Genomic DNA, 57,181 nt, shown 5'->3' on the forward strand with positions numbered 1-57,181 from the left:
GCGTCCTGCCCGAGAGCTTCACCTGGTCTGCCTTCCTGTTCGGCGGGTTCTGGCTCTTGCTGAAGCGGCTCTGGCTCGCCTTCCTGCTCTACGGCCTGGCTTGGGGCGGCATCATCTATCTCCAGCGCCAGTTCGGCTTCTCCTTCGCCGCGGTCTCGCTGTCGCATCTGGCACTCGGCATCTTCCTCGGCCTCGAAGGCCAGAATCTGATCGCGCGCAAGCTGACGCGCAAAGGCTGGCGGCTGGTCGACATCGTCGAGGCGCCGGACCTTTCCAGCGCCGAGCGCCGCTATTTCGAGCGTGCCCTGCCGGAAGGCGCAGCCCCGCGCGCCATGGCCCCGACGAGCGCGCCGGCCCGCTTCGCCAGCGGACCGACGCCGGTGATCGGCCTCTTCCCGGAAGCGAGCGGACGATGAGCCAGACCGTCACGATCGTCGATTACGGCTCGGGCAATCTGCACTCGGCCGCAAAAGCCTTCGAGCGCGCCGCGGCGGAGGCCGGCCTCGCCGCCAGCATCCGCGTCACCAGCGATCCCGATGCGGTGCGCGCCGCCGACCGCATCGTGCTGCCGGGCGTCGGTGCCTTCGCCGATTGCCGGGCCGGGCTCGATGCCGTCGCCGGCATGGTCGAGGCGCTCGAGGAAACCGTGCGCGGCAAGGGCAGGCCCTTCCTCGGCATCTGCGTCGGCATGCAGCTGATGGCGAGCCGCGGGCTGGAATACGTCACCACGCAAGGGCTCGGCTGGATTCCCGGCGATGTCAGCCTGATCCGCCCGCAGGATGAGAGCCTGAAGATCCCGCATATGGGCTGGAACACCCTGCACAAGCAGGACGAGCACGCTTTGCTCGACGGGATCGAGACCGGCCCCTCCGGCTGGCACGCCTATTTCGTGCATTCCTACGCGCTCGTCGCCGAGCGGGCACAGGACGTGCTCGCTTTGACCGATTATGGCGGCCCCGTCACCGCCATGGTCGCGCAGGGCAACATGGCGGGCACGCAGTTCCATCCCGAGAAGAGCCAGAGGCTCGGCCTCAAGCTGATCGCCAATTTCCTGAGGTGGAAGCCTTGATCCTTTTCCCAGCCATCGACCTCAAGGAAGGCCGCTGCGTTCGCCTGAAACAGGGCGACATGGAGCAGGCGACGATCTTCAACGACGATCCCGCCGCCCAGGCCGCCACCTTCGAGGCCCAGGGCTTCCAATGGCTGCATGTCGTCGATCTCGACGGCGCCTTCGCCGGCAAGCCGATGAATGCCGGCGCGGTCGAGGCGATTTTGAAGAAGGTCGCCTTCCCGGTGCAGCTCGGCGGCGGCATCCGCGACATGAAGACGGTCGAGGGCTGGCTCGAGAAGGGCATCGCCCGCGTCATCATCGGCACGGCGGCGGTGCGCGACCCCGGCTTCGTGCGCGAGGCGGCCAAGGCCTTCCCGGGCAAGGTCGCGGTCGGCATCGACGCGCGCGACGGCTATGTGGCCGTGGAAGGTTGGGCCGAGACCTCGGCGCTCGCCGCCGACGATCTCGGCCGGCGCTTCGAGGATGCCGGCGTTTCCGCGATCATCTACACCGACATCGCCCGCGACGGCATGCTCAAGGGCATCAACTGGGACGGGACGATCGGCCTCGCCCAGGCGCTCTCGATCCCGGTGATCGCCTCGGGCGGCCTCGCCTCGATGGCCGATATCGAGCGACTCTGCGCGCCCGACGCGGCGATCCTCGAAGGCGCCATCACCGGCCGGGCGCTCTATGACGGGCGGATCGACCCCGCCGCCGCGCTGGCGCGGCTCGCCCTTACCTCGGCCTGACCGCGCCGTACGGGACAGTCTGCTCCGGCACGACCGATCGCTTCGAAAGCCCCGAGGTGAAGCGGCGGGCGCAAAGCCCGCCGCCGCTCAGACGAGGTTCACCTTGCCGGTGGCGAGATCGTAGACGCCGCCGACGACGACGAGCTTCTTCTCGGCGACGCGCTGCGAGAGGATCGGCCCCGCCTGCTTCAGCTTCTCGACGTTGAGCCTGACATTGGCGATGGTCGCGGCCGCCAGCATGTCCTCCGGCTTCTCCTTCTGCGCGACGAGCACTGCGGGGCGGATCGCCTCGATCAGCGCGGGGAGATGGCCGGGTAGCTGGGTCTGGTTCTTGACCACGTCGATCGTCGCCGAGATCGCGCCGCAGCTGGTATGGCCGAGCACCAGGATGAGCTGCGAGCCCAGCACCTGCGCCCCGAATTCGAGGCTGGCCAGCGAATCCTCGTTGACGAAATTGCCGGCGACGCGGGTAACGAAGAGCTGGCCCGGCCCCTGGTCGAAGGCGAGCTCGGGGGCGATGCGGGAATCGGCGCAGCTGACGATCGAGGCGAAGGGCGATTGCGAGGCGGCGCGCGCCGCACGCCCGGCCGAGAAATCGCGCTCGTTGAGCTGGCCGGCGACATAGCGGGCATTGCCCTCGACCAGACGCTTCAGCGCCTCGTCGCCGGCGACACCCTGGGCCCGCGCCGGCGCAGGCAAAGCGAGCGCAGCGGGGAGGCCGGCGCCGAGCGCCAGGAGCCCGCCGGCCCTGAGAAAGCCGCGGCGCGAGCCGGAGATCGACAAGCCGTCAGCGCATTGGTCACACATGATCTTCCCCCCGATGCGACCCAGGCGGAGCGCCGGGCCAAATTCCCACGCTGCCCTTGCGGCAGGCAGCGCAGAGTGCACGAGGGAGCGTTGGGCTCCGGTTAAGGCGCTCCGGCAAATCCGAGCGGAATTGCCGATACTCGCCTCAGCGGAAATGCTTGTCGAAGATGCGCTGGTACTCGCCGGTCGATTTGGCGATGTGCAGCCACTGGTCGACGAAGGCCTTGAAGACGACGTCGCCGCGCGGCAGCAGATAACCGATCTCCGAGAAAGTCAGCGGTTTGTCGGTGTTGACCGCGCAGAGGCCGGGCTTGAGCCTCTCCTGGATCGTCGCCTCGCGGGCCTCGGTGATCATCACGTCGGCGCGGCCGGCGAGGATCTCGTCGAAGATCGAGACATTGTCGGTGTGCAGCTGCAGCTTGGCCTGCTTGAAATTGGTGCGGGCGAAGCGCTCATTGGTGCCGCCGGGATTGAAGATCACGGTGGTGCCGGGCTTGTCGATGTCAGCCACCGTCTGGAGCCTCCCCTTGTCGGCGCAGCGCACCAGCGGGACCTTGCCGGTGGCGAGCGTCGGCGCCGAATAGAAGGCGCGCTTCTGGCGCTCCAGCGTGACGCCGATGCCGCCCATGGCGATGTCGCATTTGCCGGCGAGGAAATCCGGCATCAGATCGGCCCATTTGGTGCGCACGAAGCGCGGCTCGACGCCGAGCGCCTTGGCCAGCGACTGCGCCATCTCGATGTCGACGCCCTCATAGCCCTCGCCCACCGCGACGGTGAACGGCTTGTAGTCGCCGGCCGTGCAGATGCGCAGCACGCCGGCGCCAAGAACGGCATCGAGCTGGCTGGCGGGAGCCTGCGCCCGCGCCGGGCCGGCGAAGGCTGCGCCGATGGCGGTGCAGAGCGCCGCGCTCCGGAGCGCGCGGACAATGATTGCAGAGATCCTCACGAAGACCATTCCTCCTGTTCCGGGCTCGACCGGCCCGCGTGTCCCAACAGAGCAGGCGAGCGAAATAGGTTCAATCCGCGCCCGCACGGCGCTAGAGGGCATTCCAACCCGCCGGCCCATGCTCTAGGGTCCCGCTCCGTCACCTTCCGTCTTTTCGCCAGCAGGCAGACATGACCCTGAAAACCCGGATTATCCCCTGCCTCGACGTCAAGGACGGCCGCGTCGTCAAGGGCGTGCAGTTCCTCGACCTCGTCGATGCCGGCGATCCGGTCGAGGCCGCCAAGGCCTATGATGCGGCGGGCGCAGACGAACTCTGCTTCCTCGACATAACGGCGAGCAGCGAGGATCGCGGCATCCTGTTCGACGTCGTGACGCGCACGGCCGAGGCCTGCTTCATGCCGCTGACCGTCGGCGGCGGCGTGCGCTCGCTCGAGGATATCAGGCAATTGCTGCTGGCCGGGGCCGACAAGGTCTCGATCATGACGGAAGCGGTGAAGCGGCGCGAATTCGTGCGCGAGGCCGCGAAGAAATACGGCGCGCAATGCATCGTCGTCGCGATCGACGCCAAGCAGGTCTCCCCCGATCGCTGGGAGATCTTCACCCATGGCGGGCGCAACCCGACCGGGCTCGACGCGGTCGCCTATGCCCGCGAGGTCGCCTCGCTGGGCGCCGGCGAGATCCTTTTGACCTCGATGGACCGCGACGGCGCCAAGACCGGCTTCGACATCGAGTTGACGCGGCGGGTCGCCGATGCGGTCGCCGTGCCGGTGATCGCGTCGGGCGGCGTCGGCACGCTCGACCATCTCGTCGAGGGCGTGCGCGACGGCCATGCCTCGGCCGTGCTCGCCGCCTCGATCTTCCATTTCGGCACCTTCACCATCCCGCAGGCCAAGGCCCATATGGCGGCGGCCGGCCTCGCCATGCGGCTGGATTGAGACGATGACGAACTTCACCCTCGCCGATCTCGAACGCATCGTCGCCGAACGCGGCGCTGCCTCTCCGGAGGAATCCTGGACCGCCAAGCTTCTGGCCGCCGGCCCGGAGCGGGCCGCGAAAAAGCTCGGCGAGGAAGCGGTCGAGGCCGTGATCGCCGCCGTGAAGGGCGATCGCGAGGAGCTGATCGCCGAAAGCGCCGACCTCATCTATCATCTTTTGGTTGTGCTCAGGGCTCGGAATGTTGCATTGCGGGACGTGTTGAGCCAGCTTGAGGCTCGAACGGGGCGTTCCGGCCTGGCAGAAAAGGCCGCGCGCCCGCGTTGAACACGAGGCGAGTCACGCGTTGAACCTCGAAGCCTGGAATGCGGGTCGCTTCACCATGGACCAGCGTCTCGCCCTCTCGTCCAAGGACCCCGAGCTGGTCTCGCCCTACCGTGCCTTCACGCGCGACGAATGGGCCCATCTGCGCGCCGACACGCCGCTGACCCTCTCGGTCGACGACCTGACCAAGCTGCAATCGATCAACGACCCGATCTCGCTCGACGAGATCGTGGCGATCTATCTGCCGCTGTCGCGCCTGCTCTCGCTCTACGTCGCGGCGACGCAAGGGCTGTTCAAGGCGACCCAGCGCTTCCTGATGGCCGAGGCCGAGGTCAAGGTCCCCTATATCATCGGCGTCGCCGGCTCGGTCGCGGTCGGAAAATCGACCACGGCGCGCGTGCTCCAGGCCCTGCTCTCGCGCTGGCCGAACACGCCGAAGGTCGAGCTCGTCACCACCGACGGCTTCCTGCTGCCCAATGCCGAGCTGGAACGGCGCGGGCTGATGCAGCGCAAGGGCTTCCCGGAGAGCTATGACGGGGCGGCGCTGCTGCGCTTCGTCTCGGATGTGAAAGCCGGCAAGCGCGCCGTCGCCGCGCCGGTCTATTCGCATCTCGTCTACGACGTCGTGCCCGGCGAGCAGGTCACGGTCGAGCGGCCGGACATCCTGATCCTCGAAGGGCTCAACGTGCTGCAGGCGAGCCGTCTACCGAAGGACGGCTCGGTGATCCCCTTCGTCTCGGACTTCTTCGACTTCTCGGTCTATCTCGACGCCGACGAGAACGATCTGCACCGCTGGTACGTCAACCGCTTCATGACCCTGCGCCAGACCGCCTTCCGCGACCCGCGCTCCTTCTTCCGCAAATATGCCGAGATCGGCGAGGAGGAGGCGCTCGCGATCGCCGAGAATCTCTGGACCGGCATCAACCTGCCGAATCTGCGCGAGAACATCCTGCCGACGCGGCAGCGCGCCAGCCTGATCCTGACCAAGGGCGCCAGCCACCGCATCCAGCAGGTTGCGCTGCGACGGCTTTGAGTCCGGAACCACCCGAGTTTCCGATCCCTCATCCTGAGGAGCAAGGCGCGAGCCTTGCGTCTCGAAGGATGCTCCAGTGCGCTCTTAAACATCCTTCGAGATGCTGCTGCGCAGCGCCTCAGGATGAGGGCTCAGCTTCCGGCCTGCCTTCGGACCGTTGAATGGAAACCCTCTCCTCCCTAGGCCTCATGGCAGGCGCAGCCTTCGTCGCCGCGACGCTGCTGCCGGCCCAGTCCGAGGCCGTGTTCGTCGGCCTGCTCGTCGCGAAGACCGTCGATCCGCTGCTGCTCTTTGCCGTCGCCAGCATCGCCAACACCGCCGGCTCGGTGATCAACTGGTGGCTCGGCCGGCTGATCGCCAAAGGCGGAATCGAGCGCCTGCCGGCGCGGCTGCGGCCGGACCCGGTGCGCTTCGCCAAGGCCCAGAGCTGGTTCGCCCGCTTCGGCTGGCCGTCCCTGCTCTTCGCCTGGCTGCCGATCGGCGGCGATCCGCTGACCTTCGTCGCGGGATCGCTGAACTATCCGCTCGGCCGCTTCGTCCTGCTGGTGTTCATCGGCAAGGCGGCGCGCTATGCCCTGCTCTGGGCCGGCTGGGTCGCCGCCTCCTAGATCAAGGGCATCGCCTGACGCGAAGCTGCCGCCTATCCCTTTGCGAAAGCGTCGTAATAGCCGGAAAAACAGCGTCCGCTTGCCGGCCCGGCGCTCGCAGCGATTGCACAGCCGGAGGTCTCGGGCTACCAGCAAACCCCATCCTAGTGGAGAGATAGGTCATGAGCATCAAGCGCATCGCCCCCGGCCCCCGTATGTCCAAGGCCGTCGTGCACGGCGACACCGTCTATCTGGCCGGCCAGGTCGCCGACAAGGCGGCGGGCAAGAGCGTCGCCGAGCAGACCAAGGAAATCCTCGGGATCATCGACGGTCTCCTGGCCGAGGCCGGTTCGGACAAGAGCAAGCTGCTGATGGTCAACATCTGGCTTTCCGACATGTCGACCTTCGCCGAGATGAACGCCGTCTGGGACGCCTGGGTCTCGCAGGGCAACGCGCCCGGACGCGCCACGGTCGAGGCCAAGCTCGCCGGCCCGCAGTTCACGGTCGAGATCGCGGTCATCGCCGCGCGCTGAGATCAGCACATATAAGGCCCGCGACGCATGAACCAGGAAATCAGCAACATCCTGGCGCGGGTCTCGCAGCGCGAGGGCGTGCCCCCCGCGCTGCTACTGGCCGTGCTTGCGGCGATGGGACAAGCCTCCGGCAAGCCGGATTTCAGCCGCATCGAGCATGACCTGCGGCGCAAGGCCGGCGAATTCCGGAGCCTGCGCGAGCGCCTGCTGAAATCCTCCGTCGCCGACACCGAACTCGACCGGCTGCGCGCCGAGGCTGCACGCTCGCTGACGGAAGGCCGTTTCGCCGAGGCAGACCGGGCGCTCGCCCAGGCCGAGCTGCGCAATCTCGACGGCACCGTCGCGCTCGACAAAATGTCGAAGGAGAAGCTGCTCGCCGCCGCCTCCGGCCGGGCCGATCGCGGCGCGGTCGCGATGCTGCGCCTGAATGCGCAGGCCTATCACGATGCCGCCCAACGCTTCGCGGAGGCCGCGCTGATCGCCGCTTCCGCCGATCAGGAACGGTCCCGTGTTTATGCCTGGCTCCAGGGCGACGCGCTCGCCCGGCTCGGCGCCGATTTCCGCGACAAGGATGGCTTCAACGCCTCGATCGCGCATTTCCGGGCGATGCTGGCCAAGCTCGACAATTTCGACCAGACCGTGGCCTGGGCGGCGACGCAGCAGCGCCTGGCGCGCGCGATCAACGGACTGGCGCGCCTGCAGGGCGACCGAAGGCTGACCCGCCAGGCGATCGATATCTATCGCACCGTCCTCGACGATCTCACCCAGAAGCAGGCACCCGCGCTCTGGGCCGCGATCCAGAGCCGTTTCGGCGAAGCGCTGACCTCGCTCGGCGACGCAGAGGATGATGCCTCCATGCTCGAGGAAGGCATCGCGGCCTTGCGCGCCTCGCTGGCCGCGCTCGACCGCGGCACGATGCCGGCGGAGTGGACGCGGCTGAATTTCGAGCTCGGCAAGGCCTATGTCGCGCTCGGCCTGCGCGCCAGCGGCGCGGCAGCGCTGGAAGCGGCGATCAACGCCTTCAAGCGCGTCCTGGACGACTGGCAGCAGAGCACCCGCCCGCTCGAATGGGCCGAGGTGCAAGACCGGATCGGCGCCGCGCTTTGCGGGCTTTCCGCCTATTACCGCGAGCCCGTGGTGCTGGAGGAGGCGATCGCCGCCTTCGACGCGGCCCTGCTGGAGCGGCGGCGCGAGATCGTTCCCGCGCTCTGGGCCGAGAGCGCCGGCAACCGCGCCGATGCGCGGCTGCGGCTCGCGGAGCAGCTCGGCGAGCGCCCGATGGCCGAAACCGCCGCCGCCGAACTGATGGGCGCGATCGAAACCCTGCGTGGCCTCGGCCTCGCGACCGAAGCCAAGCGCTTCGAGCCGGCACTGATCCGCGCCGGCACATTGGTCAGCAAGCTGCGCCAGCCTTGACCGGTCAGCCCTTGCGGGCAGCTTCCAGCCGCTCCAGCGCCGAATCGAGCGTGGGGTCGTGCTTGGCGAAGCAGAAACGCACGACATTGCGCACCGCTCCTTCCGCATAGAAGGCGCTGACCGGGATCGCCGCGACGCCGTTCTGCATCACGAGGCGCTGGCACCAGGCAACGTCGTCGCTCTCGCCGAGCGGGGCGATGTCGACATTGAGGAAATAGGTGCCCTTGCTCGGCAGCACGCTGTAGCCGAGTTCGGTCAATCCCTTGGCGAAACGGTTGCGCGAGCGCTGGAAATCGGCGCGCATGCCCTCGAAATAGCCGTCCTCCTTGCCGAGTCCGTAGGCGACGGCGGCCTGCAGGTTCGGCGGGGTGGTGAAGGTGATGTACTGGTGCGCCTTGGCGAGCACGCGCATCAGTTCCGGCGCCGCCATGACCATGCCGACCTTCCAGCCGGTCAGCGAGAAGATCTTGCCGGCCGAGGAGATCTTGACGGTGCGCTCGCGCATGCCGGGACGGCTCATCAGCGGCCTATGGCGGTGGCCATCGAAGACGACATGCTCCCAGACCTCGTCGCAGATCGCGACCGCGTCATGGCGCCGGCAGAAATCGGCGAGCAGGTCGAGATCGGCGTCGCTGAAGATCGTCGCGGTCGGGTTCAGCGGATTGTTGAACAGCACGACCCTGGTCTTCGGCGAGAAGGCCTGCGCCAGCGCCTCCTCGGAGAGGCCGAAATGCGGCGGCTTCAGCGTCACGAATTTCGGGATGCCGCCGGCACGGCGCACCAGCGGCACATAGGCGTCGTACATCGGCTCGAACAGCACGACCTCGTCGCCCGGCGAGACCAGCGCCATCAGCGCGCCGGCGATCGCCTCGGTCGCGCCCGAGGTCACCATCACCTCGGTGTCGGGATCGAGATCGAGCCCCTGCCAATGCTTGAAATGCGTCGCCGTCGCCTGGCGCAGTTCGGGCAGACCCATCATCGGCGGATACTGGTTCCAGCCGTCCATCACCGCATCGGCCGCCTTGCGCCGGACATCCTGCGGGCCGGGATCGTCGGGAAAGCCCTGCCCGAGATTGACGGCCCGGTGCTCGCGCGCGAGCCGCGACATCACCTCGAAGACGCTGGTCTGGAGAGCGGAAAAGATCGGATTCATCGCGGCGTCATGCAGTCGGCTGGCGAGCCGGATGCCTCGGAACGAAAGCGCCAGGCGCTGCGATCCCGCGGCGAAATCCGTCTCTCATCGGAGAAAGGGAAGCTCGATGCGGCCAGAACCACGTCTCGCCTCAGTCCGCTCCCAGCGGCAGGCCGGCAATAGCATGCGGCGCCGCGGTTCGCACGCCTCCAGACATCGCTTCGACGACTATGAAATGAAGAATGTTGACATTCATCAGCGGTCAGTGTCTTTTCGGGCTCAGCCGATTCACGACAGCGGCCTGCGGTTTCTTCGCCCCTTTGAGGCCGCAGGATGCTGACGTGGGTCGGTGAGCCTTTTTCAGGGGCCCGCCACCTGCTTGCCGGCCCGGTGGCCGCGGCCTATCAGGCGCCATGGCCCCGAAACGCTCCACTCCCGCGCTGATGGTGCTCGGCACCGGTTCGAATGTCGGCAAATCGCTGCTGGTCGCCGGCTTGTGCCGGCTCTTCGCCGATCGCGGGCTGAAGGTGCGCCCGTTCAAGCCGCAGAACATGTCGAACAATGCCGCGGCGACACCGCAGGGCGAGATCGGCCGGGCCCAGGCGCTGCAGGCGCGCGCCGCGCGCATCGCCGCCCATGTCGACATGAACCCGGTGCTGCTCAAGCCGGAGAGCAATACCGGCAGCCAGATCGTGCTGCAGGGCCGCGTCACCGGCCGGCTCAGCTCGGGCGATTTCGCGCGCCGCGGCGACTTCCTGCCCAAGGTGCTGGAGAGCTTCGGCCGACTCTGCGACGGCGCCGATCTCGTCATCGTCGAGGGCGCGGGCTCGCCGGCCGAGACCAATCTGCGTGCCCGCGACATCGCCAATCTCGGTTTCGCCCGGGCCGCCGGGGTACCGGCGATGCTGGTCGGCGACATCGACCGCGGCGGCGTGATCGCGAGCCTGGTCGGCACCCATGCGGTGCTGGACGAAGCCGACCGGGCCATGATCCGCGCCTTCGCGATCAACCGCTTCCGTGGCGATGTCGGCCTGTTCCGCGAGGGCATCGCGACGATCGAGGCTGCGACCGGCTGGCCCTCGCTCGGCGTCGTGCCATGGTTCCCGCAGGCGGCGCGCCTGCCGGCCGAGGACGGGCTTGACCTCGAGCGTGACGCCCGCCGCCCGGGCGCGATGCTCAAGGTCATCGTGCCGGTGCTGCCGGGCATCGCCAATTTCGACGATCTCGACCCGCTGAAACAGGAGCCCGAGGTCGATCTCGTGCTGATCGGCCCCGGCCAGCCGCTACCGGGCGATGCCGGCCTCGTCATCCTGCCGGGATCGAAGACGACGCTGCGCGACCTCGCCCGGCTGCGCAGCGAGGGCTGGGACATCGACATCCTCGCCCATCACCGGCGCGGCGGGCATGTGCTCGGCCTGTGCGGCGGCTACCAGATGCTCGGCCGCGTGGTGCGCGATCCGCTCGGCCTCGAAGGCCCGCAGGGCGAAGCGCCCGGGCTCGGCCTGCTCGACGTCGAAACCGAGCTCACGCCCGACAAGACGGTGCGCGAGGTTTCGGCTGTGCATGCGGACAGCGGCGCGACCGGGCAGGCCTATGAGATCCATCTCGGCGCCAGTTCCGGGCCGGACACGGCGCGCGCGCCCTTCCGCGTCGCGGGCGTGAATGAAGGCGCGCAGAGCCCGGATGGACGCGTCAGCGGCAGCTATCTGCACGGCGTGCTCGCCTCGGACCCGCTGCGCGCCGCCTGGCTCGGCGGCATCGCGGGACGCGGCCTCGCGGCCGGGCCGGGCTACGAAGCCGGCGTCGAGGCGGCGCTCGACGCCCTGGCGGCGCATCTCGCCGCACATCTCGACATCGAAGCGTTGCTCGCCCTGGCGCGTTCGCGCACCGGCTTGATCTCGTGACCTTCCGTCAAGAAATTGTCAGGAGCGGCTGAATAAAGTCAGCCAAGTCAAATTGTTGACGATTGACGAAAAACGTCATATTGATCGATGGCGTCCTTTCGACACGCAAGCAACCGGAGCGGGAAGCCGCTTGGCATGACCAGTTTAGAGCGCGACACCAGGCAGGACATCGTCGATGTCGCCGAGCGGTTCTTCCGCCAGATCGGCTACCAGAAGACCACCGTCGCCGACATCGCCAAGTCGCTGCGGATGAGCCCCGCCAACGTCTACCGCTTCTTCGATTCCAAGAAAGCGATCAACGAGGCCGTCGCAGAGCGCGCCATGGGCGAGCTCGAAGCGCTGGTGACGGCGATCGCGGCCGAGAAGCGACCTGCGGCCGAGAGGCTGCGCGAGATCCTCGCGACGACCTGCCGGCTCAACTCGGCCCGCTATCTCGACAATCAGCGGCTCCACGAAATGGTCGCCTGCGCGATGGAGGAGAGCTGGGACGTCATCCGCGCCCATGTCGAGCGCTATGACGCGATTCTGCGCGGCGTCGTCGCCGACGGCATGGAAAAGGGCGAGTTCACCGCCGGTGATGCGCGCACCGCCACCTATTGCGTACGCGCCGCGATGATCCGCTTCTGCAATCCGTTGTTGCTCACCCAATGCGGCGCCCTACCCGGGCCCGGCGTCGACGAGATGATCGACTTCGTCCTTGCCGGTCTCGGTCACCGCGCTGCCGGCGGCTGAACGGCCGGCTTATCGACCGGAAAACGTGCCGGTCGTCCGCCTTGCGTTGACAAGGCCTCACGGGAGCGGGATACCCCGCCGCGCATGCTGAACCTCACCAAACCGGGCGCCAAGAAGCTCGCCGTGATCGTCCATGACCTGGCGATGACGGCATTGGCGATTCTGTTCGTCTTCGCGGTCCGCTTCGACGGCGCGCAGTTCGACGAGCGCATGCGCGACCTGCCAAGCTTCCTGCCGTTCTTCGTGGCCTATTCCGGCGTCGTCTACTGGTTCTTCCAGCTCTACCGCTCGAAATGGCGCTTCGCCTCTCTGCCGGACCTGTCCAACATCGTGCGGGCGGTCAGCATCCTGGCGCTGACTCTGCTGGTCGTCGACTATGTCCTCGTCGCGCCCAATCTTTACGGCTATTTCTACTTCGGCAAGATCGCCATCGCCCTCTACTGGCTGGTCCAGGCCGCGCTGCTCGGCGGCCCGCGCCTGGCCTATCGCTACTTCAAATACTCACGCTCCAAGCACCACGCCGCCCGCGAGGCGACGTTGCCGGCGCTGCTGCTCGGCCGCAGCGCCGATGTCGAGGTGGTGATTCGCGCCATGGAAACCGGCACGATGGGCAGGATGCGCCCGGTCGGCATCCTGACGCCGCGCAAGGACGATCTCGGCCAGTCGATCCGCGGCGTGCCGGTGCTCGGCCTGGTCTCGCAGATCGAGACGATCGCCACCGATGCGGCCGAGCGCGGCGAACCCTTCCGGCGCATCGTCGCCGCCCCGAGCGCGCTCCTGCCCGAGGCCGAGCCCGATCAGTGGCTGGCCCGGACCCGCAAGCTCGCCATCCCGATCTCGCGGCTCGACACGCTCGGCGAGGGCATGCGCGGCAGCGAGCTCGCGCCGCTCGAGATCGAGGACCTGCTGGTGCGCCCCTCGGTCACGATCGACCGTGCGCGCCTGGAAGGCTTTCTGAAGGGCAAGCGGGTCATCGTCACCGGCGGCGGCGGCTCGATCGGCTCCGAAATCTGCCTGCGCTGCGCCGCCTTCGGTGCCGCCGAGCTCCTGGTGGTCGAGAGCTCGGAGCCGGCATTGTTCCATGTCACCGAGGCGCTGGCCGCGCAGGAGCTGCCGATGCGCGTCACCGGCGCGCTCGCCGATGTCCGCGACGAGGCCCGCATCGGCCCGTTGTTCAAGGCCTTCGCCCCCGACATCGTCATCCACGCCGCAGCGCTCAAGCACGTGCCCTATCTCGAGGCGGACTGGGGCGAGGGCATCAAGACCAATATCTTCGGCTCGGTCGCCGTGACCGAGGCGGCGATCGCCGCCGGCGCCGGCATCTTCGTGATGATCTCGACCGACAAGGCGATCGAGCCGGTCTCGATGCTCGGCGCGACCAAGCGCTTCGCCGAAATGTACGCCCAGGCCCGCGACGCCGAATTCGCCGCCGGCAACCGCGGCATGCGCCTGGTCGCCGTACGCTTCGGCAATGTGCTCGGCTCGGTCGGCTCGGTGGTGCCGAAATTCAAGGCGCAGATCGAGCGCGGCGGGCCGGTCACCGTGACCAGCCCGGACATGATCCGCTATTTCATGACGATCCGCGAAGCCTGCGACCTCGTGCTGAGCGCCGCCTCGCATGCCCCCGAGCATGACGCCGCCGGCGACCGCGCCGCGGTCTACGTGCTGAAGATGGGTCAGCCGCTGAAGATCATCGACCTCGCCGAGCGCATGATCCGCCTCGCCGGCTACGAGCCCGGCAGCGATATCGAGATCGCGATCACCGGCGTGCGGCCGGGCGAGCGCCTGAACGAGATCCTGTTCGCCAAGGACGAGCCGATGGCCGAGACCGGGCTCGACGGGGTGATGGCGGCCAAGCCGATCTTCGCCGGGCGCGAGCGCATGCTGGCCTGGCTCGAGGAGCTGGAGCGGGCCGTCGCCGCCCATGACCGGCGCGGGGCCGAGGCGGTGCTCGACCAAGCGATCCCGGACTTCAGACTTCGCCAGCCGGCAACACCGCTAGCCGCGCCAGCGCAGCCTCACTCCCAATCCGCGGCTGCCAGCCAGCGCTGAGCAGGGCATCGGGCGGCGCCACCAGCCCGTTGGCCAGCCGCTCATAGACCCCCGGACGCCCGATGAGGCGCGCCGCGAGCCCGAGCAGGGCCGGCGGCACCGCGATCAGCCCCGGACGGCGCCCGAGCCCGGCACGCATCGCCGCGAGCATGTCCGCCACGCCGAGCGCTCCGGGATCGGAGACGATGAAGCTGCGGCGCGCCGGGCAGGCCTCGCCGAGCGCGAAGATCACGGCCTCGCAGAGATTCTCGACCGCCAGCAGCGAGCGTGGCGCCTTGAGCCCGCCCAGCGGCAGCGGCAAAGGCAGCCGCGCCAGCCTGACCAGCCCGGCCATGTTGGCCTTGACCCCCGGCCCGTAGACCAGGACCGGGCGCAGTGCGACCCAGGCGAGATCGCGCTCTGCCAGCCCCCGCTCGGCTGCGAGCTTGGAGCGACCATAGGCATCTGTCGGCGCCGGCGGATCGCGCTCGCTCAGGGGCAGATCATTGGCCGGGCCGCTCTGCGCCCGGATCGAGGAGAGGAAGACGAAACGGGCGACACCGGCCGCCCGCGCGGCATCGGCGAGCGCCAGGGTCGCGTCCGTGTTGACGCGCCGATAGGCTTCCTCCGGCAGCGCGGTATCGGCATGAGCGAGGCCGGCGCCATGCACGACATGGCGCACACCGGCCAGTGCCGCGCTCCAGTCGACGAAGCCGGAGAGATCGCCGACGATAACCTGCTCGAACCCGGCGATCTCCGGCAGCGGGCGCCGGAGCGCCGCCCGCACCAGGTAGCCCGCAGCGGAAAGCTCGCGCAGGAGATGGCGGCCGACGAAGCCGCTCGCCCCGGTGACGAGAACGCGCTCGCCGCTCATCTTGCCGCTCTTGCGGGGCGCCGGCGGGCGAAGCGGCGCAGCAACAGCCCGACGAGGCAAAGCGCGGCAGCGAGCCCGGCCAGCTGCACCCAGAACGCGGGGAACGCGATGGTGAATCCGGCAAGGACGACGAGAGCGAGATTGAGCAGCGCCACCTGCGCCACGATCTCGCTGACCGAGAAGCCGTTATCAGTGGCCTGCTGGTAGAAGTGGCTGCGATGCGCCTGCCAAACCTTCTCGCCGCGCGCGAGGCGGCGGAACAGGGTGATGGTCGAATCCATCACATGGTAGAGCGGCAGGATCAGCGCCGCCGCCAGCGCGCCGGTGCCGGCGAGCCGGTAGAGCAGATAGGCGGTGAGCAGGCCGAGCGGCAACGAGCCGACATCGCCGAGGAAGATTTGCGCCACCGGGCGGTTGAACGGAGCGAAGCCGAGGAGCCCGCCGAGCAGCGCGGCGGCGAGCAGGCCGGCAGCAGGGTTGAGCCCGCCATACAGGCTCGCTAGCACCAGCGCGGCGCAGAGCGGCACGATGCCGGCCACCGTGATCCAGTCGATGCCGTCCATGAAGTTGACGAGATTGACGAACCAGACGCCGGCCAGGATGGCGAGGCCGCGCTCGGCCCAGAGCGGCAGCAGCTCCGGCAGCAGGCGGATGTCCGGCGCGCCCTGGAGGACGACCAGCGTGACGCAGACGAGCTGCAGGACGAGACGCAGGCCCGCCGGCAGCGGGCGGATATCGTCCCAGGCCCCGACGAAGGCGACGAGAACCGCGGCTCCGATCACCACGAGCAGGCCGGAGCCGGCTCCCGCCGGCAGCGGCCACAGCAAGGGCACCAGCCCGAGCGCCAGGAAGGCGCCGGCGAGGACAGCGATGCCGCCGCCCTGCGGCGTCGGGACGCGATGACTCGAGCGGGCATTCGGCCGCGCCAGGGCGTAGCGCAGCATCAGCGGGCGCAGCAGACGGCAGAACCACCAGGCGAGGCCTGCGGCAACGAGCGTGATCGACAGGGCTGGGACGAAGGTTTCCAAGGCCGGCGGACCATAGCCAGCCTTCCGCCGGCCGCAAGGGCTTGTTGCGAGGGCATCGTCGCAAAGCGGCATTCCAGCTTGCGCCAACAGGCACAAAAGCAGAACATGCAGGCATGAGCACGACCGAATCCACCCTCAACCCGGCTCCCAGCCGGCCGGAGGTCACCCGCGCCGTCTGCCGCGGCGCCGCCCGGCATCTGCGCGAGCGCGGCTACGCCATCGTCAAGGAGATGACCTTCGCCAATGGCCGGCGCGGCGACATCGTGGCGCTGTCGTCGAGCGGCGAATTGCTGGTCGTCGAGGTCAAGTCGAGCCTGGAGGACTACCGCGTCGACGGAAAATGGCCGGATTACCGCGACTATTGCGACGCCTTCCTGTTCGCCGTCGCACCGGAATTCCCGCACGAAATCATTCCGGACGATGTCGGGCTGATCATCGCCGATGCCTGGGGCGGCGAGATGCTGCGCGACGCACCGCGCCATCCGCTCGCCCCGGCCCGACGCAAGATGCTGACCATCGCCTTCGCCAAGCTCGCGGCAGGGCGGCTGGCGGCGCTGGAGGATCCTGATCCGCGCTGACGCCCCGGCGGGCCTGATCGGATTACCGCCTTAGAGTGCATGACCCCCGGCAGCACCTGCGCTAAGCGGTTGGGCTCGACCGGCCTTGAGGGGGTGTCGGGATGAAGCTCTTGAACTGGCTCGCGGCCGCCATGCTCGGCCTCCTTGCGGCCGTGGGCAGCGCCCTGGCGCAGGCGCCCGAGGAGATCGTCCGCGGGATCTATGAGGGCGGTGGAGCACGCAGCTCGATCGACCGCCTGCGCGCACCCGGAGCGCGCAATCGCTATTTCCAGCCGGCGCTGGTGCGTCTGCTCGACGCCAATGACCGCGAGGAATGCATCGACTTCGGTCTGCATATCAATGGCCAGGATTTCGACGAGGCGGAGATCGCGCGCAGCCTGCGGCTGGAAGCCCGGCAGGAGGGCGAGCGCGCCGTCGTCGAGGCCCGTTTCCGCAGCTTCGGCAAGCCGAACCATTTCCGCTTCGAATTCCTGCGCTCGGGCGAGAGCTGGAAGATCGCCGACATTGCCTCGCTGGCGCCGGACGAGCGCTGGCGGCTATCGACCACGCCGTGCCGCGGCGTGCGAGCCGTCGCGGCCGCCGAGAACGGCGCTACCGGGCCGGAGGAATTGCGTAGGCCTGGCCGCTATTGCTTCGCCAGCCGCTCGTCGCAGTTGAAGATCGATGTGGCCTCCTCGGGCCGCGCCCAGATCAGCCTCGATCATCTCGGCCAGAACGGACATACCTGCGGGGTCGAAGGCATCGGCCGGCCGATCGGCTCCGGCTGGCAGCTCGAACTCGAAGGGGTCAAGGGCCCGTGCCGGCTCACGCTCGTCGTCTCGCCGGCCGGCAGACTGACGACGCGCGATCCCGGCGGTTCCTGCCGGGCGACCTATTGCGGGATGCGCGCCGAACTCGCCGACGTCGCCATCGATCTCAGGCGCGGCAAGCGCCCCTGCCGCAACTGAAGGGCGGCTCAGCGCGGGGCGCGCTTGGCGAGGATACGCTGCAAGGTGCGCCGATGCATGCCGAGACGGCGCGCCGTCTCGGAGACATTGCGGCTGCAGAGTTCGTAGACGCGCTGGATGTGCTCCCAACGCACCCGATCGGCCGACATCGGGTTCTCCGGCGGCACCGGGCGCGAATCCGGCGAGGCGGCGAGCGCGGAATGGATCTCGTCGGCATCGGCGGGCTTGGCCAGGAAATCATAGGCACCGAGCTTCACCGCGCTGACCGCAGTCGCGATGTTGCCATAGCCGGTGAGCACGACGCCCCGCGCATCCGGCCGCTTCTCCTTCAGCCTGGCGATGACGTCGAGCCCGTTGCCGTCGCCGAGGCGCAGATCGACCACCGCAAAGGCCGGAGCGGCCTCTTCGACGGCGGCAATCCCGGCCTGAACCGAATCGGCGAGGCGAACCAGATAGCCACGGCCCTCCATGGCGCGGGCGAGGCGGTTGAGGAACGGCTTGTCGTCGTCGACGATCAGCAGGGACATGTCCCTGGCCGCGCCATCCTGGGCCTGGCCTGCGTTGAGAGCCATTTCCATCGCCTTCATCTCCTCCGGGCCCTGGCCCGGCTCCCTACTCTAAAGCCGGAACGCCGCCGATGCGAAGCGCGGTTTCGCATGTTCCACATCGACACCGCTCCGGCATCGATTGGCCGCCGCGGCGAGGCGCCGCAAGGCTTCATGCTGTCGCATGTAGGGCCGAAAGCTCGGAATTTGAAGGTCCGAGCAGCCGATCATCCCGCTCGAACACCTCGCGCAGCCAGGTCATGCGAATGGAAGCGCCCGTCGCCGGCAGGGGCAGATTCGAAAATTCCAGCACCGCGCCGCTGCGCTCGAGCAGCGTCTTGGCGATGAACAGGCCGAGGCCGAGGCCGCCGCCGGCACGCGATTCCTTGTCGCGCGAGCGCGACAGATAGGGCTCGCCGGCACGCATCAGCACCTCGGAAGCGAACCCCGGACCATCATCGGCGATGGTCAGGACCACGGCGCCCTGCGTCCACTGGGCGGTTATGGTCACCTTGGAACGGGCGAAGTCGACGGCATTGTCGACGATGTTGCCGAGCCCGTAGATCATGCCGGGATTGCGGCGGCAGACCGGCTCCGGCTTGTCGCCGACCAGCGTGATCTCGAAGGGCACGCCGAAGGGGCGCTGCGGACCCGCCGCCTCCTCGATCAGCAGACTGAGCGAGAGCTGGTCGAGCGGGCCGGCATCGTCGTCCTGAAGCGAGGCGAGCTTGCCGAGGATGCCGCGGCAGCGCTCGACCTGCTCGCGCAGCAGGTTGATGTCGTCGGCCATCTCGCCTTCCGGCGGCGCGAGCCGGGACAGTTCGCGCGCGACCAGCGTAATCGTCGCCAGCGGCGTGCCGAGCTCATGGGCGGCGGCGGCGGCAAGACCATCGAGCTGCGAGAGATGCTGCTCGCGCGCCAGCACCAGTTCTGTCGCCGCCAGCGCCGCCGACAGATCATGCGCCTCCTTGCTGACCCGCCAGGCATAGATGCCGGTGAAGCCGAGGCCGAGCAGCAGGGCGATCCAGCTTCCGGCCTGATAATAGGGCGGCAGAACCGGGCGGTCGCCGCCGGACCAGGGCAGCGGCCAATGCGCTATGGTGAGGAGACTGGCGAGAGCGGCGGCCAGCAGGCCCAGCGCCAATGTATGCCGTGGCGGCAGAGCCGTGGCCGAGATCATCACCGGCGCCAGGAACAGGATCGAGAACGGATTCTGCAGGCCGCCGGTGAGATAGAGCAGCGCCGCGAGTTGCAGAATGTCGAAGGCGAGCAGCGCCGTCGCCGCGCCTTCGCGCAGGCGGTGGCTGAGCGGAAAGCGAATGCGCAGCGCGATGTTCAGCCAGGCGGATACCGCGATCACCACGAAGCACCAGCCGAACGGCAAGCTGAAGCCGAGGCCAAAATGTACGCCGGCCACTGCGAGACTCTGGCCTGCGATGGCGAGCCAGCGCAGGCGCACCAATGTGTCGAGGCGCAGATGGCGAAGCGCGCGAACCGGCGCTTCCGGGAAGATGTCGGGCATGGTCAGGACGCGCAATCTCTGGAACGGGCGAGGCCTTCTGGCGGTGCAAACCTGTGTCTAAACGGCATCACAAGGAAATCTTAGCCCTTTGAACGATTGAATGAGAACAAATTCTATCTACGCTGCGTTCCCCTGTTGCAGTGCATTCAGAATTCGGCACTGCGAAACGGAAGCTGCCGGGACGAGAGGACTGCCATGTCGTTCGCCTATCATGCCTATGAAGCGGTTCATATGATGGTCAGCCCGGCGCGGGCGATGTCCGATGCAATGCATCTCGCCTTCAAGAATCCGGCGAATCCGCTGACCTACACCCCGTTCGGGCGCTCGGTCGCCGCTTCCTGCGAATTGTTCGAGCGGACGACGCGCCGCTACGGCAAGCCGGCCTTCGGCCTCGCCGAGACCACCGTCGGCGGCGTCAAGGTCGCGGTCGAGGAACGCGTCGTCTGGCAGCGCCCCTTCTGCAACCTGGTCTATTTCGACCGCCAGATCGGCCAGCGCCGCAAGCCGCAGCCCAAGGTGCTGATGGTCGCGCCGATGTCGGGCCATTACGCCACGCTGCTGCGCGGTACCGTCGAGGCCTTCCTGCCCGATCACGAGGTCTACATCACCGACTGGATCGACGCCCGGCTGGTGCCGATGGCGGCCGGCCGCTTCGACCTCGACGACTATATCGACTACGTCATCGCCATGCTGCAGAAGCTCGGCCCCGACACCCATGTCATGGCCGTCTGCCAGCCCTCCGTGCCGGTGCTCGCGGCGATCGCCCGGATGGAGGCCGAGGGCGACCCGAACGCGCCGCGCTCGATGACGCTGATGGGCGGGCCGATCGACACCAGGCGCTCGCCGACCGCGGTCAACGATCTCGCCATGGAACGCGGCACCGACTGGTTCCGCCGCAACTGCATCACAAGGGTGCCGTTCCCGCATCTCGGCGCCTTCCGCGAGGTCTATCCCGGCTTCCTGCAGCTTTCGGGCTTCATGGCGATGAATTTCGACCGCCACCTGACCGCGCATTACGACATGTACAAGCACCTCGTCGCCGGCGACGGCGATTCGGCCGAGAAGCACCGCGATTTCTACGACGAATATCTCGCCGTGATGGATCTGACCGCCGAATTCTATCTCGAGACGGTCGACAAGGTCTTCGTCCAGCACGCGCTGCCGAAGGGCGAGCTGATGCACCGCGACAAGCCGGTCGATCTGACGGCGGTGCGCCGCGTCGCGCTGATGACGGTCGAGGGCGAGAAGGACGACATTTCCGGCGTCGGACAGACCAAGGCGGCGCATGATCTGTGCGTCAACATCCCCGACGATCTGCGGGCCGAATATCTGCAGATGGGCGTCGGCCATTACGGCGTCTTCAACGGCTCGCGCTTCCGCTCCGAGATCGCACCGCGGATCTCCGACTTCATGCTGACGCTCGACATGAAGGCCGCCAGCGAGCGCCGCAACGAAAGCGCCGCGACCGCCCGCAAGGCGCTGAAGGTCGCAGGCTGAAGCAGGTGAGTTAACGCCGGGGCGGCTTCGGCAGGCGCTTCGCCTCGGCGGCGAGTTCCGCGATATGGGCGTCGGCCTCGCGCCGGCGCTCCAGCTTCCGGCGGCGATCGAATTCCTCGTACTGCGCCTCGGCGCGCGCCTTGGCCTGGTCCGCGCTGACCGAGCCGCCGCCGCGGAGCACGGCGCGCCCGAGATTCTGCAATTGCCGGTCGAGAAGCTGGCGAGCCTCCTCCATCAGGACCAACCTGCCAATATCGAGCTGGTCTTCAAAGATGTCGAGCAGGATCGAAGTCAGGCGGTTCAGCTCCTTGATCTCTGCTTCGGTCAGGTAGTTCTTGGAGACCGTGGCGTCCTGCTTGCGGATATTCTCGGCCGGCCAGCTTTGCAGCCCCATGTCCGGTGCTTCGCAATCGACTCGGTGGCTGACGATTTCCGCGGGCGTATGCGAGGTCACCGCGTAGACCAATTTGGCTTGCGTGCGCTGGAAAAATTCGCGCGCGACGGCGGCCGAGCCATCATAGTCCTGACACATCGAGCAGATTTGGCGCAGCTCCTGGTAGAGATTCGCCTCTTCGGAGCGAAGGTCGCGGATGACCTCGCGCAGTTCGGCGATGCGGCCGGCATTGCCGGGCTCCTTGAGCCGCCTCGTATCGACGACGAAGCCTTTCCTGGCGAACTGGACCAGAATACCGGTCGCCCAGCGGCGGAAAAGGGTCGCGTGCGCGGACGAGACGCGGTAGCCGATCGAGATCACCATATCGAGGCTGTAGAGGGTCGTCGGGCGTCCCATACTTGTTTGCATTTTTTGCAAAGAAGTCGCTTCGTCCAGCTCGCCCTCTTCGTGCACATTGGCGATGTGACGAGAGATGGTCGAGATATCGCGGCCAAACAGTTGAGCGATCTGCGCCTGCGTCATCCAGAGCGTTTCACCTTCATAGCGAATGTCGATGCGAAGGCCCTGTTCGGTCCCGTAGACGAGGAACAGATCGCCCGTCTCGGAATCCTCCTCCAGTCGAACCGGCTCCGCCTGATCCCCAGCCATACGCGCCCCTGCCTCCGCATGAGAACAAAGAGAATACAAATCTTCCGAAAGAAGCAAGCGGAGGGCGCAGGGCCGTGCACAAGCGAAGCGTGTACTCTGCCGAGCCAGGATGCGCTGTTCGGTCAGCGTCTGCCCGCCCCTTCCTCTCCCGTCGCGAATCCCGCACAATCGCGGCGATGCGATTTTCCCTGTTCAAGCGGCAGCCCGATCCGGACCGGATCGAGGTCGCGCATGCCGGCGCCATCTATCCGGTCGCCGTGAAGCGACGCGCCGCGGCGCGGCGCATGACGCTGCGGGTTTCGCAGGCGACCGGCGAGGTCACGCTGACCCTGCCGGAGCGCGCCGATTTCGCCCTGGGCCGCAGCTTTGCGCAGAACCATGGCGGCTGGATCGCGGCAAGGCTGGCCAAGCGCCCGGCCGGCGTGCCGTTCGAGCCCGGCGCGTTGGTGCCGCTGCGCGGCACGCCCCACCGCATCATGCACTGGACCAAGCTGCGGGGTGTCACCCGCGCCGCGCTTTCAAGCGATGGCGAGCCGATCATCACGGTCTGCGGCGAGGCAGCCCATGTCGCAAGAAGGGTCAAGGACTTCCTGCGCCGCGAGGCGCTCGCCGATCTCGAGCGGGCCGTGCGGGTCCATACGGCGACGCTCGGCATCCCCGCCCGCAAGATCACCATCCGCGACACCACCAGCCGCTGGGGCTCGTGCTCGTCGAAGGGCCATCTCAATTTCTCCTGGCGGCTGATCCTGGCGCCGCCTTTGGTGCTCGACTACCTCGCCGCCCATGAGGTCGCGCATCTCAAGGAGATGAACCATTCGCACCGCTTCTGGGCACTGACCCACAAGCTCTGCCCACGCACCGAGGAGGCCGAAGCCTGGCTAAAGCGCCATGGCGCCTCGCTGCACGGCTATGGCTGAGCGCCGGTCTCAAGGCTTGGGCACGCCCTCGCGGATCAGCCGCGAGAAATCCGGGTCGTCGAGCGAGATCGTCTTCGCCCGCTCGCTGATCCGGCCGAGCCGGACCAACTCCGCCAGCGGCAGATCCTGCCGGACCGCGCCGATATCCTTGAGATAACCCGGCAGATAGCCGGAGAGCAGGACGCGCGGGTCGAGCGGCAGCGTGAAGCTCCAGCCCGGCGAGACCGAGGCGACGAGCCGGTAGACCACCGTGGTGCAGTTCGTGGCGATGGTGTTGTACCAGCGCGGCTGCGCCGCGAGCCGGTTCACATCAGCGGCATAGGCGAGCAGCACCTCACGCGCCTGTTCCGGCGAAGCGCGCAGACGGAACATCCGGACATCCTCGCCGCGCGCATGGGTGCGCAGGCCGACGACATCGCGCTCATCGGCCGTGACATAGGCCATCTCGTAGACCCGGAAGAAGCCGGCGAGCGACGACCATTCCTCGCCCTTCTCGCGCCTGACCTCGATCGAGAAGGTAAGCGGCAGGGAATCGCTGAAATTGAAGCTGACCAAGAGATGGGCGATCGCCTCGCCCGACCAGTAGGAGAGGAAAAGATCGATGCCCTCGACCTTGCTCAGGTCGTAGCTGCGCGTCTCCCAGCGCTGGTCGTAATCGGCTTCGGTACGCCAGCGGAAATTGCGGAAATTACTGACGGTGAGCTTGTCGCCCTCGCGAGCGATCTCGGGCAGCCGGGCGAGCTCGGGAATCCAGTCGCGCTGATGCGAGGGCTGCATGCTGCCCCACCAGCCGAGCAGGCCGATGAAGAGCACGGCGAAGGACAAGGGCAGCCGCGGCGCACCGGTCCACAGGCCGATCGCGCCCGCAAGGCCGGCGAGCCCGAAGGCGACCGCACCGGCGGTGCCCATCGCCCCCGGCACGCGAAAGACCAGGAGCCCGGCGCCCCACAGTGTGGCGCCGAGAACAACGAGCGTCAGCAACGCTTGCAGGAGAAAAAGAAAGAGGCGGCTCATCGCCGCCTCTCATAGCATGTTCCGCAAAAGTGGTAGCCACTTTTGCGATCAGAACATGCTCAAGGTCTTGATCTGGCGCGAATTCTTGTCGTTCTGCCGATATCGGCCGAACGGAACGCGCGCCAGCATGACGTTGCGACGCACGCTCAGGCGGCGAGCGAGTTCGTCGGCGCCGCCGCCTTCACCGCGTCGTCGACATGGGCCTCGAACTTCTCGAAGTTCTTGGCGAACATGCCGATCAGGTTCTTGGCGGTCTCGGCGAAAGCGGCTTTGTCCTGCCAAGTCTTCACGGGATAGAGGATGTGCGGCTCGACGCCGGGCACCGAAGTGGGAACGGCGAAGCCGAAATAGGGATCCCGGCGGAAATCGGCGCGGTTCAGCGACCCGTCGAGCGCCGCCGTCAGCAGGCGCCGCGTGACGCGGATCGGCATGCGCCGGCCGACGCCATAGCCGCCGCCGGTCCAGCCGGTGTTCACCAGCCAGCAATCGACATGGTGCTTGGCGATGAAGTCGCGCAGCAGATTGGCGTATTCCGACGGGTGGCGCGGCAGGAAGGGCGAGCCGAAGCAGGTCGAGAACTCCGGCTGCACGCCGACCAGACCGCGCTCGGTGCCGGCGACCTTGGCGGTGTAGCCGGAGAGGAAGTGGTACATCGCCTCGGCCGGGGTCAGCTTGGCGATCGGCGGCATCACGCCGAAGGCGTCGGCCGTCAGCATCACGATGTTCTTCGGCGTGCCGGCGCGGCCGGTGCGCGAGGCGTTCGGGATGAAGTCGAGCGGATAGGCCGAGCGGGTGTTCTCGGTCTTGGTCTGGTCGTCGAAATCGACCTCGCGCGAGATCGGATCCATGACGATGTTCTCGAGCACCGTGCCGAAGCGCTGCGAGGCCGCATAGATCTGCGGCTCGGCCTCGGCCGAGAGCTTGATCGTCTTTGCGTAGCAGCCACCCTCGAAATTGAAGATGCCTTCCTTCGACCAGCCATGCTCGTCATCGCCGATCAGGGTGCGGTCGGGATCGGCCGAGAGCGTGGTCTTGCCGGTGCCGGAGAGTCCGAAGAACACGGCCGGATCGTCATTGCGCCCGACATTGGCCGAGCAGTGCATCGGCACCACGCCCTTGGTCGGCAGCGTGTAGTTCAGATAGGTGAAGACCGACTTCTTCATCTCGCCGGCATAGGCGGTGCCGCCGATCAGCACGATCTTGCGGGTGAAGTCGATCGCGATCACCGTCTCGCTGCGGCAGCCATGGCGCTTCGGGTCGGCGCGGAAGCTCGGCAGGTCGACGATGGTCAGCTCGGGCACATAGGAGGCGATCTCGGCCACCTCGGGGCGGATCAGGAGATTGCGGATGAAGAGCGAATGCCAGGCGAATTCGGTGAAGACGCGGGCCTTGACCCGGTGAGCCGGATCGGCGCCGCCATAGAGGTCCTGCGCGAACAGCTCGCGCCCCTCGGCATGTTTCAGGAAATCGGAGAGCAGGACATCGAACTGCTCGGACGAGATCGCGCCGTTATTGTCCCACCAGACGGTGTTCTCGGTCAGCGCGTCGCGGACGACGAACTTGTCCTTGGGCGAACGGCCGGTATGGCTGCCTGTGTCGGCGCAGAGCGCGCCGCCGCGGGCGATCTGCGATTCGCCGCGCTTCAGGGATTCCTCATAAAGCCGGGCCGCCTCGAGGTTCCAGTAGACCGCCTTGAGCCGCTGCAGGCCGAACTTGTCCGCGCCATGGGCGGCGTTGACGTGACCGATGGTCTCCACTGGCAATTCCTCCTGCCATGTAGCCGCCTGCTTTGGACGCCGGCGCTTGCGAATGAAACGGGGTCAGATGAAGCGACCCGCGCTGAAGGGCGATGACTGCGACGGCTCTTTAGGCGCATGACGAGGCCGGCTCAAGTCACCTGGAGCGGGGCAAGCCGGCGGATCACCTTCTAAATCGTTTGAAAAAGCAGGCGTGGTGAATCGTCGCGGTCAGCTGCCGGCTCGCGCCTTGGCGGCGAGCGCGACGAGGGTCTTGCGCAGGGCATCGGGGCTGGTCACCGGCTCGTCGAAATTCAGCCGCAGCACCTTGTCGCCGAGCGAGAGATCGCAGCCATCGGGGTCGAGGCCGCTGATCCGCCAGGCGCCGTCCTTGGCCCCGAGCAGTGCGGTGGCGTAGAGCCTGACCGCGTCGGCATGGTCGGCATTCATGTGCGCGACCGCGCCTTCCTCGGCCTCGATCAGGGCCTGTGCCTGGGTGCAGTCGCTCACGAGATCGGCCGCCTCCAGTTCATAGGCCTTGCCGAAGCCGCCATTCAGGCTGGCGCGCCCGAGCCTGAGGGCGAAGAAGGAGAAATCCGGAAAATCGGCATAGAGCGACGCCCTTGGCTGGCGGGCGAGGAAGCGCCGGCGGATGCGCCGGCCCTCCGCGCTGTCGCGCTCGACCTTCTGCGCTCGGACCTGGAGGGTGATGCGGGGATGGGCGAGCGGATCACCCTTGCCGCCGGGCGCGAGCAAGAGCGAGGCGCGCGGATCGGCCTCGAGATTCCCGGTATGGCCGGAGAGCGCCGAGATCAGGATCAGCGGCGTGCCGTCGACATCGGTGGCGAGGCTGGTCAGGCTGGCGAAGGGATGGCCCTCGCGCGTCAGCGTCGCCAGCGCGGCCGAGCGCGTGCTGCGCAGCAATGTCTTCGCCAGACCGCGCGCCGTCGCATCGGTCGGGCGGATCGGGTCGATCGCCATGGCACTTTTCCGTTCCTGCAGGGTTTTTCAGGGTGAGACGTAGCGAAACCGCCTCGGCATGGCTAGATTGCAGCCATGCTTTGGCCGTTCTCGCGCGAGAGTGGACCCTTTGATTGCAACGTCGAGAGATGAAAGCCTTATGCCAACCATTGCGCTGGTCGACGACGACCGCAACATCCTGACGTCGGTCTCCATTGCACTCGAGGCCGAAGGTTACCGGATCCTGACCTATACCGACGGCGCCTCGGCGCTGGACGGGTTGAAGCAGAATCCGCCCGACCTCGCCATTTTCGACATCAAGATGCCGCGCATGGACGGGATGGAGCTGCTGCGCCGCCTGCGCCAGAAATCCGATCTGCCGGTGATCTTCCTGACCTCGAAGGACGAGGAGATCGACGAGCTCTTCGGCCTGAAGATGGGCGCCGACGACTTCATCCGGAAGCCGTTCTCGCAGCGCCTCCTGGTCGAGCGCGTCAAGGCGATCCTGCGTCGTGCCGGCGCCAAGGACGCCGCAGCCCCGGCCCGCACCGAGGACGCCAAGGCGCTCGAGCGCGGCCTGCTGCGCATGGACCCGGAGCGCCACACCTGCACCTGGAAGGGCGAGGCGGTGACGCTGACGGTGACAGAGTTCCTGATCCTGCAGTCGCTGGCGCAGCGCCCGGGCGTGGTGAAGAGCCGCAACGCCCTGATGGATGCCGCCTATGACGACGAGGTCTATGTCGACGACCGCACGATCGACAGCCACATCAAGCGGCTGCGCAAGAAGTTCAACCAGGTCGATCCGGAGTTCGACATGATCGAGACGCTGTACGGCGTCGGCTATCGCTTCAAGGAGAGCTGAGCCCGGCATCGGTGCCGCCGATAACGGATTCACAGGCTCGCATTGCGAGGATATGAGCCGGTTATGGCGACGATCGAAAAGGAAGGGACCCACCCTGCCGCTCCGGGCTGGATTTCGACGCTGCGCCGCCGGCTGGCGCTGATCGGCCGGCGCGCGGTGCGTGCCGTCTCGGCCCGCGCCGCCTCGAGCCTGACCCGGCGCATCGTCGTCCTCAACCTCGCCGGGCTCGTGGCGCTGCTCGTCGGCTTCCTCTATCTCAACCAGTTCCGAGAGGGGCTGATCGAGGCACGGGTCCAGAGCCTTCTGACCCAGGGCGAGATCATCGCCGGCGCGATCGCCGCCTCCGCCACGGTCGAGACCGACACGATCGCGATCGACCCCGACAAGCTCTTGCAGATGCAGGCCGGCGAAAGCGGCATGATCGCCGAGGACCCGCTCGATTTCTCGATCAATCCGGAAAAGGTCGCGCCGCTGCTGCGCCGGCTGGTCACTCCGACCAAGACGCGGGCCCGGATCTACGACAAGGACGGGATGCTGACGCTCGATTCGCGCAACCTCTACTCGCGCGGCGACATCATGCGGCTCGACCTGCCCCGCGTCGGCGAATCCGACGAGCCGCCGCTGCTGGAACGGACCTGGAACCTGTTCCGCAACCGCCTCGGGCGCGCCGACCTGCCCGTCTACGACGATTTCGCCAATGCCAACGGCAAATCCTATACCGAAGTCGCCCGCGCCCTCGCCGGCTCGCCGGCCAGCGTGGTGCGCGTCAACACCCGCGGCGAGACCATCGTCTCGGTCGCCGTGCCGGTGCAGCGCTTCCGGGCCGTGCGCGGCGCCCTGCTGCTCTCGACGCAGGGCGGGGACATCGACAGCGTCATCACCGCCGAGCGCTACGCCATCTTCCAGGCCTTCACCGTCGCCGCCGGTGTGATGATCGTGCTTTCGGTGCTGCTCGCCGGCACCATCGCCGAGCCGATCCGCAAGCTCGCCGACGCCGCCCAGCGCGTCCGCCGCGGCGTCAAGTCGCGCGAGGAGGTCCCGGACTTCTCCAGCCGCCATGACGAGATCGGCCATCTCTCCGCCTCCTTCCGCGAGATGACGCGCGCGCTCTACGACCGCATCGAGGCGATCGAGAGCTTCGCCGCCGACGTCGCCCATGAGCTGAAGAATCCGCTGACCTCGCTGCGCAGCGCCGTCGAGACGCTGCCTTTGGCGAAGAGCGACGAATCCCGCAGCCGCCTGCTGGCGGTGATCCAGCACGATGTGAAGCGGCTCGACCGGCTGATCTCGGACATCTCCGACGCTTCGCGGCTCGATGCCGAGCTCGCCCGCGACGACGCCGTGCCGCTCGACGTCGCGCAATTGCTCGAGGCGGTGGTCTCGGTGCAGAACCAGACCCGCCGCGAGGGCCAGCCGGAGGTCGAGCTCTCGATCGAGCGGCGCGGGCAGCGCCCGGCCGCGCCGGCCGGCAGCAACGCCTTCCGCGTGCTCGGCCACGATTCCCGCCTAGGACAGGTCATCGTCAACCTGATCGAGAACGCCCGCTCCTTCTCGCCAGCCGACAAACCCGTGAGGATCAAGCTCTCGCGCGTCGCCGCAGATGTGCTGATCACCGTCGAGGATGACGGGCCGGGCATTCCGTCCCATGCGCTGGAGCGGATATTCGAACGCTTCTACACCGACCGGCCGGAACATGGCTTCGGCCAGAATTCCGGCCTCGGCCTGTCGATCTCGCGCCAGATCATCGAGGCGCATCGCGGCACGATCCGGGCGGAGAACCGCTACGAGTCCGAGCAGTCGGAAGGCGAGGACAAGCCGCTGGGCGCGCGCTTCGTGGTTCGCCTGCCGGCTGCGCCGCAACCGGCATGAGCAAGATGAAACGTCCCGAGACCCTGCATGCCGGCGCCGTCGCGATCGGCGAGACCGGCATCCTGATCCGCGGCCCTGCCGGCTCCGGCAAATCGAGCCTCGCGCTCGCCCTGATCGGCCTGGCGCGGGCGCAAGGGCAGTTCGCGCGGCTGGTCTCCGACGACCGCACCGGGATCGCGGCCCGCGCCGGGCGGCTGATCGCCCGGCCGGTCGCACCGCTCGAAGGACTGGTCGAGCGCCGCGGCCTCGGCCTGACACCCGAGCCGCATCTCGGCGCCGTGGTGATCCGCCTCGTCGTCGACTGCGGCACCGAGCCGCAGCGCATGCCGGAACCCGAAGAGCTGGTCGATACGCTGGCGGGCATCGCCCTGCCGCGGTTGCGGGTGGCCGGGCGGGCCGGCGACGAGCATCTGGTGCTCGCGGCACTCGCACTTTTCACCGGGGCGGCCTAAGCTCAGATTCGACGAGTTCGAGACAAGCGCTTGCCTATCCTTCGCACCTGCCGCATAAACCGCGACCTTGTCCGGGCGCCACAGGCGCTCTCCGGTGGTGTTGAATGATCGGACTCGTGCTTGTGACGCATGGGCACCTGGCGACGGAATTCCGCGCCGCCCTTGAACACGTCGTCGGCCCTCAGGAAAACCTCGCCACGATCGCCATCGCCCCCGATGACGACATGGAAGGTCGTCGCCGCGACATCATCGCGGCAGTCGAGCAGGTCGAGAGCGGCAAAGGCGTCATCGTGCTCACCGACATGTTCGGCGGCACGCCTTCCAATCTCGCCATCTCGGTGATGGAGCCCGGCCGCATCGACGTCGTCGCCGGGATCAATCTGCCGATGCTGATCAAGCTCGCCAGCGTGCGCGAGGAAAAGACCCTCGACGAAGCCGTCACCAGCGCGCAGGATGCCGGCCGCAAATACATCACGGTCGCCAGCCGCGTGCTTGCGGGCAAATGAGGGCCGAATTGGACGAGATGCGCGAAGAGGACTGCGACTGTTCGGAGGTCGAAATCCCGGCCGGGGCCGTCCATGGCGAGTTCGAGATCGTCAACAAGAAGGGGCTGCACGCCCGCGCCACGGCGAAATTCGTGCAATGCGCCTCGGGCTTCGACGCCGACATCACCGTGAGCCGCTGCGGCGAGACCGTCGGCGCGACCTCGATCATGGGCATTCTGACGCTCGGCGCCGGCATCGGCTCGACCATCACCGTCGTCGCGCAGGGCAACGAGGCCCAGCAGGCCCTGAAGGCGCTGGAAGCGCTGGTCGCCGACAGGTTCGGCGAAGGCGAATAGGCTTCGGCCGTCTTCCCGGGCGGAGCGCAACGCAGACCCGGGCACCCCTCGCAGAACGAGACAACAGCCCTGTGCGCTCGCCACATCTTGCCTCGGTCAGGCCGGGCATCACGCGCTTGCCCGCCCGCGGCAGCAAGACATAAAGACATCTTTATATCTTTGATTGCGCTCTGCCGGCAGCCCTGCTAGAGAGCCCTCCATCATCGCAGAACCATCGATTGGAGCGCTCCCGTGTCGAAGCAGGACTACGTCGTCAAGGACATCACGCTTGCGGATTTCGGCCGCAAGGAGATCAACATGGCCCAGGACGAGATGCCGGGCCTGATGGCGATCCGCGCCGAGCACAAGGGCAAGAACCCGCTGAAGGGCGCACGCATCGCCGGCTGCCTGCACATGACCATCCAGACCGCGGTGCTGATCGAGACCCTGAAGGATCTCGGCGCCGATGTGCGCTGGTCGTCCTGCAACATCTTCTCGACCCAGGACCACGCCGCCGCCGCGATCGCCGCCACCGGCACGCCGGTCTTCGCGATCAAGGGCGAGACGCTGGAGGAGTACTGGGAATACGTGCTGCGCACCGCCACCTGGGGCGATGGCGGCACGCCGAACATGATCCTCGACGATGGCGGCGACCTGACCATGCTGATCATCCTCGGCGCCGAGGCCGAGGCCGGCAATGCCGCCTTCCTCGACAAGCCGGGCAATGAGGAAGAGACGATCTTCTTCAAGCTGATCAAGCGCGAGCTCGCCGCCAATCCGGGCTGGTTCACCAAGACCCGCGCCGCGATCAAGGGCGTCTCGGAGGAGACCACCACCGGCGTGCACCGCCTCTACGACCTCGCCAAGGCCGGCCGCCTGCCCTTCCCGGCGATCAACGTCAACGACAGCGTCACCAAGTCGAAGTTCGACAACCTCTATGGCTGCCGCGAGTCGCTGGTCGACGCCATCCGCCGCGGCACCGACGTGATGATGTCGGGCAAGGTCGCGGTCGTCGCCGGCTATGGCGACGTGCTGCGCCAGGCCGGCTGCCGCGTGCTTGTCACCGAAATCGACCCGATCTGCGCCCTGCAGGCGGCGATGGAGGGCTATGAGGTCGTCACCATGGAAGACGCCACCTCGCGCGGCGACATCTTCGTGACCGCCACCGGCAATTGCGACGTCATCACCGTCGACCATATGCGCGCGATGAAGCACCGCGCCATCGTCTGCAATATCGGCCATTTCGACTCGGAGATTCAGGTCGCCGGCCTGAAGAACTTCAAGTGGGACAACGTCAAGCCGCAGGTCGACGAGGTCGAGTTCCCCGACGGCAAGCGCATCATCCTGCTCTCGGAAGGCCGCCTGGTGAATCTCGGCAACGCGACCGGCCACCCGTCCTTCGTGATGTCCTGCTCGTTCTCGAACCAGACGCTGGCCCAGATCGAGCTGTGGAACCACCACGCCAAGTACGAGAACAAGGTCTACACCCTGCCCAAGCATCTCGACGAGAAGGTCGCGGCGCTGCATCTCGCCAAGGTCGGCGCCAAGCTGACCGTGCTGACCGAAGCGCAGTCGAAATATCTCGGTCTCGCGCAGACCGGCCCGTTCAAGCCGGAACTCTATCGCTACTGAGCGGCAAGAACCGCTGAGACGACGAAAGCCCGGCCTCGCGCCGGGTTTTTTTTCATGGCGCCTGTGCTGCGGCCCCTCAGCCGGCGGCGGCCGCAGCTACGGGCTCGCTGCGGACAGGGCCAAGCCCGGCGACCGCTTCCTCGATATCGTGGGCAATGAAATCGACATCGACCGCGGCGGCACTCTCCTCGGCTCCACGCGGCTCGGCCGGATCGCGCCAGAACACCAGACCGATCCGCAGACCGGGCCGGGCCCGCTTCAGCCGCCGCACCAGGAAGCGGCCATGACGCAGGGAATCGCGGCTCAGCAGGCAGAGCAGGACCGCGTCCGGCCCCGCGGCGAGCAGCGCCCGCAGCCTTGCGGCCTCCAGATCGGCGAAGCCGGCGCTTGACGCGTCCGCGCCCTGATGGAGCAGGACCTGCGCGAGCATGGCGGCGCTCGCATCGTCGAGGGCGTTCCTGCCACCGAGACAGAGGATGGTCCGGCCGGCCAGCGCCGGCAGCCGCCCATCCCGCCCGGCTTCGCCGCCAGGCTGCGCGGCCTCGCCCTTCTCGGCCTCGTCCGAACCGGCCCGCGGCTCCGCGAACTCGCCGAGATTGGCGACCAGGGCGCGCGCCGTCGCCGCGACGCTCTCGCGCTGCTCGGCGCTCATCACCCCGCGGGCGCGATCACGCTCGGCGAGGATCAGCGCCGGGATCGCGACCCGGGCATAGACCTCGGGCAGGGATTGCTCCTCGAGCAGCTCGTCGAGCTGGTCGGTCGCCTCGTCCGGGTCGTTGGCGAGCAGGCGCTGATAGAGCCGGGCCTCGGGATCGAGCACCGGTTCGCTGCCGAACAGGACCTCGAAGAAGCGGAACTGCGGCACATGCTTGCCGAGGACGACGAGGCAGACGGTCAACGGCGTCGAGAGCACCAGGCCGACCGGCCCCCAGAGCCAGGTCCAGAAGATCGCGGCGACGATGATGGCGAGCGGGGATAGCCCGGTCCCCGAGCCATAGAGCCAAGGCTCGACGACATTGTTGCTGATCAGCTCCATGACGAGAAAGAGCGCCACGACCCAGAGCACGAGCGACCAGTCCGGCGAGACCGCGACCGCCAGGAAGAGCGGCAGCACCATGGAGATGGCGGGGCCGATATAGGGCACGAAGCGCAGGATGATGGCGAGCGCGCCCCAGAGCATCGCGTTGGGGATGCCGATCAGCCAGAGGCCGAGGGCGACCGGAATGCCATAGGTGACGTTCACGACGAGCTGCATCAGGAGATAGCGGCCGACGCGGCTGCCGGCGTCCTGCAGCGCTTCGGTGGTCCGGTGCAGGTCGCTGTAGCCGACCAGGCGGATGAAGCGGTCGCGCAGATCCTCCCGCTCGAGCAGCATGAAGATCACCACGACGATGACCAGTCCGGCGGTCGCGAGCGGCCCGACCAAGGACAGGATCATGCTGGTCAGCAGCTGGATGGGCCTCTCGGGCGAATAGATTTCGACGAGGATCGGATTCGCCGGGCGCTGGCTCTCGACGGTCTGGCTTGTATCCTCGGGCTGGCTGATCTCCTTGCCGACCCGCTCGACGGCATCGGTGATCCGCTTGACGATGCCGCTGCCGGCGCCCGTGTCCTTGGCCGACCTGATCTTCGTCAGAATATTCGACTGATAGGTCGGCAATTGCTGCGCGAGCTCGCCGACCTGCGTCACGACGACGAAGCTGAAGGCGGAGATCGCGATGAAGGCCGCCGTGACCGCGGCGATGACCGCCGGCATGCGGGGCATGCCGGATTTGCGGATCATCGAGACGACCGGCGCCAGTGCGAAGGTGAGGAGCACCGCGATGGCGAGAGGCATGAAGACCTCCCGGGCGAAATAGAGCACCGCGATCGCGCCGACCAGCACCATCAGCGGCGGCAGGGCCTCCGGCATGATCGTCGCGCCGGTGAAAGACCCCGCCTTGCCCGAATCCGGCAGCCGCGCCTGCCCGTTCTCTCGCCCGCTCGCCATCGCACCCCCCTCTATCCGAGCCGACAACGCGGCACCGGCGAAAATGATCCGGTCGTGCACCGCGAAAGCACCGTGCTCCGGTCCTGGCCGGCCCCGCTCCCGGCCGTCCCGTTTCGGGGCTGCGCCGCCCGATCCGACTTTACCGTCGATTAAGCACTTCCTGCCGGACTCTCCCGATGAGTAGAGTGGCAGTGATTCGAGCCCTAGACCGCCCAGGCGGGTCGCGGCCGGATTTCGTTCACTGGTGGCTTTGCGGCGTTGCGGCGTGGATTCTTTCCAAGGCCGCGGCGCGCGTTTGCAATGGCGGTCTCCCTATCCGATTTCGGCCAATCGAGGCCGGACTGACGAGATGACGGAAGCGATGATGAGACGTGCAAGGCAGTTGGGGCGCAGATTGGACGGGACGGCATCTCGCCTGGTCCTGGCCGGCCTGGCCGGCGGGATCAACCCGAGCCCTGCCCTGGCGCAGGCCGAAACGCTGTTCGCGCTGCAAGGCACCACGTTGAGCGCCGGCCTCCTCTCGCTGATGTTCACCGGCCTCGTGGTCTTCGCCACCACCACCTCGCTCTTCTATGTCCACGAGCGCTCGCGCTGGCAGCGGCGCGAGAGCGAACTCGCCGCCGGGCTGGAAGCGGCGCGCGGGCATCAGGAACGGCTCGCCGCCCTGCTCGCGGCCGATCCGCAGGTGGTGCTGAGCTGGGACGGCCCCGGCGCCAATCCGGTCTTCGAGGGCGATAGCGGATTTCTCGGCGTCAACGGCTCGGCGATGGCGCTGGCCTATGGCTCCTGGGCACCGCCCGCCGACGCCAAGCGGATGGAGCTCGCGACAGAAGCGTTGAAGGAACGCGGCGAGGCCTTCGCCTTCACCTTCCGGGCCAAGGGCGGGCAATATGTCGACGCGGAAGGACGACCGGTCGCCGGCCGCGCCGTGATCCGCCTGCGCGAGGCCAGCGGCGAACGCGCCCGGACACTGACCCTGCAGGACGAGCTCGTCCGGGTCAGCTCCGACCAGGCGACCTTGGCGACCTTGCTCGCAGGCCTGCCCCAGCCGGTCTGGACCCGCGGCAGCGATGGCCGGCTGAGCTGGGCCAACGCGGCCTATGCCCGCGCGGTCGAAGCGGCGGATGGCGACGCAGTGGTCAAGAACGGGCTCGAGCTGTTCGACCGCTCGGAGCGCGAGGCCGCCGCCCGGGCACGCAAGGAGGGCCGTCCCTATACGGTGCGGGCTCCGGTCGTGATCGCCGGCCAGCGCCGCATCGTCGACATTCTGGAAACGCCGACCCCCTCGGGCTTCGCCGGCATCGCCACCGATATGAGCGAGCTCGAGGCGGTACGCGCCGATCTGCAGCGCCAGATGGATGCGCATGTGGGCACGCTCGACCGGCTGAAGACCGCCGTCGCGGTCTTCGACGCCTCGCAGCGACTGGTCTACCACAATAGCGGCTACGAGACGCTGTGGTCGCTAGATCCGAGCTTCCTGGAGAGCCGGCCGAGCGATGGCGAGATCCTCGACCGGCTGCGCACCGAGCGCCGCCTGCCCGAGCTCGGCGACTACCGCAGCTGGAAGGCCGGCGTGCAGGCCGCCTACACAGCGACCCGCGCCAGCGAGGACTGGTGGTATCTGCCCGACGGGCGCACCATCCACGTCGTCGCGAGCCCGCATCCGCAGGGCGGCGTGACCTATCTCTTCGACGACGAGACCGAGCGCTTCACCCTGGAATCGCGCTTCAACGCCCTCTCGCGCACCCAGCGCGAGACGCTGGATTCGCTGCGCGAGGGCGTCGCGGTGTTCGGCTCCGACGGCCGCCTCAAACTCTCCAACCCCGCCTTCTCGCAGCTCTGGAAGCTCGCGCCGGAGCGCACCGTCGGCGCGCCCCATATCGACGAGGTCGTCAGGCTGTGCCGGCCGCTCTTCCCGGAGGATGCGGTCTGGACCGAGATTCGCAGTGCGGTCGCCGGCGTGCGCGATGCGCGCGAGGATTACCGCTGTCACATGGCGAGGCGTGACGGAACGGTGCTCGACTGCTCGGCGGCGCCGCTGCCGGACGGCGCGACGCTGATCACCTTCGCCGACGTCACCGCAGGCGTGAATGTCGAGCGGGCGCTGACCGAGCGCAACGAGGCGCTGGAGAAGGCCTCGCGGCTGCGCGAGGAGTTCGTCCATCACGTCTCCTACGAGCTGCGCTCGCCGCTCACCAACATCATCGGCTTCGCGCAATTGCTGGGCGAGGAAACGATCGGCGCGCTCAACGAGAAGCAGCGCGACTATGCCGGCCACATCGTGCGCTCCTCGGGCGCGCTGCTCGCCATCATCAACGACATTCTCGACCTCGCCTCGATCGACAATGGCGCGCTGGCGCTCAATCTCGATGAGGTCGACGTCGCGCAGACGATCGCCCAGGCGACGACCGGGCTGCAGGACCGGCTCACCGACAGCAAGCTCAAGCTGCAGGTCGAGATCGCGCCCCAGACCGGGCCGCTGCGGGCCGACGGCAAGCGCCTGCGCCAGATCCTGTTCAACCTGATCTCGAACGCCATCGGCTTCTCGCAGCCGGGCCAGACCATCCGGATCAGCGCCGGACGCGTCGGCGGCGAAATCCGCATCACCGTGGCCGATGACGGCCGTGGGATCCCGGACGAGGTCAAGGAGAAGGTGTTCGACCGGTTCGAGAGCCATTCCCTGGGCTCGCGCCATCGCGGCGTCGGTCTCGGCCTGTCGATCGTCCGCTCGATCGTCGAGCTGCATGGCGGCCGGATCGAGCTGGAATCGGCGCCGGGCGCCGGCACTCGCGTCACCGCCGTCTTCCCGCCCGAGGGCATGCGCATCTCGGACGCTGCGGAATGAGCGAGGAAGCCGCCAAGGCGGGCACGCATACCCTGGTCCTCAACGACGAAGCCGCGACGACCAGGCTGGCGCGCGACATCGCCGACATCCTCAGGACCGGCGACATCGTCGCGCTTTCCGGCCATCTCGGCGCCGGCAAATCACTGATCGCCCGGGCGATGCTGCGGCGGCTGGCCGAGGATCCGGAACTCGAGGCACCGAGCCCGACCTTCACCCTGGTCCAGAGCTACGACGCCCCGAAGAGCCTGCTGCTCCATGCCGATCTCTACCGCGTGCGCAGCCCCGACGAGCTCGACGATCTCGGGCTGATCGAGGATCTGGAGCGGGCGATCACCCTGGTCGAATGGCCCGACCGCGCCGGGGCGCGCCTGCCGGCCGGGCGACGCCTCGACATCGTCATCGAGGTCGATCCGGAGAACCCTGAGACCGGGCGGATCGCAACCCTGTCGGGCGGCGTGCTCTGGCGCGCCCGGCTCGCCATCGCCATCGGGGCGCGCCGGATGATCGACGCCGCCGGCTGGAGCGATGCCGATCGCCAGTTCATGCTGGGCGACGCCTCGAGCCGGGCCTATGAGCGGCTGACGCGGGAAAACGGCGAGACCGCGATCCTGATGATCTCGCCGCCGCGCCCGGACGGTCCGGCGATCCGGCAGGGCAAGCCCTATAGCGCCATCGCCCATCTCGCCGAGACGGTCGACGCCTTCGTGGCGATGGACAAGGGCCTGCGCTCGCTCGGCCTCTCGGCACCGCAGATCCTGGCCCAGGACCTCTCGACCGGCCTGCTGCTGATCGAGGATCTCGGGCCCGGCCTGGTGATCGACGAGAACGGGCCGATCCCGGAGCGCTACGAGGCCGCGGCACGGCTGCTCGCCGAACTGCACCGCCACGCCCTGCCAACCATCCTGCCGGTGGCCGAGGCGCGCGACCATGTCATCCCCGATTACGACCGCGAGGCGCTGGCGATCGAGACCGAGCTGGTGCTCGACTGGTATGCCCCGCACATCGCCGGAGTGACGCTGCCGGCAGTGACGCGGGCCGAGTTCGGGCGGATCTGGGACAGGCTGTTCGACGAGGTCTTCGCGACGCCGGCGACCTGGACGCTGCGCGACTACCACTCGCCGAACCTGATCTGGCTGCCCGACCGGGTCGGCCATGCCCGGCTCGGACTGATCGACTTCCAGGATGCTGTGCTCGGCCATCCCGCCTATGACCTGGTCTCGCTCGGCCAGGATGCGCGCATCGACGTGCCGGCAGCGCTGGAGCTGAAGCTGCTCGCCGCCTATGCCGGGGCGCGGCGCGGCAACGACCCGGCGTTCGATCTCGCCGGCTTCGCCCGCGCCTATGCGATCCTCGGCGCGCAGCGCAATACCAAGATCGCCGGCATCTTCGCCCGTCTCGACAAGCGCGACGGCAAGCCGGGCTATCTGAAGCACCTGCCCCGGATCGAGGCCTATCTGCGCCGCGATCTCGAGCATCCGGCGCTGGCCGAGCTGAAGGCCTGGTACCAGGCGCATCTGCCGAAGCTGTTCGCCACGCAGGAAGCGCCCGCCGAAGCATCGGCCGAGGCCGAGCCGGAGGCAGAAACCGGAGCGCCGGCCAAGTCGCCACCCGAAGAACCGTGACAGCCGCCGAATCCGGCGAACAGCCGAGCTGACCGATCTCGCTACGATGGATTCCGGCGCTCCGCTTCGCTGCGGCCGGAATGACGGCGCTGGTTGAGGCCGCAGGACTTGAGCGAATCCCGCCGGCATGGCTGATAGGCTGGACATGCCGAACGGCCAGGAGATTCGCTTGACGCAGACGACAACGCCGCCGATCCGCCGGGCGATCGTGCTGGCGGCCGGGCTCGGCAAGCGCATGCGCCCGATCACCGACACCCTGCCGAAGCCGCTGGTCGCTATCGGCGGCAAAACCATGCTCGACCATGCGCTCGACCGGTTGGCGGAAGCCGGCGTCGAGCGGGCGGTGGTCAATGTCCACCATCTGCCGGAGCGCATCGAAGACCATCTCGCGGCGCGCGAGCGGCCGCAGATCGTGATCTCCGACGAGCGCGGCCTTTTGCTGGAAACCGGCGGCGGCGCCAAGAAGGCGCTGCCCGAACTCGGAACCGAGCCGTTCTTCAGCGTCAACGCCGACTCGCTGTGGAGCGAGAACGGCATCTCCAACCTGTCCGCCATGGCTGCGGCCTGGGACCCGGCCCGGATGGACCTCTTGCTGCTGCTCTCGGAGCGCGCGGGGAGCGTCGGCTTCGACGGCGCCGGCGATTTCTTCCGCGATGCAGAGGGTCGGCTGGCACGGCGCGGCAAGGCCGCCAGCGCTCCCTTCGTCTATGCCGGCGTCGCGATCATCAAGCCGGAGCTCTTCGCCGACACGCCGGAAGGCTCGTTCTCGTTCAACCTGCTGTTCGACCGGGCGATCGCGGCCCGCCGGCTGTTCGGCCATGAGCTCGACGGGCGCTGGCTGCATGTCGGCACGCCGGAGGCGATCCCGCTCGCCGAGGCCGCCTACGCCGCCCATCGGGCCTGAGCGGCATGGCCGGGCTCAACCTGTTCAGCATCCCGGCCGGCGCGCCCTTCCTGGCCGTGCTGGCGGAGGCGCTGCTGGCCGGGCGCTTCGGCAAGGCCCATGACCCCGCCGACCCGACGGCGCTGTCGCGCACGACGCTCTATCTGCCGACCCAACGCGCCGCCCGCGCCCTCGCGGCGATCCTGTCGGAAAAACTCGGCGGCCGGCCGCTGCTCCTGCCGCGCATCGTGCCTCTTGGCGATGTCGACGAGGCCGAGACGGCGCTGATCGCCGGCTCCGGCGAGATGCTGGCGCGCGTCGCGCCGATCGAACCGCTGCAACGCCGGCTGATCCTGGCCCGGCTGATCGCGCAATGGGGCAAGGCGGCCAACCGCCAGCATCTGCGGCTCGATCCGGCCGAGCCGGCGCTGGTGCCCTCGACGCTCGCCGAGGCCTGGGGCCTCGCCGGCGACCTCGCCGGCCTGCTCGACCAGATGCAGACCGAGGGCGTCTCGCCCGAGCGGCTACGTGGCCTCGACGCCGCCCGCTTCGACGAGATCTGGCAGTTCAACGCCCGTTTCCTCGATATCGTCGCCGAGACCTGGCCGGCGATCCTGGCCGAGCGCGGCGAATGCGACCCGGCCGATTTTCGCAACCGCATGCTCGAGGCCGAGCGCCGGCGCCTCGAGGCCGGCGGCCTCTCCGGCCCGGTGATCGCCGCCGGCTCGACCGGCACGGTGCCGGCCACGGCGCGACTGCTCGCCACGATCGCCCGTCTGCCGAACGGCGCGGTGGTGCTGCCCGATCTCGACGAGGCGCTGCCGGAGCCAGCCTGGCGGGCGATATCCGGGGAGCCCGCGCCCTCGCATCCGCAGGCCGCCCTGCATCATCTCCTGGAGGTGATCGGCGCCGGCCGCGACGAGGTCGAGAGTCTCGCCCGGCCAGCCGAAGCGCTTGCCGCCCGGCGTGATCTGCTGCGGCAGGCGATGCTGCCGGCGACGGTCACCGATGGCTGGGCCGGCATCGCCGCCGCGCCCGGCGCGGACACGGCACTCGCCGGCCTGCGCGTGGTCGAAGCCGCCGACGAGCGCGAGGAGGCGCTCATCGCCGCGCTCGCCTTGCGCGAGGCCCTCGAACGGCCGGGCGAGCGCGCGGCGCTGATCACGCCGGATCGCGGCCTCGCCGAGCGCGTCGCGATCGAGCTTCGGCGCTGGGGCATCGTCGCCGACGATTCCGCCGGCTTGCCGCTCGGGCGCTGGCCGGCCGGGGCGCTGCTGCGCCTCGTCCTCGACGCCGTCGCGACGGAGTTCGCGCCGGCCGGCATCGTCGCCCTGCTGGCGCACCCGCTCTGCCGGCTCGGCCTCAGCGAAGCCGTGCTGCGCCAGGGTGCGGCGACGCTGGAGATCGGCTGCTGGCGCGGCGAGACGGTCGGCCGCGGCCTTGACGGGCTGCACCGGGCCTTTGCCGGGATCGAGGACCTGATCGATGCCAAGCATGCGCCGCGCCCGCGTCGCAAGCTGACGCCGGAGGATCGCGCCGCCGCCGAGCAGGTGCTCGCGCGCCTCGACGCAGCGCTGGCGCCTCTGGCAACGGCGCTCGCCCGGCGCGAGCCGGTGCTCGCCGAGGTCGCGGGAGCCGCCCGCGCCGCCGTCGCGGCACTCGGCAGCGACGAGAGCGGCAGTTCTCTGGTCTTCCGCGGCCCCGATGGCGAGGCGCTGGCCGCGCTGTTCGACGAGATCGAGGCCGCGCTGGCGGAGGCCCCGACGGAAGGGCGGGCGCGCGACTGGATCGCGATCCTCTCCGGGCTGATCGACGAGCGCGCGGTGGTCAGGCGCGAGCCCGGCCATCCCCGCCTGAAGATCTGGGGCCTGCTCGAGGCCCGCCTGCTCGAAGCCGAACATGTCGTGCTCGGCGGGCTGATCGAAGGCGTCTGGCCGCCGACGACACAGACCGATTCCTTCCTGAACCGGCCGATGCGTGCCGAGCTGGGGCTGACCTCGCCGGAACGGCGCATCGGCCAGACCGCGCATGACTTCGTCCAGGCGGCGCTGGCGGGCAAGGTGACGCTGACCCGTGCCCGCAAGGCCGGCGAGGCGGAGACCATCCCCTCGCGCTTCTGGCAGCGCCTGAAGGCGGTGACTCCGACCGATGCCTGGCAGGCGGCGGAGGCGCGCGGCCGCGAGCTGATCGGCTGGGCCGGGTTGCTCAGCGCCCCGGCGCGGGCGACGCCGGCGAGCCGCCCGAAACCGGTGCCAGCGTCGCATCTGCATCCGAAGCGGCTCAGCGTCACAGAGGTCGAGACGCTCTATCGCGACCCCTATGCGCTGTTCGCTCGCAAGATCCTGAAGCTCGACGCCCTGCCGGAAATGGCGGAGGACCCCGGCGCCTCCGATCGCGGCTCCCTCCTGCACGACATCGTCGCCGAGTTCGCGCAGACCTATCCCGAGCAGATGCCGGCCGGCGCCGCCGCCAGCCTGATCGAGATCGGCGAGCGGATGTTCCGTGCCTTCGACGAGACGCCGGAGGTGCGTGCCTTCTGGTGGCCGCGCTTCCTGATGATCGTGGAGAACTTCGTCGGCTGGGAGGAGAGGCGGCGGCCGGAGCTCGCCAGGGTCGCGGTCGAGCACGACACCCAAGGCGAGTTTCCCCTGCCGGGCGGCGGCGGCATCCTGCTCACCGGCCGCGCCGACCGGATCGAGGTGACGCGCGAAGGCAAGCTCAGGATCATCGACTTCAAGACCGGCGCGCCGCCGAGCGACGAGCAGGTCAGGCTCGGCTTCGCCCCGCAACTGACGCTCGAAGCCGAGCTTGCGCTGCGCCACGGCTTTCCGCCCACCGTCAGGGCCGCGCCTGTCGAGGCGCTCATGTACCTGAAGCTCGGCCACGACCCGAAGAGCTGGCAGAAGGACAAGAAGCTCGCCTTCAAGGACGAGAGCCAGGCCGACGTCACCGCCCGCCATCTTGCGCATCTGCTCGCGCATCTTTCGGATTTGCGGGCCGGCAAGGAGCCCTATGTCTCGCGGCGGGCGCCGGCCTACATCAAATATGCCAGCCCCTATGATCAGCTCGCGCGGGTCAAGGAATGGTCGGCCGCGCCCGGCCTCGGCTCCGAGACGGGAGACGAGGCATGAGTGCCCACGCCACCCCTTCCGGCTGGGTGATCCCTGCGCTGACGAAGGCCAATCAGGCGCTGGCGGCCGAACCCGATCTCAGCGCCTGGGTGGCCGCCAATGCCGGCTCGGGCAAGACGCATGTGCTGGTCAACCGGGTGCTGCGGCTCCTGCTCGACGGGGTCGCGCCCGGGCGGATGCTCTGCATCACCTATACCAAGGCCGCCGCCGCCAACATGTCGAACCGGCTGTTCCGTGCGCTCTCGGAATGGGCCGTAGCAGATGACGAAGCGCTACGCGCAACCCTGGCGAAGCTGACCGGGCAGGCGCCCGGCGCTGCCGGCCTCGCCCGGGCGCGGCGGCTGTTCGCGCAGGCGCTGGAGACGCCGGGCGGCCTCAAGATCGAGACGATCCACGCCTTCTGCACCCGCGTTCTGCAGAGCGCGCCCTTCGAGGCGAACGTGCCGGCGCGCTTCGAGGTCGCCGACGATCTCGCCCAGGACGAGCTGATGCGCGATGCCAGGCGCGACCTGCTCGCGACCACCGCCGCCGACCCCAGCGGACCGCAGGCGCGGGCGCTGCGTTTCATGGCGCGCGAGGCGGCGCAGGATAGTTTCGACCAGATCATGCGCGAGGCGCTGCACCAGCGCGCGCTGTTCAATGACGGCCTGGGCCGGGCGCGCAGCCCGGAGGAGATGGAAGCGGGCGTCGCCGCCTTCCTCGGCATCGCGACGGAGCTGACGCCGGAGGCGGTGCAGCAGCGCTTCGGGGCGGAGCTGGCGGCCATCGGCGGTATCTCGGCGCTGATCGACAGCTTCGACGCCGGCAGCGCGACGCGGCAGAAGGCGGCGGCGGCGCTGCGGCTCGCGCTGTCGACGGAAGCCGGGATCGACCCGGTCGCGGCCTGCCGGGCCGGCATCCTGACCCTCGAAGGCACGGTCAGCCAGCATGTCCGGGGCAAGGGCAACAGCGCCCTGCCGGCCCATCTCGACGAGGCGCTCGACACCGTCGCCGGCTGCCTGCTGCGTGCGATCGAGCAGCTCAACGCCATCGCCGTGCGCGAGCGCAGCAATGCGCTCGCCGTGTTGGTGACGCATATCCTTTCCGCCTATCAGCGGCTGAAGGCACAGCGCTCGCTGCTCGACTATGACGATCTGATCGGCAAGACGCGCTCGCTGCTCGACCGGGTCGACCCGGCCTGGGCGCTCTACAAGCTCGATGCCGGCATCGACCACATCCTGCTCGACGAGGCGCAGGACACCAGCGCGGCGCAATGGGCGATCCTGCGCCGCCTCGCCGAGGAGTTCTCCGCCGGCGAGGGCGCGCGTGATCAGGCGCGGCCGCGCACAGTCTTCGTGGTCGGCGACGAGAAGCAGTCGATCTACGGCTTCCAGGGCGCGGCGCCGCGGCATTTCGGCGAGGAACGCGCCCGGCTGGGCAAGCGGCTGGACGCGGCCGGCCAGCGCTTCGCTCCGATCAGCCTCAACACCTCCTTCCGCTCGGCGCCGGACATCATGCAGGCGGTCGACGCCGTCTTCGCACCGCAGGCGCATTGGCGCGGCCTCGTCTTCGACGGCGGTGCCGGGCCGGAGCGGCACGATACGGTCAGGCAGGCGGCGATCGGCGCGGTCGATCTCTGGCCGATCTCTGCCGACGATGCCGGCAACAAGCCCGATGCCTGGACGACGCCGGTCGATGCGCCGGAGCGCCGCTCGGGGCTGGTCAAGCTCGCCGCGCGCATCGCCGAGGTGCTGAAGCGCTGGAAAGAGGCCGGCCATGACGATCTCGGCCGACCGTTCAAGCCGGGCGACGTGATGATCCTGCTGCGCCAGCGCGGGGCGCTGTTCGAGGCGATCGTCAAGGCGCTGAAGGATGCCGGCGTGCCCGTCGCCGGGCGCGACCGGCTGACGCTCGCCGAGCATCCCGCCATCGAGGATCTGGTCGCGCTCGGCCGCGCCATCCTGCTGCCGCAGGACGATCTCTCGCTGGCGATCACGCTGAAGACGCCGCTGTTCGGGCTGGGCGACGACGACCTCTTGCGCTTTGCCCCGGAGCGGCAAGGCTCGCTGCGCGAGGCGCTACGCCAGGCCGCAGAGAGCGAGCCGCGCTATGCCTCTGCCGAGGCCAAGCTGACCGAACTCGGCGAGGATGCCGGGCGCAACGGCCCGTTCCGCTTCTTCGCCGGGCTGCTCGGCCCCGGCGGCGGGCGCAATCTCGCTCTGGCACGGCTCGGGCCGGAGGCGGGCGACGCGCTCGACGCCTTCCTCAGCGCCGCGCTCGACCATGAGCGGCGCTACGGGCCTTCGCTCGCCGGCTTCCTGCACCATATCGGTGCGGTCGCAACGCAGGTGAAGCGCGATCTCTCGGCCAGTGCCGGCGAGGTCCGGGTGATGACGGTGCATGGCTCGAAGGGGCTCGAGGCGCCGTTCGTCATCCTCGCCGATCTCGGCGTCGCGCCCGGCGAGCGGCGCCTGCCGAAGCTGATCGGCGTCGAGACGCCGGGCGGCGTGCCGGTGCCGATCTGGGCGCCGGCCAGGGCCGGCGATTCCAGCGCGACCCGCGGCGCCAAGGACGAGATCGTCGCGCAGATGATCGAGGAGCATCACCGCCTGCTCTATGTCGCGATGACGCGGGCCGAGGAGCGGCTGATCCTCTGCGGCGTACAGGCCAAGGGCGAGGCGCCGGAGGGTTCCTGGTACGCCATGGCCGAGCTCGGGCTCTCTGGCTCGACGAGCGGGCTCGGCGAGGTCGCGGCGCCCGATGGCGATGGCACAGTCCGGCGCTTCATGGTCTCGCAGCCGCAGGCGCAGCCTAAAGCCGAGACGCAGGCGACGCAGGCCGGCGCCATCGCCCCGGCCTGGCTCGCCCGCTCCGCCCCGCCGGAGCAGGAAGCGCTGCCGCCGCTGCGGCCCTCCAACGCGCTGGGCGCCGCCGACGCCGCGGCCCGTCCGGCCGACGGCCCGTTCCTCGCCGAAGCGGCGGCGGCCGGACGCCTGGCGCATCTCCTGCTCCAGATCCTGCCGGAGGTGCCGCCCGAAAGGCGCGGCGAAACCGCCCGCGCTCTGGCGGAAGCGCGCGGTGCAAATCTTTCGTCCGAGCGCCGCCAGCGCATCTGCGCCGACGCACTGGCGCTGATCGCACGGCCGGAGCTGGCGGCGCTGTTCGCGCCGGGCAGCCTCGCCGAAGCGCCGCTCGCCGGCGAGGTCGTCTTGCCCGGCGGGCAGGTGCGCCCGGTGATCGGCCGGATCGATCGGCTCGCGGCGACCGATGACGAGGTGCTGATCGCCGATTTCAAGACGGCGGCGCGGGCGCCGAAGGACGCCGCCTCCCTGCCCGCGACGACGTTGGCGCAGCTCGCCGTCTACCGGCGCCTGGTCGGCGAGATCTATCCGGGCCGGACTGTCAGAGCGCTGGCGATCTACACGGCAAACCTCACCGTGCTCGAGCCGAGCGCGACGGAACTCGATGCCGTTCTGGCGAATTTGGCAGGGTAGACCTGCTTGATCGTGAGGCGAGCCAGCCTTGACCCTGGCGGCGTCGGTTCATAGCTTCCGGAACGAATGGCGGCGCGAAAGCCGTCTCGCAAATCGAAAAGGCGACAGCCATGGCGACGACGAAAGTGACCGATGCGAGCTTCGAGGCCGATGTCCTCAAGTCGAGCCAGCCGGTGGTGGTGGATTTCTGGGCCGAGTGGTGCGGTCCCTGCCGGATGATCGGCCCGGCACTCGAGGAGATCGCCGGCGAGCTCGACGGCAAGGTCAAGATCGTGAAGATGAATGTCGACGAGAACCAGCAGATCCCGGCCCAGTTCGGCATCCGCTCGATCCCGACCCTGATGCTGTTCAAGGACGGCAAGCTGGCCTCGCAGAAGGTCGGCGCCGCCCCGAAGAGCGATCTCTCGCGCTGGATCTCGGCCGCGGTCTGATCCTTTGCAGCTGCAGTGAAAGAGGCCCGCCTTCCCCAGGGAAGGCGGGCCTCTTCTGTTCCAAGCGCGCCGTCATTCCGGCTGGAGCGAGGCGAGAAGCCTCAGCCCTTGCGGTTGTCGAGCGCGAAGGAGCCGGGGCCGGCGAAGACAATGTAGAAGAAGATGAAGCAGAACAGCAGGGCCGGCTCGCCGCCATTGAGCAGCGGGTAGAAGCTCTTGGGCGCGTGCGCCATCCAGTAGGCGACGGCCATCAGCCCCGACAGGACAAAGGCGGTCGGGCGGGTGAGGAAGCCGACCGCGAGCAGCGCGCCGCCGACGACTTCGAGCACCGCCGCGGTCCAGCTCAGGCTGAAGGCGGCCGGCATGCCCCAGGAGGGCGCGACCGGAAAGGCGAAGAGCTTCTGGGTGCCATGAGTGAAAAAGGTCAGCGCCGTGACGATGCGCAACAGCGCAAGCGAATGCGGAGCAAAGCGGCTCAACGAACTCAGGGTCGGCATGCAGAAATTCTTTCCTATTCGAGACTAGATTAGAGAAATTCCATTCGAATGGCGGCCTTTGCTGGCAAATATCTGATTCACCACTCAAGGCGGTTGTCAGCGACGGCTCAGGGGCGATCAACTCACATTTTCGTTTGCAGTGCAGCAAAGGACGGCGGCGGCAAATCCGCCACAGTGCGGAAAACTCGCCTCTTTGGCGGCATTCCGCCGCGCGGCGCGCTTAACCGACCCTTAAAAGCGCCATGTTTAAATTCTGTTTGGAAATTGGCCGGCCGCCTGTCGCGCGCCGGCCATGGGGCCTGAACGGGGCGGGATGAACGACCGGTCGAGACGGAACGGAGAGCGGCGCGAGCCCTCATTCGAACCTGCGCGCGAGAATTACGAGCGCGACGACGGCGAATTGCGCCTATCGGCCGAGGACCGCCCCTATCGCGGAGGAAAGAACCCCGTGGCACCGCGCCAGCAACCGCGCCGCCAGAAGACCGAAGGGCGTGGCGGCCGCAGGCCGCGCCGCAAGGGCCGCTCCTTCTTCGGCCGGATCTTCTATTGGGGCTTCGTCCTCGGGCTCTGGGCCGTGCTCGGAGTCGGCGGGGTCGTCGCCTATCACGCAGCGCAATTGCCGCCGATCGACCAGCTCACAGTGCCGAAGCGGCCGCCGAACATCGCGATCCTCGCCGCCGACGGCTCGCTGCTCGCCAATCGCGGCGAGACCGGCGGGCGGACGATCACGCTCGGCGAAGTCCCGCCCTATCTGCCGAAAGCCTTCGTCGCCATCGAGGACCGGCGCTTCTACGAGCATTTCGGCATCGACCCGATCGGCCTCACCCGCGCCGTCGTCAACAACGTCACGAAGCGCGGCGGCGTCCAGGGCGGCTCGACCCTGACCCAACAGCTCGCCAAGAACCTGTTCCTGACCCAGGAACGCACCGCCGCCCGCAAGATCCAGGAAGCGATCCTCTCGCTCTGGCTGGAGCGGACCTACACCAAGGACCAGATCCTCGAGCTCTATCTCAACCGGGTCTATTTCGGCTCGGGCGCCTATGGCGTCGAGGCCGCCTCCCAGCGCTATTTCAACAAATCGGCACGCTCTGTGACGATCGCCGAGGCGGCGATGCTCGCAGGCCTCGTCCAGGCGCCGTCGCGGCTGGCGCCAAACCGCAATCCGGAAGCGGCGGAGAAGCGCGCCCAGCTGGTGATCTCGGCGATGGCCGATCAGGGCCTGATCTCGCAGGCCTCGGCCAAGGGCGCGTTGATCGCGCCGGCCGAGGCGGCCGAGCGCACCGGCGCCGGCTCCGTCAACTACGCCGCCGACTACGTCATGGACGTGCTCGACGACTTCATCGGCGCGATCGAGGGCGACGTCACCGTCCTGACCACGATCGACACCAAGCTGCAGGCCAGCGCCGAGACGATGCTGGTCGAGACTCTGAACGCCCAGGGCGCCAAGCAGAACGCCAGCCAGGGCGCCATCGTCTCGATGGCGCCGGACGGGGCGCTGCGCGCGCTGATCGGCGGGCGCGACTACACCAAGAGCCAGTTCAACCGGGCGACGGCGGCACGGCGCCAGCCGGGCTCGGCCTTCAAGCCCTTCGTCTATCTCGCGGCGCTGGAGAACGGCCTGACGCCGGATGCGATCCGCGACGATTCGCCGGTCTCGATCAAGGGCTGGCAGCCGGAAAACAACAGCCGCACCTATCGCGGCCCGGTGACGCTGCAGACCGCCTTCGCGCTCTCGCTCAACACCGTGGTGGTCAAGCTCAACCTGGAGATCGGCCCGAAGGAAGCGGTCCGGGTGGCGCAGCGCCTCGGCATCAATTCGGCGCTGCAGGCCAACCCCTCGCTGGCGCTCGGCACCTCCGAGGTCACGCCGATCGAATTGACCAGCGCCTATGCGACCTTCGCCAATGGCGGCAAGAGCGTGCTGCCCTATGTCATCCGCGAGGTGAAATCGCTCTCCGGCAAGGTGCTCTACGCCCGCAAGGCCTCCGGCTTCGGCGAGGTGGTGAAGCCGCAGATTCTCTCGATGATGAACACCATGTTCAACGAGACCATGGTGCGCGGCACCGGCAGCAAGGCCAATTTCCCAGGCTGGGAGCTCGGCGGCAAATCGGGCACGACGCAGGATTTCCGCGATGCCTGGTTCGTCGGCTTCAGCTCCCGGCTGGTGACGGCGGTCTGGCTCGGCAATGACGACAACAGCACGATGAAGCGCGTCTATGGCAGCGGTCTGCCGGCCGATATCTGGAGCAAGTTCATGAAGGCCGCCCATGCCGGCCTGCAACCGGCGCCGCTGCCCGGCGGGCTCTGGCATAGCGGACCGAAATCGATCTTCGAGCCGGGCGAGCCCGTCGCCGGCGTGGCGCCGCGGCCGCAAGCTGCGATCGAGGGCGATCGGGCTTGGGTCCCGCCACCGCCGCAGGAGAAGAACTTCCTGGAGCGCCTGTTCGGCGGGTAGAACATCGTCATTCCGGGCTCAGACCTATCGGCCTGCCCCGGAAAGACGACGAGGTCGCCGATGCCTCACGTCCCGCGCGGCTTGGCCCGCGTCGTCGGCGGCGCGGCGGCTGGATCGTCCGGCCAGGGATGGCGCGGATAGCGGCCCTTCATCTCGGCTTTCACCGCGGCCCAGGAGCCGCGCCAGAAGCCCGGCAGGTCGCGCGTCACCTGGATCGGCCGATGCGCCGGCGAAAGCAGCTCCAGCACCAAAGGCACGCGCCCGCCGGCCAGCGCCGGGTGCCTGGCCAAGCCGAACAGCTCCTGCACCCGGACCGAGATGGTCGGCCCGGCCTCGGCGCCGTAGTCGACGGCGAGCTGCGAGCCGGTCGGCGCGGCGAAATGCGTCGGCGCCTCGACATCGAGCCGGCGCTTCAAATCCCAGGGCAATAGCTCGGCCAGCGCCCCGTCGAGATCGCCCGGCGTGACCGAGGCGAGCGATGTGCGACCGACGATATGCGGCGCAAGCCAGTCCGCCGCGCCCTCGGCGAGCCCGGAATCGGAAAGATCCGGCCAGCCGCTACCCGGTCCCTCGGCCGCACGCAGGAAGGCGACGCGCTCGCGCAATTGCGCCTGCGCATTGCTCCAGGGCAAAACCTCGATGCCGAGGCCGGCAAGGCCCTTTGCCAGGACGACGGCGTTCTCCTCGCTCGCCTCGACCGTCAGGGGACGCTCGGCCAGGATCAGCGCCCCGAAACGCCGGCTGGCGCGGGCGCGCAGCGCCCTGGCGGCGCGATCGAACGAGGTCTCGGCCTGCTCCGACAGGCGGGTGCGGATCAGGCCGGAGGCAGCGAGCGCGGCGATCTCGGCCTCGACGATCGCGGCGGCGCTGAGGATCCGGGCCTGAGCGGCGCTGCCGGTCATCTCGCCAACGACCAGATAGGGCTCGCGCGCCAGCCGCTGGCCGGGCTCCAGGGCGGCGCCACGGCCATTGGCGAGCAGATACTGGCCCGAGCCCGGCTGGCGCGCCTTGGCGACCCGGTCGGGAAAGGCGAGCGCCAGCAGGAAACCGGGCGAATGCGTACCTGCCTCGCTCCTCGACGACTTCGCCTGCACCTGCCTCGCCCAACCCTCGGCGAGGCGGCGCATGTCGGCGGCGCGGCCGCCGCGCTCGCGCCCGAAACGCTCCAGGCGCTCGGCGAGGTCGATCGCATCGCCGCCGAGCCCGCGCTCGACCAGGAGGGCGGCCAGCGACGCCGCCTGCCCGGCCTCGCCGAAGCCGGCGGCGCCGGTGACCATATGGGCGAGGCGCGGCGGCAGCGGCAGCGCCTGCAGCGCCTTGCCGGAGGCAGTGATGCGGCCGTCGGGATCGAGCGCTTCCAGATCGTTCAGCAGCAGCCGCGCTTCCTTCAGCGCCGGGGCGGGCGGCGGATCGAGGAAGGCGAGCGTCGCGGGGTCGGCGACGCCCCAGGCGGCGCAGTCGAGCAGCAACGGGGCAAGGTCGGCGGAGAGGATCTCCGGCCGGGCGAAGGCCTCGAGCGCACCATTGCCGGCCTCCTCCCAGAGCCGGTAGCAGATGCCGGGCTCGGTGCGGCCGGCGCGGCCGCGGCGCTGGTCGCTGGCAGCGCGGCTCGCGCGCTGGGTGACGAGCCGGGTGATGCCGATATCGGGCTCGTAAAGCGGCACCCGCGCCAGGCCGGAATCGATGACGACGCGCACGCCCTCGATGGTCAGCGAGGTCTCGGCGATCGCGGTCGCCAGCACGATCTTGCGCCGGCCCTTGGGTGCCGGCAGCACGGCGCGGTCCTGCTCGGCCTGGTCGAGCGCACCATAGAGCGGCGCGATCTCGACCGCAGGATCGCGAATCTTCTCGCGCAGCCGCTCCTCGACCCGGCGGATCTCGCCCTGCCCAGGCAGGAAGACGAGCAGCGAGCCGCGCTGCTCGTTCAGCGCCAGCAGCACGGCATCCGTAACCTGGTCCTCGATGCGCTTCAGCGGGTCGCGGCCGAGATAGCGCGTCTCGACGGGATAGGCCCGGCCCTGGCTCTCGATCACCGCGGCATCGCCGAGCAGCCGCGCGACCCGCGCGCCGTCGAGCGTCGCCGACATCACGAGGATGCGCAGATCCTCGCGCAGACCGGCCTGGGCGTCGAGCGCCAAAGCGAGGCCGAAATCGGCATCGAGCGAGCGCTCGTGAAATTCGTCGAAGAGTACCGCCGCGACACCCTCCAGCGCGGGGTCGTCGAGGATCATCCGGGCGAAGACGCCTTCGGTGACGACCTCGATGCGCGTCTTCGGCCCGATCTTCGAGCCGAGGCGGACACGCAGGCCGACCGTCTCACCGACACGCTCGCAAAGCGTCTGCGCCATCCGGGCGGCGGCGCCGCGGGCGGCGAGCCGGCGCGGCTCCAGCACGATCAGCTTGCCGCCCTTGCTGCCATTTTGGGCCCAGGGCTCGTCCAGCAAGGCGAGCGGCACGCGCGTGGTCTTGCCGGCGCCGGGCGGGGCGACGAGCACGGCGTTCGGCCGCGCACGCAAGGCGGCGGACAGATCGTCGAGGACGGCGTCGATCGGCAGGGCTGTGTCGAAGCTGCGCATGCCGGCATGTGCCCCGGAGGCAAGCGCCTGCGCAAGCGTTTCGGCCGCGTATAGGCGTCTCGCCTCAGGCGGCGCGGCGCAGCCCGACCTCGAAGGGGTGCAGGCTGACCGCGCCGATGCGGGCCGAGACCAGCGTGTTGCGGGGCAGCGCCTGCCAGCACTCACGCGCCGCATCGATCGGCTCGGAGGCGATCACCACGGCGTCGCCACGGTCGCAGAGATAGAGCGTCGGTGGCTTCTCGTCCGAGGACCAGCGGACGGCATGGATGGTCTCGCCATCGGCGAGCGCGGCGGCACAGCGCAAGGGCTCCCGGATGCCCGCCTCCTGCATCAGGGCGAGCGCGTCGCCGAGCGCGCCGGCCAGCGCCTCGCCCGGCGGCGCGCCCTCGCTCATCCGCGCCAGCGCCAGCAGGAACAGCACCTCCGAATCGGTGGTGCCGACGCGCGCGCCATAGAGCGGATCGGGAATCAGGCTCTCGAGCCGGCGCCGGATCAGGCCGTAGCCGCCGATCTGGCCGTTATGCATGAACAGATGCCGGCCATGGACGAAGGGGTGGCAATTGGCCCGCGTGCTGGCCGTGCCGGTCGCAGCGCGGACATGGGCGAAGAACAGATGCGAGCGGACGAGGCGGGCGATCGAGAGCAGGTTCTCGTCCGACCAGGCCGGGCGAATCTCGCGGTACTGGCCGGGCTCGGGCCGCTCGCCATACCAGCCGACGCCGAAACCATCGCCATTGGTGCCGGTCTTGGCCTCCTCGGCATGCAGCGACTGGTGGATCAGCGAATGGCAGGGCGAGGCGACGAGATCCTCCAGGAACACCGGCGCGCCGGCATAGGCGAGGAAACGGCACATGGGCGGCCCCGAATCAGGCGCGGCAGGACGCCGCAAGGACAATCTGCGCGACAAGCATGAATGCCGCCATAACGGCTTTTTTGGAGCAGGCGCTAACGGCATGTCCACGCCCCGCCCAGCGCGGCGGTGGCGGTTGCGACCCCTTCGGGCATCGTTTAACCAGCAACCGCAGTGGGGCAGGCAGTTCCGCGCCAAGCGGGCGGGGGAGACGATCTTGAAATCGATGCTGACAGCAGCGGGCGCAGCGCTCGCGTTCGGCCTGTTTCCGCAAAGCGCGCTCGCCGCCGGCGACATCGGCGGCGCGACCATGAGCGTCGCCTGGGCCCTGCCCTTCGCCGGCATGCTGCTCTCGATCGCGCTGGGACCAATCCTGTTCCCGCATTTCTGGGAGCATAATTACGGCAAATTCGCCGCCTTCTGGGCGCTCCTGCTGCTGGTGCCGCTGGTGCTGCTGCGCGGCTTCGAGCCGGCGCTGGGCGCGCTGCTGCACACGGCCCTGCTCGAATACACCCCGTTCATCATCCTGCTCTTCGCCCTGTTCACCATCGCCGGCGGCATCCTGGTGATGGGCAATCTGCATGGCACGCCGGCGACCAACACGGCGCTGCTCGCGATCGGCACGGCGATGGCGAGCTTCGTCGGCACGACCGGCGCCTCGATCATCATGATCCGGCCGCTGCTGCGCGCCAACGACAACCGCCGCCACAACGTCCATGTCGTGGTGTTCTTCATATTCCTGGTCTCGAATATCGGGGGCTCGCTGACCCCGCTCGGCGACCCGCCGTTGTTCCTGGGCTTCCTGCGCGGCGTGAACTTCTTCTGGACGACGACGCATCTCCTGCCGGAGACGAGCTTCGCTGTCGTGATCCTGCTCGCGCTGTTCTATGCGCTCGACAGCTTCCTGTTCCGCAAGGAGGAGGGCCTGCCGGCACTGAAGGATCCGACGCCGGACCGCGCCATCAAGCTCTATGGCAAGATCAACATCCTGCTGCTTTTCGGCGTCATCCTCGCCATCCTGATGTCGGCGAACTGGAAGCCGGGCGTCGTCTTCACCATCCAGGGCGTCCATCTCGAACTGCAGAACATCGTGCGCGACGCGATCCTGCTCGGCCTTGCTCTGCTTTCGCTGAAGCTGACGCCAAAGCCGGTGCGCGCCGGCAACGAATTCAGCTGGGGCCCGATCCTGGAGGTCGCCAAGCTGTTCGCCGGCATCTTCACCTGCATCATCCCGGTGCTGGCGATGCTGCAGGCCGGCAAGGACGGCGCCTTCTCCTCGCTGGTCGCCATGGTCAGCAATGCCGATGGCAGCGCCAACAACGTCGCCTATTTCTGGCTGACCGGCATCCTCTCCTCCTTCCTCGACAATGCGCCGACCTATCTCGTCTTCTTCGAGCTGGCCGGGGGCGATGCGAAGGCGCTGATGACCACGGGCGCGCTGACGCTGACCGCGATCTCGGCCGGAGCCGTGTTCATGGGCGCCAACACCTATATCGGCAACGCCCCGAACTTCATGGTCTACGCCATCGCCAAGGACCGGAAGGTCGCGATGCCGAGCTTCTTCGGCTACATGGCCTGGTCGGGCGGCATCCTGATCCCGATCTTCCTGCTGCAGACGCTGATCTTCTTCCGCTGAGGCGCGGCCGTCATTCCGGGACATGGCGAAGCCATGGGCCCGGAACCCATATCCGCCAAGGCCGCCGAACGGCCCGAGCCGATCAGCGCCTATCGGGTCGGGCTTTGGCCATGGGTTCCGGCCCGGCCTCCGGCCGCGCCGGAACGAGGTCGCGGTTCCTCCCTGCAGCGACATCGTCTAAACCGTCGCTGACCGATCAGAGAGCCGCTCCATGACCTTGCGCCCAGACACGCTGGCGATGACCGCCGTCCTCGCCATGCTGACCGCGCTGGGCCCGCTCTCGACCGATTTCTACCTGCCTTCGCTGCCGGAGATCGCCCGGGCGCTGGGCACCGACATCGCCGGCGCCCAGGCGACGCTCTCGGCCTTCCTGTTCGGCTTCGCCGCCGGCCAGATCGTCTGGGGCCCGCTCTCCGACCGACTCGGGCGCCGACCCGTCCTGCTGATCGGCCTCGGCCTCTTCCTGGTCATGACGCTCGCCTGCGCCTTCGCGCCCTCGATCGAGGCGCTGATCGGCGCGCGCTTCGCCCAGGCGCTCGGCGCCTCCGGGCCGATCGTGCTCGGCCGCGCCATGGTCCGCGATCTCTATGACGGGCCGCGCGCCGGCCGCGAGCTGGCGCGGATGGGGATGATCATGGGTCTGGTGCCGGCCGTCGCGCCGGTCGTCGGCGGCCTGCTGCAGAACGCCTTCGGCTGGCGCTCGACCTTCATCGCGACGCTGCTCGTCGGGCTCGCCGTGCTCGCCGTGGTCGCGACGATCATGCCCGAGACGATCCGCCGGCGCTCGCCGGAGAAGCTGTCCCTGTTCGCGATCTTCCGCGGCTTTGGCGTGCTGCTGCAGAACCCGGCCTACCGCGTCTATGTCAGCCTGACCTCGCTCGCCTATGCCGGGCTCTTCTCCTTCATCTCCGGCTCCTCCTTCGTCCTGATCGGAATCTACGGCCTGACCCCGCCGGTCTACGGCCTGTCCTTCGGCTGCGTGGTGCTCGGCTACATTCTCGGGACGATCCTGGCCCAGCGCCTGGTCGGGCCCCGCGGTCTCGACGGGGTGATCGCGCTCGGCGTCGCCTGCCTCGCCGGCGGCGGCATTGCGATGCTGGTCTGCGTCGCCAGCGGCTTCGGCGGGCCGTTCGGCGTGATCATGCCGATGGCGGTCTATGCCTGCGGCGTCGGGCTGACCATGCCGCAATCGCAGGCGGCGGCGATGATGCCCTTTCCGGACCGGGCCGGTGCCGCCTCCTCCTTCACCGGGCTCTGCCAGATGCTGCTCTCGGGTTGTGTCGGCCTGCTCGTCGGCCACCTCCTCAAGGCGTCGGCCCTGCCGCTGCCGCTGGTGATGTCGGCGATCGGCGTGGCGGCGCTGGCGCTGTTCCGCGCCAGCGCGGCGACCCGCGCCCAGAAGCGCTGAAGGCGCTGCCAGGCCGGGCAAAGCCGCAGCCGCTAATTGCCCATGCGGTCGCGCCATTGCCGCTCCCCGGCCATGCAGCCGACCCTGGGCGGGCGGGACTGCGCCTTCTGGAGCAGGGCCTCGCCGGCGGGGACCTCGGCGATCTCGCGGACCAGCTTGGTCCGGGTCGCGTCGACGAACTGGTGGCGCTCGCGGATCGGGATGACGAAGGCGCCGACGCCGGTGATGACGCAGTCCTCGTAATAGACGTCGAGATTGTCGATGTCGAAATAGCTCGCCGCCTTCAGCATAACCGGCAAGCCGTTGATGCTGATGCCCTTGTCGCGGGCGGCGTCCCGGGCCTGGGTCACCGGCCTGCCGTCATTGTTGGCGCCGTCGCCGGAGATGTCGATGACCCGGCGCATGGCGACGACATTGCTCTGCTCGAGCAGGGCCATGCTGAGATCGATCGCGCCCGAGATCGAGGTCCGCCGGCCACGCCGTGTCGGCGCCTCGCCCAGCTCCTCGGCGAAGGCGATCGCCGATTGCGGCGATTCGATCACCGTCCAGGGCTTGACGATGTGCTGGAAATCGCCGCCGGCCCATTCGAAATAGGTCACCGCGATCTTGCCGATCGAGCCCTTGGCGATGGCCTCGTGCAACTGGCGCGAGCGGAAGGCCTCGATATAGCCGTTGCGCTGCAAGGCGAGCTCGTCGAGATCCATCGAATAGGAGACGTCGACGGCCAGGACCAGCGCGACATCGACCTCCTCGGGCGGGGACGCAGCCGGCTGGGCCTCGGGCGCGGTGGCCGGCCACAACGCCGCGGCCGAGAGACTCAAGAGACCGAACAGCCAGGGCCGCATCGTCACCTCCATCATCTGCCGTCGAAGCGTGACGCCGGAACGCGAAGATGATTCGGGCGAAGGCCG

The 57,181-nt window shown here is 68.6% G+C and carries 47 protein-coding genes (1 of these 47 cut by a window edge); 31 read left to right on the forward strand and 16 right to left on the reverse strand.

The features are described from left to right. The 3 genes in view from J0J10_RS09170 to hisA are tightly spaced (each overlapping or abutting the next) and all read left to right on the forward strand, a layout consistent with a single transcriptional unit that may run on beyond the window. Positions 1-416, forward strand: the 3' portion of a protein-coding gene (locus J0J10_RS09170) for a DUF2628 domain-containing protein (protein WP_291646191.1). The gene continues 70 nt to the left of window position 1, outside the view; 416 of the gene's 486 nt are visible here — the last part of the coding sequence; its start codon lies off the left edge, out of view; it ends in the stop codon at positions 414-416. Continuing rightward, positions 413-1,069, forward strand: coding sequence for an imidazole glycerol phosphate synthase subunit HisH (hisH, locus tag J0J10_RS09175; RefSeq protein ID WP_291646192.1), 657 nt, complete (start codon positions 413-415; stop codon positions 1,067-1,069). Before J0J10_RS09170 ends, hisH begins: the two co-directional genes overlap by 4 nt. Next, the gene (gene hisA, locus J0J10_RS09180; RefSeq protein ID WP_291646193.1) at positions 1,057-1,800 is read left to right on the forward strand and encodes a 1-(5-phosphoribosyl)-5-[(5-phosphoribosylamino)methylideneamino]imidazole-4-carboxamide isomerase; all 744 of its coding nucleotides are present in this window, start codon (positions 1,057-1,059) and stop codon (positions 1,798-1,800) included. Before hisH ends, hisA begins: the two co-directional genes overlap by 13 nt. An 87-nt stretch (positions 1,801-1,887) precedes the next feature. On the opposite strand, the gene J0J10_RS09185 is transcribed toward hisA, so the two are convergent. Together J0J10_RS09185 and J0J10_RS09190 are read right to left on the reverse strand one after the other, a co-directional pair. Continuing rightward, entirely contained in the window at positions 1,888-2,607 is a 720-nt protein-coding gene (locus J0J10_RS09185) for a carbonic anhydrase (protein ID WP_291646194.1), read from the reverse strand. Between the two features lie 145 nt (positions 2,608-2,752). Then, positions 2,753-3,553 carry a transporter substrate-binding domain-containing protein gene (locus tag J0J10_RS09190; protein ID WP_465247177.1) on the reverse strand — a complete coding sequence of 267 codons (801 nt, stop codon included), beginning with the start codon at positions 3,551-3,553 and terminating at the stop codon, positions 2,753-2,755. A gap of 170 nt (positions 3,554-3,723) precedes the next feature. Between J0J10_RS09190 and hisF the strand changes: the two genes are divergently transcribed. The 6 genes from hisF to J0J10_RS09220 all read left to right on the forward strand — a co-directional run bounded on the left by hisF (position 3,724) and on the right by J0J10_RS09220 (position 8,379). After that, positions 3,724-4,488, forward strand: coding sequence for an imidazole glycerol phosphate synthase subunit HisF (gene hisF, locus J0J10_RS09195; protein WP_291646196.1), 765 nt, complete (start codon positions 3,724-3,726; stop codon positions 4,486-4,488). Positions 4,489-4,492: 4 nt separating this feature from the next. Then, positions 4,493-4,813: a phosphoribosyl-ATP diphosphatase gene (locus J0J10_RS09200; protein WP_291646197.1), complete on the forward strand. Its 321-nt coding sequence runs from the start codon at positions 4,493-4,495 to the stop codon at positions 4,811-4,813. A gap of 55 nt (positions 4,814-4,868) precedes the next feature. Next, entirely contained in the window at positions 4,869-5,843 is a 975-nt protein-coding gene (coaA, locus tag J0J10_RS09205) for a type I pantothenate kinase (protein WP_291646237.1), read from the forward strand. 161 nt (positions 5,844-6,004) lie between these two features. Beyond that, positions 6,005-6,451, forward strand: coding sequence for a YqaA family protein (locus J0J10_RS09210; RefSeq protein ID WP_291646198.1), 447 nt, complete (start codon positions 6,005-6,007; stop codon positions 6,449-6,451). A 161-nt stretch (positions 6,452-6,612) separates the two neighbouring features. After that, positions 6,613-6,963, forward strand: coding sequence for a RidA family protein (locus J0J10_RS09215; RefSeq protein WP_291641043.1), 351 nt, complete (start codon positions 6,613-6,615; stop codon positions 6,961-6,963). Positions 6,964-6,990: 27 nt separating this feature from the next. Continuing rightward, complete coding sequence (locus J0J10_RS09220) at positions 6,991-8,379, forward strand: hypothetical protein (RefSeq protein ID WP_291646199.1); 1,389 nt, start codon at positions 6,991-6,993, stop codon at positions 8,377-8,379. A 4-nt stretch (positions 8,380-8,383) separates the two neighbouring features. Here J0J10_RS09220 and J0J10_RS09225 read toward each other — a convergent pair whose 3' ends face one another. Next, a complete protein-coding gene (locus tag J0J10_RS09225; protein WP_291646200.1) occupies positions 8,384-9,532 on the reverse strand; it encodes an aminotransferase in 1,149 nt (382 codons plus the stop codon). 392 nt (positions 9,533-9,924) lie between these two features. On the opposite strand from J0J10_RS09225, the gene J0J10_RS09230 reads away from it, so the two are divergent. From J0J10_RS09230 to J0J10_RS09240, 3 genes are all read left to right on the forward strand, one after another. Next, a complete protein-coding gene (locus J0J10_RS09230; protein ID WP_291646201.1) occupies positions 9,925-11,415 on the forward strand; it encodes a cobyric acid synthase in 1,491 nt (496 codons plus the stop codon). A gap of 135 nt (positions 11,416-11,550) precedes the next feature. Next, the gene (locus J0J10_RS09235) at positions 11,551-12,147 is read left to right on the forward strand and encodes a TetR/AcrR family transcriptional regulator (RefSeq protein WP_291641034.1); all 597 of its coding nucleotides are present in this window, start codon (positions 11,551-11,553) and stop codon (positions 12,145-12,147) included. 84 nt (positions 12,148-12,231) lie between these two features. Next, the gene (locus tag J0J10_RS09240; protein WP_291646202.1) at positions 12,232-14,199 is read left to right on the forward strand and encodes an SDR family NAD(P)-dependent oxidoreductase; all 1,968 of its coding nucleotides are present in this window, start codon (positions 12,232-12,234) and stop codon (positions 14,197-14,199) included. On the opposite strand, the gene J0J10_RS09245 is transcribed toward J0J10_RS09240, so the two are convergent. Both J0J10_RS09245 and J0J10_RS09250 read right to left on the reverse strand, forming a co-directional pair. Continuing rightward, positions 14,120-15,052, reverse strand: a complete 933-nt coding sequence (locus tag J0J10_RS09245) for an NAD-dependent epimerase/dehydratase family protein (RefSeq protein WP_291646203.1) — start codon at positions 15,050-15,052, stop codon at positions 14,120-14,122. The two genes, J0J10_RS09240 and J0J10_RS09245, sit on opposite strands and share 80 nt — an antisense overlap. Beyond that, positions 15,049-16,080 carry an MraY family glycosyltransferase gene (locus J0J10_RS09250; protein WP_291646204.1) on the reverse strand — a complete coding sequence of 344 codons (1,032 nt, stop codon included), beginning with the start codon at positions 16,078-16,080 and terminating at the stop codon, positions 15,049-15,051. Before J0J10_RS09250 ends, J0J10_RS09245 begins: the two co-directional genes overlap by 4 nt. A gap of 113 nt (positions 16,081-16,193) precedes the next feature. Here J0J10_RS09250 and mmcB point away from each other — a divergent pair, with 113 nt between their 5' ends. Beyond that, entirely contained in the window at positions 16,194-16,658 is a 465-nt protein-coding gene (gene mmcB, locus J0J10_RS09255; protein WP_291638503.1) for a DNA repair putative endonuclease MmcB, read from the forward strand. Between the two features lie 101 nt (positions 16,659-16,759). Further along, a complete protein-coding gene (locus J0J10_RS09260) occupies positions 16,760-17,605 on the forward strand; it encodes a hypothetical protein (protein ID WP_291646205.1) in 846 nt (281 codons plus the stop codon). A gap of 8 nt (positions 17,606-17,613) precedes the next feature. On the opposite strand, the gene J0J10_RS09265 is transcribed toward J0J10_RS09260, so the two are convergent. Both J0J10_RS09265 and J0J10_RS09270 read right to left on the reverse strand, forming a co-directional pair. Further along, entirely contained in the window at positions 17,614-18,177 is a 564-nt protein-coding gene (locus J0J10_RS09265; protein ID WP_291638501.1) for an ActR/PrrA/RegA family redox response regulator transcription factor, read from the reverse strand. Between the two features lie 145 nt (positions 18,178-18,322). Continuing rightward, on the reverse strand, positions 18,323-19,672 hold the full coding sequence (locus J0J10_RS09270; RefSeq protein WP_291646206.1) for an ActS/PrrB/RegB family redox-sensitive histidine kinase: 1,350 nt from the start codon (positions 19,670-19,672) through the stop codon (positions 18,323-18,325). Between the two features lie 195 nt (positions 19,673-19,867). On the opposite strand from J0J10_RS09270, the gene J0J10_RS09275 reads away from it, so the two are divergent. Next, on the forward strand, positions 19,868-21,169 hold the full coding sequence (locus tag J0J10_RS09275) for a polyhydroxyalkanoate depolymerase (RefSeq protein WP_291646207.1): 1,302 nt from the start codon (positions 19,868-19,870) through the stop codon (positions 21,167-21,169). Between the two features lie 10 nt (positions 21,170-21,179). On the opposite strand, the gene rhuM is transcribed toward J0J10_RS09275, so the two are convergent. Beyond that, positions 21,180-22,211 carry a RhuM family protein gene (gene rhuM, locus J0J10_RS09280; RefSeq protein WP_291646208.1) on the reverse strand — a complete coding sequence of 344 codons (1,032 nt, stop codon included), beginning with the start codon at positions 22,209-22,211 and terminating at the stop codon, positions 21,180-21,182. A gap of 176 nt (positions 22,212-22,387) precedes the next feature. On the opposite strand from rhuM, the gene J0J10_RS09285 reads away from it, so the two are divergent. After that, on the forward strand, positions 22,388-23,128 hold the full coding sequence (locus J0J10_RS09285; RefSeq protein ID WP_291646209.1) for a M48 family metallopeptidase: 741 nt from the start codon (positions 22,388-22,390) through the stop codon (positions 23,126-23,128). Positions 23,129-23,137: 9 nt separating this feature from the next. Here J0J10_RS09285 and J0J10_RS09290 read toward each other — a convergent pair whose 3' ends face one another. The 3 genes from J0J10_RS09290 to J0J10_RS09300 all read right to left on the reverse strand — a co-directional run bounded on the left by J0J10_RS09290 (position 23,138) and on the right by J0J10_RS09300 (position 26,859). Further along, positions 23,138-24,142: an Lnb N-terminal periplasmic domain-containing protein gene (locus J0J10_RS09290; protein ID WP_291646210.1), complete on the reverse strand. Its 1,005-nt coding sequence runs from the start codon at positions 24,140-24,142 to the stop codon at positions 23,138-23,140. A gap of 146 nt (positions 24,143-24,288) precedes the next feature. Beyond that, complete coding sequence (locus J0J10_RS09295) at positions 24,289-25,899, reverse strand: phosphoenolpyruvate carboxykinase (protein WP_291646211.1); 1,611 nt, start codon at positions 25,897-25,899, stop codon at positions 24,289-24,291. A gap of 210 nt (positions 25,900-26,109) precedes the next feature. Continuing rightward, a complete protein-coding gene (locus J0J10_RS09300) occupies positions 26,110-26,859 on the reverse strand; it encodes a HugZ family pyridoxamine 5'-phosphate oxidase (protein WP_291646212.1) in 750 nt (249 codons plus the stop codon). A gap of 139 nt (positions 26,860-26,998) precedes the next feature. On the opposite strand from J0J10_RS09300, the gene J0J10_RS09305 reads away from it, so the two are divergent. The 6 genes from J0J10_RS09305 (at position 26,999) to ahcY (ending at position 32,473) form a co-directional block, all read left to right on the forward strand. Beyond that, entirely contained in the window at positions 26,999-27,700 is a 702-nt protein-coding gene (locus J0J10_RS09305) for a response regulator transcription factor (protein WP_291646213.1), read from the forward strand. A gap of 63 nt (positions 27,701-27,763) precedes the next feature. Beyond that, a complete protein-coding gene (locus J0J10_RS09310) occupies positions 27,764-29,569 on the forward strand; it encodes a sensor histidine kinase (RefSeq protein WP_291646214.1) in 1,806 nt (601 codons plus the stop codon). Next, positions 29,566-30,021, forward strand: coding sequence for an HPr kinase/phosphorylase (locus J0J10_RS09315; protein ID WP_291646215.1), 456 nt, complete (start codon positions 29,566-29,568; stop codon positions 30,019-30,021). Before J0J10_RS09310 ends, J0J10_RS09315 begins: the two co-directional genes overlap by 4 nt. Before the next feature lie 104 nt (positions 30,022-30,125). Then, positions 30,126-30,527: a PTS sugar transporter subunit IIA gene (locus J0J10_RS09320; protein ID WP_291638490.1), complete on the forward strand. Its 402-nt coding sequence runs from the start codon at positions 30,126-30,128 to the stop codon at positions 30,525-30,527. Positions 30,528-30,544: 17 nt separating this feature from the next. Next, entirely contained in the window at positions 30,545-30,862 is a 318-nt protein-coding gene (locus J0J10_RS09325; RefSeq protein WP_291646238.1) for an HPr family phosphocarrier protein, read from the forward strand. A 231-nt stretch (positions 30,863-31,093) separates the two neighbouring features. After that, positions 31,094-32,473 (forward strand): adenosylhomocysteinase, encoded by a 1,380-nt coding sequence (gene ahcY, locus J0J10_RS09330; RefSeq protein ID WP_291646216.1) that lies wholly within the window; start codon positions 31,094-31,096, stop codon positions 32,471-32,473. Positions 32,474-32,549: 76 nt separating this feature from the next. On the opposite strand, the gene J0J10_RS09335 is transcribed toward ahcY, so the two are convergent. Further along, a complete protein-coding gene (locus J0J10_RS09335) occupies positions 32,550-34,463 on the reverse strand; it encodes an AI-2E family transporter (protein ID WP_465247178.1) in 1,914 nt (637 codons plus the stop codon). A gap of 364 nt (positions 34,464-34,827) precedes the next feature. Here J0J10_RS09335 and J0J10_RS09340 point away from each other — a divergent pair, with 364 nt between their 5' ends. The 6 genes from J0J10_RS09340 (at position 34,828) to trxA (ending at position 46,848) form a co-directional block, all read left to right on the forward strand. Then, complete coding sequence (locus J0J10_RS09340; RefSeq protein WP_291646217.1) at positions 34,828-37,308, forward strand: sensor histidine kinase; 2,481 nt, start codon at positions 34,828-34,830, stop codon at positions 37,306-37,308. Then, positions 37,305-38,930, forward strand: coding sequence for a tRNA (adenosine(37)-N6)-threonylcarbamoyltransferase complex ATPase subunit type 1 TsaE (tsaE, locus tag J0J10_RS09345; protein ID WP_291646218.1), 1,626 nt, complete (start codon positions 37,305-37,307; stop codon positions 38,928-38,930). Before J0J10_RS09340 ends, tsaE begins: the two co-directional genes overlap by 4 nt. Positions 38,931-39,099: 169 nt before the next feature. Continuing rightward, on the forward strand, positions 39,100-39,834 hold the full coding sequence (locus tag J0J10_RS09350; protein WP_291646219.1) for a nucleotidyltransferase family protein: 735 nt from the start codon (positions 39,100-39,102) through the stop codon (positions 39,832-39,834). 5 nt (positions 39,835-39,839) lie between these two features. Next, complete coding sequence (gene addB, locus J0J10_RS09355) at positions 39,840-42,944, forward strand: double-strand break repair protein AddB (protein ID WP_291646220.1); 3,105 nt, start codon at positions 39,840-39,842, stop codon at positions 42,942-42,944. Next, positions 42,941-46,417 (forward strand): double-strand break repair helicase AddA, encoded by a 3,477-nt coding sequence (gene addA, locus J0J10_RS09360; RefSeq protein WP_291646221.1) that lies wholly within the window; start codon positions 42,941-42,943, stop codon positions 46,415-46,417. Before addB ends, addA begins: the two co-directional genes overlap by 4 nt. Before the next feature lie 110 nt (positions 46,418-46,527). Further along, the gene (gene trxA / locus J0J10_RS09365) at positions 46,528-46,848 is read left to right on the forward strand and encodes a thioredoxin (RefSeq protein ID WP_291638482.1); all 321 of its coding nucleotides are present in this window, start codon (positions 46,528-46,530) and stop codon (positions 46,846-46,848) included. Between the two features lie 101 nt (positions 46,849-46,949). On the opposite strand, the gene J0J10_RS09370 is transcribed toward trxA, so the two are convergent. Next, a complete protein-coding gene (locus J0J10_RS09370; protein WP_291646222.1) occupies positions 46,950-47,345 on the reverse strand; it encodes a DoxX family protein in 396 nt (131 codons plus the stop codon). A gap of 313 nt (positions 47,346-47,658) precedes the next feature. Here J0J10_RS09370 and J0J10_RS09375 point away from each other — a divergent pair, with 313 nt between their 5' ends. Then, a complete protein-coding gene (locus J0J10_RS09375; protein ID WP_291646223.1) occupies positions 47,659-49,800 on the forward strand; it encodes a transglycosylase domain-containing protein in 2,142 nt (713 codons plus the stop codon). Positions 49,801-49,865: 65 nt separating this feature from the next. Here J0J10_RS09375 and hrpB read toward each other — a convergent pair whose 3' ends face one another. Continuing rightward, positions 49,866-52,376 (reverse strand): ATP-dependent helicase HrpB, encoded by a 2,511-nt coding sequence (gene hrpB / locus J0J10_RS09380; RefSeq protein WP_291646224.1) that lies wholly within the window; start codon positions 52,374-52,376, stop codon positions 49,866-49,868. 64 nt (positions 52,377-52,440) lie between these two features. Then, entirely contained in the window at positions 52,441-53,229 is a 789-nt protein-coding gene (locus J0J10_RS09385; protein ID WP_291646225.1) for a class II glutamine amidotransferase, read from the reverse strand. 223 nt (positions 53,230-53,452) lie between these two features. Here J0J10_RS09385 and J0J10_RS09390 point away from each other — a divergent pair, with 223 nt between their 5' ends. Both J0J10_RS09390 and J0J10_RS09395 read left to right on the forward strand, forming a co-directional pair. Then, a complete protein-coding gene (locus tag J0J10_RS09390) occupies positions 53,453-54,862 on the forward strand; it encodes a sodium:proton antiporter (protein WP_291646226.1) in 1,410 nt (469 codons plus the stop codon). Positions 54,863-55,073: 211 nt separating this feature from the next. Continuing rightward, positions 55,074-56,270 (forward strand): multidrug effflux MFS transporter, encoded by a 1,197-nt coding sequence (locus J0J10_RS09395; RefSeq protein ID WP_291646227.1) that lies wholly within the window; start codon positions 55,074-55,076, stop codon positions 56,268-56,270. 32 nt (positions 56,271-56,302) lie between these two features. On the opposite strand, the gene J0J10_RS09400 is transcribed toward J0J10_RS09395, so the two are convergent. Beyond that, positions 56,303-57,115: a DUF1194 domain-containing protein gene (locus J0J10_RS09400; protein WP_291646228.1), complete on the reverse strand. Its 813-nt coding sequence runs from the start codon at positions 57,113-57,115 to the stop codon at positions 56,303-56,305. Positions 57,116-57,181 lie beyond the last annotated feature (66 nt).

This window comes from Allobosea sp. (genome assembly GCF_017308075.1).
In the GTDB taxonomy this organism is placed as follows: domain Bacteria; phylum Pseudomonadota; class Alphaproteobacteria; order Rhizobiales; family Beijerinckiaceae; genus Allobosea.

Bases quoted from the DNA above. Each gene is read 5' to 3' on its own strand.
- hisH (WP_291646192.1), top strand. From the start codon at position 413: ATGAGCCAGACCGTCACGATCGTCGATTACGGCTCGGGCAATCTGCAC.
- J0J10_RS09185 (WP_291646194.1), bottom strand. From the start codon at position 2,607: ATGTGTGACCAATGCGCTGACGGCTTGTCGATCTCCGGCTCGCGCCGC.
- hisF (WP_291646196.1), top strand. From the start codon at position 3,724: ATGACCCTGAAAACCCGGATTATCCCCTGCCTCGACGTCAAGGACGGC.
- J0J10_RS09200 (WP_291646197.1), top strand. From the start codon at position 4,493: ATGACGAACTTCACCCTCGCCGATCTCGAACGCATCGTCGCCGAACGC.
- coaA (WP_291646237.1), top strand. From the start codon at position 4,869: ATGGACCAGCGTCTCGCCCTCTCGTCCAAGGACCCCGAGCTGGTCTCG.
- J0J10_RS09210 (WP_291646198.1), top strand. From the start codon at position 6,005: ATGGAAACCCTCTCCTCCCTAGGCCTCATGGCAGGCGCAGCCTTCGTC.
- J0J10_RS09215 (WP_291641043.1), top strand. From the start codon at position 6,613: ATGAGCATCAAGCGCATCGCCCCCGGCCCCCGTATGTCCAAGGCCGTC.
- J0J10_RS09220 (WP_291646199.1), top strand. From the start codon at position 6,991: ATGAACCAGGAAATCAGCAACATCCTGGCGCGGGTCTCGCAGCGCGAG.
- J0J10_RS09225 (WP_291646200.1), bottom strand. From the start codon at position 9,532: ATGAATCCGATCTTTTCCGCTCTCCAGACCAGCGTCTTCGAGGTGATG.
- J0J10_RS09230 (WP_291646201.1), top strand. From the start codon at position 9,925: ATGGCCCCGAAACGCTCCACTCCCGCGCTGATGGTGCTCGGCACCGGT.
- J0J10_RS09235 (WP_291641034.1), top strand. From the start codon at position 11,551: ATGACCAGTTTAGAGCGCGACACCAGGCAGGACATCGTCGATGTCGCC.
- J0J10_RS09240 (WP_291646202.1), top strand. From the start codon at position 12,232: ATGCTGAACCTCACCAAACCGGGCGCCAAGAAGCTCGCCGTGATCGTC.
- J0J10_RS09245 (WP_291646203.1), bottom strand. From the start codon at position 15,052: ATGAGCGGCGAGCGCGTTCTCGTCACCGGGGCGAGCGGCTTCGTCGGC.
- mmcB (WP_291638503.1), top strand. From the start codon at position 16,194: ATGAGCACGACCGAATCCACCCTCAACCCGGCTCCCAGCCGGCCGGAG.
- J0J10_RS09260 (WP_291646205.1), top strand. From the start codon at position 16,760: ATGAAGCTCTTGAACTGGCTCGCGGCCGCCATGCTCGGCCTCCTTGCG.
- J0J10_RS09265 (WP_291638501.1), bottom strand. From the start codon at position 18,177: ATGGCTCTCAACGCAGGCCAGGCCCAGGATGGCGCGGCCAGGGACATG.
- J0J10_RS09270 (WP_291646206.1), bottom strand. From the start codon at position 19,672: ATGCCCGACATCTTCCCGGAAGCGCCGGTTCGCGCGCTTCGCCATCTG.
- J0J10_RS09275 (WP_291646207.1), top strand. From the start codon at position 19,868: ATGTCGTTCGCCTATCATGCCTATGAAGCGGTTCATATGATGGTCAGC.
- rhuM (WP_291646208.1), bottom strand. From the start codon at position 22,211: ATGGCTGGGGATCAGGCGGAGCCGGTTCGACTGGAGGAGGATTCCGAG.
- J0J10_RS09285 (WP_291646209.1), top strand. From the start codon at position 22,388: ATGCGATTTTCCCTGTTCAAGCGGCAGCCCGATCCGGACCGGATCGAG.
- J0J10_RS09290 (WP_291646210.1), bottom strand. From the start codon at position 24,142: ATGAGCCGCCTCTTTCTTTTTCTCCTGCAAGCGTTGCTGACGCTCGTT.
- J0J10_RS09300 (WP_291646212.1), bottom strand. From the start codon at position 26,859: ATGGCGATCGACCCGATCCGCCCGACCGATGCGACGGCGCGCGGTCTG.
- J0J10_RS09305 (WP_291646213.1), top strand. From the start codon at position 26,999: ATGCCAACCATTGCGCTGGTCGACGACGACCGCAACATCCTGACGTCG.
- J0J10_RS09310 (WP_291646214.1), top strand. From the start codon at position 27,764: ATGGCGACGATCGAAAAGGAAGGGACCCACCCTGCCGCTCCGGGCTGG.
- J0J10_RS09315 (WP_291646215.1), top strand. From the start codon at position 29,566: ATGAGCAAGATGAAACGTCCCGAGACCCTGCATGCCGGCGCCGTCGCG.
- J0J10_RS09320 (WP_291638490.1), top strand. From the start codon at position 30,126: ATGATCGGACTCGTGCTTGTGACGCATGGGCACCTGGCGACGGAATTC.
- J0J10_RS09325 (WP_291646238.1), top strand. From the start codon at position 30,545: ATGCGCGAAGAGGACTGCGACTGTTCGGAGGTCGAAATCCCGGCCGGG.
- J0J10_RS09335 (WP_465247178.1), bottom strand. From the start codon at position 34,463: ATGGCGAGCGGGCGAGAGAACGGGCAGGCGCGGCTGCCGGATTCGGGC.
- J0J10_RS09340 (WP_291646217.1), top strand. From the start codon at position 34,828: ATGAGACGTGCAAGGCAGTTGGGGCGCAGATTGGACGGGACGGCATCT.
- tsaE (WP_291646218.1), top strand. From the start codon at position 37,305: ATGAGCGAGGAAGCCGCCAAGGCGGGCACGCATACCCTGGTCCTCAAC.
- addB (WP_291646220.1), top strand. From the start codon at position 39,840: ATGGCCGGGCTCAACCTGTTCAGCATCCCGGCCGGCGCGCCCTTCCTG.
- addA (WP_291646221.1), top strand. From the start codon at position 42,941: ATGAGTGCCCACGCCACCCCTTCCGGCTGGGTGATCCCTGCGCTGACG.
- trxA (WP_291638482.1), top strand. From the start codon at position 46,528: ATGGCGACGACGAAAGTGACCGATGCGAGCTTCGAGGCCGATGTCCTC.
- J0J10_RS09370 (WP_291646222.1), bottom strand. From the start codon at position 47,345: ATGCCGACCCTGAGTTCGTTGAGCCGCTTTGCTCCGCATTCGCTTGCG.
- J0J10_RS09375 (WP_291646223.1), top strand. From the start codon at position 47,659: ATGAACGACCGGTCGAGACGGAACGGAGAGCGGCGCGAGCCCTCATTC.
- hrpB (WP_291646224.1), bottom strand. From the start codon at position 52,376: ATGCGCAGCTTCGACACAGCCCTGCCGATCGACGCCGTCCTCGACGAT.
- J0J10_RS09385 (WP_291646225.1), bottom strand. From the start codon at position 53,229: ATGTGCCGTTTCCTCGCCTATGCCGGCGCGCCGGTGTTCCTGGAGGAT.
- J0J10_RS09390 (WP_291646226.1), top strand. From the start codon at position 53,453: ATGCTGACAGCAGCGGGCGCAGCGCTCGCGTTCGGCCTGTTTCCGCAA.
- J0J10_RS09395 (WP_291646227.1), top strand. From the start codon at position 55,074: ATGACCTTGCGCCCAGACACGCTGGCGATGACCGCCGTCCTCGCCATG.
- J0J10_RS09400 (WP_291646228.1), bottom strand. From the start codon at position 57,115: ATGCGGCCCTGGCTGTTCGGTCTCTTGAGTCTCTCGGCCGCGGCGTTG.